Source organism: Shewanella sp. M16 (genome assembly GCF_018224605.1).
Classification (GTDB): Bacteria; Pseudomonadota; Gammaproteobacteria; order Enterobacterales; family Shewanellaceae; genus Shewanella; species Shewanella oncorhynchi.
In genome coordinates this window covers 57,672-115,342 of record NZ_JAGTUL010000006.1, presented here as the reverse complement: position 1 = coordinate 115,342, position 57,671 = coordinate 57,672, and the positions used below count along the sequence as shown (strand labels likewise).

The window sequence follows — 57,671 nt, the reverse complement described above, 5'->3', positions numbered from 1 at the left end:
GCTTGGACAGTCCTTTGGCTGGTCATATTCACGGGTAACACTTGGATACGCCCAGAATGATAGCCATATAAATCCACTGCAATCACCACATCAACGCCCATGGCGCGGCTGACCGAAACAGGAACAGGATTCACTACAGCACCATCGACTAACCAGCGTTCTCCTTGTCTGACCGGGGCTAAAATCCCCGGCATGGAGCAAGAGGCCCGTACCGCTTGCCGTAAATCCCCTTCAGTAAACCAAATTTCCTGACCAGAGTATAAGTCAGTCGCAACGGCTGCAAAGGGACGATTGAGATTTTCAATATTCACATCTCCTATACGTGCATGCAGCACATCGAACACCTTGTCTCCGCCGATAAGCCCGCCTTTACGCCATCGAATATCCATCAAGCCAAGCACGTCCCAACTAGAAAAACCGCGCACCCATTTTTCTAACTCGGGTAAATGATCATGGGCGTAAGCGGCACCCACTAAAGCCCCTACCGAACATCCAGCCACTTTATCGGGCTTAATACCCATGGCAGCTAAACCATTCAATACACCTATATGTGCCCAACCTTTCGCCGCCCCACTACCCAAGGCAATACCTACCGAAGGGGTTGTTCCGTTAGCCATAAATCATTTCTCCTGTAACTCAATGCAGTACACGATAACGTAAAATCCTGCCATATCCACTGTCAATCGGTAAAAACGACACAATTAAGAGGTTGTAATACCAATGTAAATAAATACAATCAACAGAGCATAAATGGCACACTTTCTACATCAATCCGTGCATGAAGCAGAGATAATCACCGATGTGGATAGCTGAGCAAGGGCGATTAAGGCTATAATCTGCCCTTACTAAGATTTAGGGGATATACCTTTGCAATTTACCGATTTTTCTCTGGACCAGCGTCTGCTTCAAAGCATAAAACATATGGGGATCACAGAACCCACCGCCATCCAGGAACAAGCACTGCCTATCGCATTGGCAGGTAAAGATTTAATGGCGTCATCAAAAACGGGCTCAGGTAAAACCTTAGCGTTTTTGTTACCCGCATTGCAAAGAGTCATTTCTACCCGCTCACTGTCGAAACGTGATCCTAGAGTCTTGATTTTATTACCGACTCGCGAACTAGCACATCAGGTTTATAGTCAGCTTCGCCTCCTTGTCGCCAACACCCAATACAAGGCCATCAGCGTACTGGGCGGTGAAAACTTTAATGACCAAGCCAAAGCCTTAGCGAAAGAACCGCATTTTATTGTCGCGACTCCAGGCCGTATCGCCGATCATTTAGAACAGAAGCATCTTTTTCTCAATGGCTTAGAGTTATTAGTCCTCGATGAAGCCGACCGCATGTTAGATTTAGGCTTTGCCCCGCAGTTAAAAGCCATCAACGATGCAGCCGATCATAAACGCCGTCAAACGCTGATGTTTTCTGCCACGTTAGATCACGACGAAATCAATGATATCGCAGCAACATTACTAAAAAATCCAGCACATGTGGCGATTGGCGCGGCTCACTCTGAGCATAACGATATTCATCAACGTATCTTTTTATGTGACCACTTAGACCATAAAGAAGCGTTATTAGCCCGTTTGCTCAAAGATGAAACCCATAAACAAGTGATCATCTTTACCGCGACGCGTCCAGATACTGAGCGCTTAGCGGCTAAATTAACCGCGCAAGGTTTTGCAACCGCCGCCCTCAGCGGTGATTTAAAGCAAGCCGCACGAAACCAAATCATGGACCAATTTGCCCGTGGCCAACAACAAGTACTAGTGACAACCGATGTCGCCTCTCGCGGCCTCGATTTGCTCAATGTGTCCTTGGTCGTTAACTTCGACATGCCTAAATTTGCCGAAGAATACGTGCATCGTATCGGCCGTACTGGTCGTGCAGGCGCAAAAGGTGATGCGATATCGCTCGTCGGGCCAAAAGATTGGGACAACTTTAAGAAAGTCCAAGTCTTCCTCAGAAAAACCTTTGAGATCAGCACAATTCCAGGCCTAGAAGCTAAATTTAGTGGTCTAAAAAGCAAAGCTAAACAAACGCCAGTAAAACGTGTTGCTAAAGCGGAGCTTGCTAAAGGTAAGAGCAAAAGAACCAAAGCAACCACACCAGCACCGTCGCGGGATAAGCGTTTCATCACGGGCGTGGATGTCGGCGATGCTCCTATGCGTAGAAAACCTGCTGCGGCACAATTACTGCAAGATAATGATACTGAAGAAGTTTAAAACTAATTTATGCATAAAGGCCGGTGGATTTAACATCAGATATTATCTCTGATACAAATCACATAGGCATGATCTAATACTGGAAATTGACATACTAAAATTATCAGTCTGTCGCCAAGCGAATCAAAAGCGCATGGTAAACACTGATCCTCATGTCATTTCCAGCTACAATAGCGCTATTATCGATATTTTGAAGGTGTAACATGAGAGTTTGTGGTGTTGAATTAAAAGGTGGCGAAGCCATTATCAGTTTATTGAGCTATGAAGGTGAAACCTTCAATGTGCCAGAATGCCGTAAGGTGTCTTTCACCGTTTCCCAATCTGCTACCACAGAAGCTATTCGTGAGTTTCACTTCGCTTTTCATAAGCTTATGCAAGATTATCGCGTTGATGAAGTTGTCATCATAGAACGTGAGCAAAAAGGTAAACTCGCGGGTTCAGCGACAAGCTTTAAACTTGAAGCAGCCATTCAATTAGGGGAATTACCCGTCAGTCTATTGTCTCCTGTCACTATCAAAGAGCAAAACAAGCGCAATCCACCCCAAGTTGATTTCGATAGTTTAGATCTTAAAAAAGTACAGCAGTTAGCTTTCGAAGCCGCTTACGCCCATCAAAATCGCCGAATTTTTGGCAAAGTATAAGTAATGTGATGAACTCAGGCTCCGAAGTCATTCGGAGCTAAATCCTCTATGAATCCATTAAAGTACTTAAACGGTTACAGCCTTGATATTCAGCAGCAGGTACAGCAACATCTCGATGCTGGCACATTACCCAAGCTATTGCTGAAACGTCATCCTGTCATACATAGCGTTCGTAGCGATAAAGCGCTGTACGACTATACTCAGACGATTAAAAATCAATTTTTACGCCAGTCCTCCCCGCTCTCAAAAGTGATATTTGATGACAAAATTAATATTAGCCATCATGCACTTGGCTTGCATTCTTACGTAGCACGAGTTCAAGGCAATAAAATCAAAGCGAAGAACGAAATTCGCATTTCTTCGCGTTTAAAGCGTGTGCCAGAACCTTTGTTGCGTATGGTCGTCGTACATGAATTAGCCCATTTAAAAGAAAAAGATCACAACAAAGCTTTCTATAATTTGTGTACCCACATGGAGCCGGATTATCACCAGTTTGAATTTGATTTGCGCTTATTATTGACTTGCATCGACGCTAACATATCCCCTTATTCTGCAGATAAAGTCGACACCTGACCTTCGTATCTTTTTCGCTCAAAACTTGACTGATAATAGTTTTCATTTAGAATGTTATAGTATCTAGCGCAGCAAAATACTGTAATGACAATGACGAAACAGAATATCGACAAACTCTTAAGCAAGTGGTGTAAAAAGCAAGCTAAAAAGCTACTCAAAACACAGGTTAAATCTGTTTCAAACACAGGGAACGCTATTATATCCTCATCACATCTACGCGCGCAGACGGATAAATCTTTGACGAATAAAAAGGCTCAACGAAAGCACCTCACCCAATTACTCTCTAAGCATATTGCTCAGCAAGAATTTGCCCATAGCAATAAATCAACACTCAAAAAACAATTAAAACTCGCGAAAGCTAAGTTTATTGCCGCAAATGATGCGACATTTTCATCGACTATTATTACTCGACTTTCTCCTTTACCCACGGAACACAGCTTTGCATTACGTCCCTTTAAAAAATCCCCCTGTGGTGGCTGTCCCGCATTAAAAGGTAAATTGTGCAAGTGCGCATTAAAAGTGATGCAAAGGCGCCACGCAAGCTGATAGGCACGATTTAGCACTGCATATTTGGTTCTCTGTTCAGTCCTTAATAAAAAACGTTATAAGCTCTTCAGCCGCACAATTTTCCTCTTCACAACCTTTTGAATGACTCGCTATACCACTTCTAACTGAAGATCCTATCTATTTTATCCCCTTATGTTTTATCGCCACGACTTCGAATCGAACAAATTTTAAGCTTTTATACAACTCGAACAGTACTCGTGATAGCAGGAAAATGTCTACCACAATAAGCATTTTGGAAACAAAAATGCCGATGAAATTTTCATTTCATCGGCATTGATAAACTCTTCTAGAAAGTCAGTGCTATTGTTTATTCAAACTTTGATACTATAAATTCTATTAGCTTAGGTTTGGCTAACCTAAGTTCATTATAGCTTCACGACTCTTCACCATATTAGTGAATGTACGTAAATCTTGATTCGCTAACTTGCTCGACATAGGAATATCGGCTTTCAACGGATCAACAGGTTTACCATTGATATGGAATTCATAATGCAAATGTGGACCAGTCGAACGACCTGTATTACCAGATAAAGCAATCACTTGACCGCGAGTTACACGTTGACCTTTACGCACTAACGCCTTAGACAAATGTAGGTAACGGGTACGGTACTTACCACCATGTTCAATCACAATATACTTACCAGCAAACTGATGGTCCGTCACTAAACTGACAATTCCATCACCAGGTGCAATAACTTTAGTCCCGATTGGTACGGAAAAATCTGTTCCATTATGGGGAGAAATACGCCCTGTGATTGGGTGTTTGCGATGGCTGTTAAAACGTGAACTCATACGCGGTTGTTTAGCTAACGGATAACGTTGGAATGCCCGAACTAAACTCTGACCTTTAGCATCATAATAACTACCATCAGAATATTGATATGCACTAATTTCAGAACGACCACTTTTAATACTGACGCCTAAAATTTGGCTACTTCCCGTCGGTTCACCTTCAACATATTGATCATTTACCAAAACTGAGAATTTGTCGCCAGCTCGTAAATCACGGGCAAAATTCAATTTTTCTTTGAGTAAATCTTCAATTCGCTGAATATCTGCAGCGGCTAAGCCCATTTTTTGGGCTGAAACGTAGAAAGAACCTTTAATATCACCAGTCAAAATTCGATTTTGCCAAACACCTTCAACGTTCACTTCTTCAACATTAAAACTACCGTCTTCATAACGAGTAAAAACCACTTGGCGGGCAGCGTTAAAATAAAGTTCTAATTTTTGTAACTGGCCTTCACTATCAAGCCAAAATTGCATTCTGTTACCAGGTAACAGGGTATCAAGTGCCAAAATGTTTAAATCAGCTTCTAAAACCTTATACATAGTTTGCTGATCAACACCCGCCTTGGAAAATAAACCACTTAAGGTATCACCGGAAACGATAATTCGCTCAAACTGGGGAGCATTATTAATGAGTGCAGCTTGATCTAGGACTTCAGGTTCAGAAACTTGAGGGAGAATATTTTCAATATCGAGAACAACAGGGATACGCTGAGCAGTTGGCGTAACATGGTTATTATTCGGCATCAACATCGCAGCACCCATCAACAAACTACCCATTAATAGAATGTTCTTTTGGGTCGATGATAAGTTCTGCAAACGGGTTTGCGATAAGTTGATAAAGTTGGGTTTGCCTGTTTGCAACGCTTTTCACCTTTCGTTAACTTTGCGTTCTATTTTTGACCAGTCCCTTTGAGGGAAGCCCGAATTTTTTCCAACTTATATCAAAAAAACGATTATGACAAACGCTATTTCACTCTTTTGTTGTACCATTAATGAAAAACATGCGCTAGTTGGCATTTCCAACTCACTTTGTGTGTATTATCCGAATGTTAAACACACAGGAGATACAATAAATAACACTTATAAAACAATTTGTTATTTATCGCACTCTGTGAGAATGAGCAACTAAGGCAAAACTATCGTCATTTCGCTCCCATGTGAGGTTTTATTGATGTCGATGCGGGTATTTATCTGCTCTTTCATTTCCGACACGTGCGAGATCACCCCTATCATGCGGCCAGAGGATTGCAAATCCATCAGGGTCCGAATGGCCAGTTCTAAAGAATCTTGATCTAAACTGCCAAAGCCTTCATCGATAAATAAAGTATCGAGTTTAATACCACCTGCATAGGCTTGCACTACATCAGATAGGCCTAACGCCATAGATAATGCTGCCATAAAACTTTCACCACCGCTTAAGGTGGCCACAGGACGCACTTTGGAGGTATAAGCATCTTCTACTTCCAATTCGAGCCCAGAAGCTTTGTTACCCTTGGCCCTATCTTCCTTACGTAGTAAACGATAACGCCCTTTGCTCATTAGGTGTAGCCTGTGGCTTGCCTCTAACAACACATCGTCAAGCAGTACGCTTAACACAAAACGTTGCAGACTGATCTTATTACCTGTATTTCCATTAGCGACATCTGCAAGGGTGCCGATAACCGCATATTCATCTTCCAAAACCTTAGCTTTTGCATCGGCAATACTCAGCTGTGTTTGGGTTTGCATCAGTAATACTGTGCGAGTGTGAAGCAACTGCCATGCCTGCTCGGCAGCGTGTAATGCTTGCTGCGCGAACTCAAGCTCAGCAGCCAGCTTAATGCTATCGGGTAGTACTTTATCCTTAAGCTTAAGCGCTAACTGCTCGCACTGTGCCTTGGTCAAAGCACTGCGCTGCTGGTAAGCCTCAATCTCGCTGGCTAATGCACGATGTTGTTCTTCATCGAGCATGGCCTCAAATAAGGCCTGTTGATCGGCAAAACCTGCTGCGACTAATTGCTGATTGAGTTGCTGCTGTGCACGCGTTTGCTGGGCTAATGCCGCCTCAGCAGCATTTTCAGCACCATTAAGTGCCGCTTTAGCCGCAACAAAAGATTGGCCAGTCTGTTGTTGGAGATCCCTAACACTAGTAATCTGTTGCTTAATTTGGCTGATACTTTGCTGATTTTGCGCGATTGCTGCGGTTAAAGCCTCAAGCGTTGCAAGTGCAGATGGAACACTTTGCTGCATGTGCGCTAACTGCCCCTGCAATATATCCACTTTAGATTGCAGTGCACTGTCGTGTGTTTGTCCTTGCTCTAACTTTTGTTGTAGATGCGTTTCCTGTGCGTGCAACAATGCAATCTCTTGCTGTAACAGCTGTAACTGCTGATGGGCTTGCTCCGCTTGAGTAAGTGAGAAAGCGTATTGCGACAAGGTATGTGTATGTTCGTCTAAAGAAATATCAACCGCAGTGCCCAATTGGACCGCGAGATCTTGTGCTTGCTGTTGCAAGGTTTCTAACTGCGTTTGTAGCCCACGATATTCCGCTCTGGCTTTGCTCAGGATTTCTTGAGCATTCGTTTCAGCCTCTAGTGCTAATTGCAACGCTTCATCACTTGGGAGTGGCTCTTGGCTTTGTGCTGGCTGTGGATGTGTTTGGCTACCACAAACAGGGCAAGGTTCATCTTGCTGTAATTGCCGCGCTAAAATAGCGGCCTGCCCTTGATGCCAAGTCAACAATAAGGCTTTATATGCAACCTGTGCTTGCTGATGCTGAGCACTGAGTTGTTGCCCTTTGACTTTAGCCTCAACAAGTTTTGCCTGTGTCGACGATACCCTTGCCGCCACTTGTTGCCATTGCTGATAAGTCGACAATAATTGCTGTTGCTGCTGATGCGCTTGTTGCAATAAGAGGCGAGTTTCGCTATTGGCCTGTAGTTGCGGCAGAGCGGATTCCAATTCACGGCGTTTTTGGACTACGGTGGTTAACTCATTTTTGCTGTTCTGAAGTTGTGTTTTCGCGCTAATTAGCTGCGTTTGCTCTTGTTCAAGGATTTTATTAAGCCTATTCAATTCCCTGAGCTGCGGCCCTAAGGCATTCAGTTGCTGTTTGACCTGTTCCTGTTCGAGTAACGACGCTTCCAACACGGGCAAATCAGCGGCCTTAAGCTCTGCGTTATCGAAGGCTTGTTTAGCATTGATTAATGCTGTTTTCGCATGTTCAAGGGCAAGACTTGCCACCTTGGCTTCCTGCTCACGGGCCACAAACACCTCAAGCATGGGTGCCAAGTGCTGCGCCTGTTTGGCCAAATTCAGTTTGTAGGTTTGCGCAGCCATGTTTTCTTGCTGTGCATCAAGCGCTACTGCCATTTGAGTTAAGGCATCAAACTGCGCAAATTCGGCCAATAAATGCTGGGCGGCATCGCTGGTTTTTATCACCCATTGTTGCTGCTGTAATGCTTGTTCTTTCGCACTTTGGGCAATTTCAAGTTCTGGCGTGAGCTTGGCTAATTCACAGTTAAGCTCGTCATCGGATGCTAAACCCGCACTTTGTAAAATGCCATCACGGCGACTGTGTTGATCTTTCACTAAGGCGCGGATATCTGCAGCCTTACTTTTTAAGGAATCTTCAATACGTCGGTATATATGCGTTTGAAATAGCTGACTAAATATCAGTTCTCTGGCTTTAGAGTCTGCCATTAACAATTCGCGAAATTTTCCCTGCGGCAACACCATCACTTGGCGAAACTGCTCCACATCGAGGCCAGTTAAGGCTTCAATCTCAGCGGTTGCCTCAGAGACTTTGCTCGCTACAAGCAAACTTTCATTACCCTCGGCGTCTATCTTATATAACTGAGCTTCGGGCTTCTGCACCGTTGAGCCGTCACCGCTTTTTTTAACCCTGTCTTGCTCTGGCACACGGCGAATACGATAACTGCAATTACCCAACTGAAAACTAAAAGTGACTTCTGTTAGCAAACTATCATCGGCCATATCGCAGCGCATCTGGCTGCCTTCACGCTCATTACCCGTGGTTTTGCCATAGAGGGCAAAGCAAATACCATCGAGCAAGGTCGTCTTACCCGCACCTGTGGGTCCATTGATCAAAAATAACGGATTAGTCCCTAAGGCCGTAAAATCAAGTTGTTGCGTCGATGCAAAGGGGCCAAAGGCTGACATGGAAAGGCTAAGTGGTCTCATGCTTGGCGCTCCTCATTGTGTAGCTTAGTCAGGAGTTCATCCATCACGGCTTGCTGTGCTTGTGTTAATGACTCGCCGGACACTTGAGAGAAAAAGTCACGGAACATGTCCATCTCGCCTTTTTTGATATGATCTCGGCTCAAGGTGACTTGTTGCTGCCCCGCCATCAGACCAGTCCGCTCTAAATGCAGCACATTAGGGTAAACGGCTCTCAATTTTCCCATAGCATCTAAAATGGCATGTTTATCAAGAAGTCTGACCATAAGGTAGTCCTCACGCTTGATATCCGTTTTACCTTGGGCGAGTAATGTGGCTAACTCCCCTTCTAAGATACGGACATCGCGTATCGACGTTAATGGCAATAAACTAATTTTAATCGGCGTTTGCGCACTAAGTTCGACTAAGGTCACCGACTTATGTTGACGTTGTTCGCTAAAGGAATACTTCAAAATCGATCCTGAGTAGCGCACATGCTCTGCACCTTTGTATTGCGGTCCGTGCAAATGCCCAAGGGCGACATAATCAAACTCAGTAAATAGCGTTGGCGATATTTTATCGGCGCCACCAATGCTCAGTGGTCGCTCAGATTCTGACTCACTGCCACCATCCAAAAAACAATGGCTTATCACCACTTTCGGCAAACCTTGGCTATCGTGCTGGCGTACTTGTTCAAGCAATAGCGTCATTGCGGCCTCATGGCTTGCCGCCTCACACTCAAAAACTTGGCGCACTGTGGCAGGTTCGGCATAGGGCAAGGGATAAAACACCACATCACCGCTTGAACTCGACAAAGTAATGGGATGAATGTCAGCACTCAAAGGCCCAATAATATGTAACCCACTTGCCGCCATTTGTTTTGCTGCAAAACCTAAGCGCTCGTGACCATCGTGATTACCTGCAATCATAATGACTTGCAGGCCTAAATCATGTACTAAGCGGTTAAGCACATCATCTAACAGCGCGACCGCATTCGCAGGCGGAATCGTTCTGTCATAAATATCCCCCGCCACAATCACGGCATCCACCTTGTGTTCATCCGCTAGAGCAATAATTTGCTCGAGCACAAAGGCTTGATCATCCAGTAGTGATTGATTGTGTAATTGACGACCTATGTGCCAGTCCGAGGTGTGGATAAATTTCATAATCGCTCTTTTAAAGAAGTGGTGGCGCTAAACCCGAGCGCACATGCCGCCCGTCGATGCAAAATAAGACTGGCAAGATAGACACTGCACTTAAATCAATCGGATTAAATATGTACACAATATTTAAAATACACACCAAAACAATAAGAAGCCTAAAAAGTGTATTAAAAATGACAGGTAATACTATTCAAAAAACTTGAAAGAGTACACCTAACTCAAAGTAGGATGAGACGTTTTAAGTCGTCATTTGGCGGATCTTTTGGATGATATCCACCTCAGCTTAACTTTTGAGCCAAGATGGACGCCACTAAGATACACTCATGCGCAGCTTAAAGAGCGTCTATTGATGAGTGAGTTTTATAAAATACTTAATATCAAAGAGTTTACGAAAATAAATTATATTGGCTCGCCAAAAGTTTAAAACTCATAGCAAGGGACATAGTCACCACCAACGGCTTGATAATCTTTGTACCTTTAGTGACCACGAGACGAGAACCCAAGGTTGCGCCAATCGCTTGCCCTGCCAGCATGACTAATCCTAATAACCAAATCACTTTTCCGCCCAAAGCAAAGAAGATCAGCGAAGCAATGTTAGTGGAGAAATTAAGTAGTTTTGCGTGGGCAGTTGCCTTCGCCAAACCAAACCCCGCTAGCGATACAAAGGCCAGCGCAAAAAAGCTCCCAGTACCAGGGCCAAAAAAGCCATCGTATAATCCCACGCCCAATGCTGCAGTAAAGGCAAATGCGGTAGGTGTCAGCACTTGATGTTTATCATCTTCAGAAATCTTTTTCGAAAATAAAAAGTAACAACCAATAGCCAAAATCAAAAAAGGTAACATCAACTCCAGCACTTTAGTATCGACGAGTTGAACTAGAATCGTGCCCAATGCCGCGCCGATAAATGCACAAATCAAGGCTAACTTAACGGATTTAAGATCAACCAGCCCTTTACGGACAAAGTACAAACTCGCAAAAAAACTGCCGCCACAGGCCTGCAGCTTATTTGTCCCTAAGGCAACCGCAGGCGGCAAGCCTGCCCACATAAGTGCAGGAATGGTCAGCAAGCCTCCACCACCGGCGATTGAGTCAATAAAACCAGCCACCATAGCGACGGCAAAAAGTATCGCTGCGATTTGTAGAGTCAGTTCAAATTCCATGATGATTTATTATTCTTCTGATAAAAAAGAGAGTGATTGCAGAACATTAGACTGCGTTTGCCAAATAAACGCAAAGGAGTTATTGTCGGCACAGCGTGAGATAAACTCACACAAAATCCCGAGTCCTGTTCTGATTTTCCAGCAGTAGGAAATAAAATGTTTGCCGAACTACCGCCCCTCAATTCTCTCCGTGCCTTCGAAGCCGCAGCACGTTTACAGAGCATGACATTAGCCAGCAAGGAGTTGCATGTCACCCATGGCGCAGTCAGTAAACAAATCAGAGTATTGGAGGATTATTTAGGTTTTGCACTCTTTGTACGCTTACATAAAAAAGTTGGTTTAACCGATGAAGCCAAACGCTATTTACCCCATGTTCAAGCCGCTCTGCAAACACTATCTAGTGCTACCAGTGACTTGCGCCGTCAGCCCACTAAGCCGCAAACCTTAGCCATCAATGTGCTGCCAAGCTTAACCATCAATTGGCTCATTCCAAGAATGGAGCAGTTTAAATCCCGCCATCCACACTTGTATGTCGACTTATCCATTGGCGACTTTGCAGTGGATTTTAGCCAAGGTCGTTATGATATTGCGATCCGTAGTAGCACTGTTATCCCTAAGGGCGCGAATTATATCAAGCTGATGGATGAGGATTTATGCTTAGTTTGCGCGCCTTCACTAGCGCCTAAACTGCAAAATATCGAGGACATTAATCACGTCACGTTACTGAAACACACCACAAGACCAGAACTTTGGGAGTATTGGGCGGAAAAGGTGGGATTAACACTCACCCAAGCACAAACCTTTGGTGTCGAGCATTTTTATATGTTGAGTCAAGCGGCTGCGAGTGGCATGGGCGCAGCACTTATTCCGCGATTCTTCATCGAAGAACAACTGGCAAACGGCAGCTTAGTCATCCCCTTCGACGCCCCCTTCACCAGTCCCTATCGATATTATTTACTCACCCCAAAATCCCCAAGCCTGCCGTTAAAAGCTCAAGCTTTTATCGACTGGTTATTAGAGATTTTTGCGCCCTATCGTCATTAATCTGCATTAAACGTATCTCAGTTCAAGCGAGGCACAATAACGCTATAAATGCCAAATGAGGCTATTGAGATCACTAACTGAGCGCAGAAAAACACCAATAAAAAACCACCCAAAAGGTGGTTTATTAGATTCAAGGCTTAAAGCGCATCAGAATTAGTGATTGCAATGCTCACCGTGAACATGGTCATGGTCATGGTCATCATCGTCCATAAACTCATCGTCACCGTCTTGATGTTGCATTACGCCCCAACCGTCGGTCATGCCGCCAAATTCGGCAGCAAAATCATTTAGCATGACTTCTTGTTCAACCAATGTATCGTACTCAGGCACCATATTGAGACAAACAATGATTTCCCACTTACCAAGCTCATCATTCAGATTCAGCTCAAGCTCGCCTTCCAAGTCAGAATTTGTTAATTCTTCTAACGCAGTTTCAGCATCGCGTTGGTCATCAAAAACCAAAAAGAAATCAACATCTAACTCTTTAGTTAAATCGATTCCCGCTTCAGCCATTGCGGCCAGCATTTTACCATTGTCATCATCTGGAAATTGCATTTCTTGCTCCACTGTTTCAGGCTTATTCTGCCGCAATGATTTGAACTGATTCACCATTAAAGCTGACGATGTCGCCCGCGATAATTTTTTTACGTTTACGAGTTTCAACTTCACCATTCACAGTGACTTGACCTTCGTCGATAAAATGTTTGGCTTCACCACCTGCATTGCTCATGCCTTGCACTTTTAATACTTTGTACAATTCAATGAAATCTTCGCCAGAATGCAAAGCCAATTGATTAATTTGCGCCACTTAATACACGCCTTCTAAAAATAAACCTGCGGCATTATACCAGCACAGTACAAAATTCGCTGAAGATAATTTGGCTAGAGACGTCTTTCATCGGCGAGTAGGCCAAAGGCTGATTCATCGAGCCAGTTTTCACCTATTTTGAATTGCTGCCTGAGTAAACCTTCAAGCCGAAAGCCACACTTTTCGAGTACTCGTGCCGATGCGTGATTATCTTTAGCACAATGCCCAACAAATTTATGTACATTAAAACTTAAACAGGCCCAATCAATGACCGCCATTAAGCTCTCAGTCGCATAACCTTTTCCGTGCCCCTCGGCCGCCAGTAAATAACCCACTTCGGCACGCTGTTCCTCGAAACTTTGACAATAAAAGCCCGTTAAACCAATAAACTGCCCAGTATCAACTGTCTCAATCACTAAGGTCAGCCAATCGCCAGAACCGTAGAACCAAGTATCGGAACGCTGCTGAAACTTACTGCGGATCACCTCTTGCGACTCTGGAACGCGTACAAAACGATTAATCTCAGGATCGTTATGCAGTGCATAAAAATGTTCCCAATCACTATCTTGTAAGCTCCTGAGCTTCAATCTATCTGTGTAGAGTTCCAGCATAGTGACTCCGTGATGAACATATAAAACAAAACGGCAGCAAACGCTGCCGTATCAAACAAGCTGTATTAGATAAGCGGTAAAACTTACGCGCGGCTGGTCACTTCAAGTAAATGAAAGCCAAATTGCGTTTTTACAGGTCCTTGTACTTCGTTTAATGGTGCACTAAAAACCACTTCATCGAACTCTCTGACCATCATGCCAGGACCAAATGACCCCAATTCGCCGCCTTGGGCACCTGATGGGCAAGAAGAGTGCGCGCGAGCAATTTGAGCAAAATCTGCGCCTTCCATTATTTGCTGTTTCAGCGCTTGACACTGCTCTTCACTGCTGACTAACAAATGTCTTGCTGTTGCCTGGACCATAGTAAAACTCCTGTAAGGATCATGAGACATTTGCCCCAAATATCATTGAGTTCCCACTAAAACATTCGTTTTAACAGGTTTGGAATCAACAGTATAAAAACTTTCTGTTGAATAAAAAAGTCTTAAAATGCCGTCACGGACAACAAAGTCAAGTAACGGCACCTTACACGACTAAGCTTGTTTCGACGCAATCCAACGATCGATCTTGTTCTCCATGACCTCCATGGGTAATGAACCTGAAGTGAGGATTTGATCGTGGAATGCTTTTAAATCAAATTTATCACCCAAGGCTTTTTCTGCGCGGGCACGCAGTGCCAAAATCTTCAACTGACCGACCTTGTAAGACAAAGCTTGACCAGGGATCGCCATATAGCGCTCCACTTCAGCGACTATGTCACTCTCAGCCATAGGCGAGTTGTCTTTCATGTACTGAATCGCCTGTTCACGACTCCAACCTTTAGAATGAAGGCCAGTATCAACCACTAAGCGCATGGCACGCAGCATTTCATCGGAAAGCTTACCAAAATACTGGTAAGGGTCGGTAAATAGCCCCATCTCAATACCTAAGTATTCAGCATAAAGTGCCCAACCTTCCTCGAAAGCGGTATAACCGCTAAAACGCTGGAACTCAGGCACACCGGTCAGTTCTTGTTTGATCGCGATTTGGAAGTGATGCCCAGGAGCGGCTTCGTGCAAAGATAAGGTCGTCATCCCCCACTTAGGCTGTGCTTTGAGGTTATAGGTGTTGATATAAAACACCCCTGGACGGCTACCATCCACCGCAGGCGCTTCATAAGAGGCACCCGCTGCCGATTGTTCTCTAAAACTTTCAACCGGCTTAACCACGTAATCAGCCTTTGGCATCACATTAAAGTAGTTAGGTAAGACATGGTTGATTTTATCTTTCAACACCATATAACCATCAATCAAACCTTGGCGATCGCTATAGAAATACTGCGGCTCTGAAGATAAAGACGCAAAAAACGCCTTCAAATTGCCCTTAAAACCGACCTGCTCACGCACCTTATCCATCTCAGATAAAATGCGCGCCACTTCACTTAAGCCAATTTGATGAATTTCATCCACAGACATAGTGGTGGTCGTATGTGAGTTCGCCAGATGCTGATACCAAGCTTTACCGTTAGGCAAACCTGACCAACCATCAGTCGCCCGCGATTTAGGTAAATAGGTTTGCTTAAAGTAATCGCGTAAGTTCGTTAACGCTGGCACGATACGCTCAGCTATCATGGCTTGATAACGAGCTGTCAATTCCGCTTTATCTTGCTCTGAAAAACTCTCGGGGAAATGCTGGATTGGCGAGTAAAAAATGCTCTGAGTCGCATCCGTCGTTAACATAGCATCTAACTGAGGAATAATGCGCTCTACCAACACTCGAGGTAGTACCACTTTACTTTCAATGCCTTGATTCATACGATTTTCAGCAAGTGCGACCCACTTGATGAAACCATCGACTCTCTGTTCCCAATTACGGTAATCTTGGACAGTCTTAAAAGGTTGTGCACTTTCGCCACTTCCCAGCTGCACCATAGTAATGACAGTGCTATAGAACTGACTTATCGGCATAAAGCGTGATGGGAAAGTTTCGTCCACTAACGCCATATCACGGTCATAGACGAACAGGTCATAACTTAACTGTAGATCAGCAGGCAGTTGCTTTGGATCTATCGCACGCACCTGAGCTAAATAGTGAGTGTTAAGATCATGACGGGCCTTAAGGTAATCCTCAGTTAAATCCCCACCGAAATCGGCGTTATAGTCATTTACGCCGACAAAAGTAGCGTAGATGGGCTCAAGCTTTAGGTAATCTTTAAAATAAGCATCCACAAGCGCTAAGTAACGCTGCTCTGCCGTTTGAGTTTCGCCCTGCACAGCTGTCGTATTAGCCGAGCTATTTTCTTGAACTGCAGTGGCTTCAGGCTTAGAACAACCTTGAAGGGTGAAGATTAACGCTATCGAACCTGCCAATAAACCCAATTTCATTTTAATATTTCTCCTTTTTGGCCCGCTATTGCAGAACTGTTTCTATACTTAGTTCAAGGTCTGCTATCGGAGTTAATCTATGATCTACTCGTTCCGCAACTCAGGTTTCAGGGATCCTGAAACTGGAGTCTATAACCAAACCTATTTCATGGAAGTATTCAACCGAGAATGGCATCGTCACATGAGAGACCACCAAAGCTTGGCACTATTGTATCTGTGCCCTCACATTCATGAAACCGTCAAACAACCCCATTTACTCGAATTCTTTACCAAACAAGTGCAAGAAGCGCTATTAAGAGCAACAGATATGATTGCTAGGCTAGATCACAATCACTTTGCACTGGGTTTATTCAACATAGATGAGGTGGGGACGGAAGTAGTGTTAAAGCGAATAGAACAACAAATATCTGACTTTAATCAAGATTTTGGTAAACATCATAAACTGACAATCGACTATAAACTGGCTGCCTGTATTTGCCTACCTACACAGGAAAGTAAAATAGAGTCACTCTTCAGTAATGTCAGCCAACTTTCACAACAGCTTGAAAAAAATCATGATCAATCACAAGCTTTAATCCGATTACAGTAAATAGGTTTATTGATACCAAAGAAAAAGCCCCTTGCGGGGCTTTCGATTCAAACACTAAACTGCGAAGTAATTACAGCGTGATATTATGCATACGTGCTTTCTCTTTAATATAAGAGATATAGCTATTTGCACTCTTCTGTGTCTTCTTATCATTAGCAGCTAACACTGCACGGTTATAAGCCGACTTATACTGTTTCAAACTTAAATGAGCCAAAGCTAATTCGAAGTTTGCTTCACCAGGATGATCAATACCCATTGATATGGCTTTTTCAAGCACAGGGATCGCTGCTGTATATTGTTCATTCAAGTTTAATAAGCGACCTTGTTTCAAGTAAGTCTTGCCATCATTGGTGATGGCTGCAGCTTTACCGTAATACTCAGCAGCTTGCTTAAACTCTTTCGCATTTTGATAGAAACCCGCCAAAATCTCTAAAGACTTAGCGTCCTCAGCGATCATGCCTGATTTCATATGTTTCTGATAAATTTTAGCAGCTTGATAAGGAGCACCTTTTTGTGCCATTAACTGCGCTAAACGCGTAATGTTGCCCGCGCTATCTAAGAAACCATTTCTATAAGCCAAATCGTAAGTTGCAAGAGACTTGTCGTAGTCTTCAACCATCAAATAAAACTGTGCTAATTGAACCCACAATCTGCCATCATCCGGGAATAAAGGCACCATGACTTCTAACACGCCAACAGCTTTCTTGTACTTCTTCTGATTGAAGTAAGCTGTCAGTTTCATTTGATACAGACCTTTGTCAGGAGCTTCAGCTAATGAAAGACCTTTGTCGGCCACTTCAATCACTTTATCCCACTGCTTAAGTTCTGAATGCGCAATACCAATACGGCGATACATTTGAGAATCGGATTTACAAGTAAATTCCATCCACTTGTAATAATAAGGAATCGCTTCCTTAAACTTTTTCTCTTGTAATAGCAAATCAGCATAAAGACGCATAGTTGCAGCATGATCTGTACCACCTAAAATATCAGCTTCAACAGCTTGTTTTAGGTACTTGATCGCGGTATCCATTTTGCCTTTCTCGGCATAAAAGTTACCCAACATACGTGCAACATAGGCTTTATCGAAGTCGTTCTTGGCATTTGCCTCTAGCAAAATAGCAATAGCTTCATCGACCTGACCATTGGTATAAGCTTCAAATGACTTCTGAACTTTCTTCGCCGCACCTTCGCCCACGGCTTTAGATTGACGTTTGTCGATAGCACACTTTTCTTCTGCGACTGCAGATGAAAGAGTTAATGAACCTCCACAAACAGAAAGCAATAATAGAACTGCGATTTTATTAACATTACGCATTATTGGTTGCCTCCTTTATCTAAGGTGAAGTCTAGTTGTACTGTCATACCAGGTTGTTTCAATGGTTTGCCATCAACAATCTTTGGCTTGTACTTCCACTTCTTCAGTGCACGAATCGCTTCTTTATCAAATAAGCGTTTTGGTTCTGCTTGAATAACTTCAACGTCGTCGATACCACCGAGTTCGTTAATGGTAAAACGAAGTTGTACCCAACCTTCTTTACCATCACGCGCCGCAGCAATTGGATACTGAGGTTCGATACGAACGATAGGTGTAGCATCACCATCGCGAGTCATCATATTGCCTAATTTAAAACCGGTACTTGGACCACCAGCTTCTACACCACCCATATTGAACGACATTGCTGTGTCAATATTGCTCGAAGATTCTGGCGGCGTTGCCTCAGGCTTCTGTGGCTGTTCTGGCGGTGGTGGCGGCTTAGGCACTACCCTTGGCTTATTCTGTGCTTTTGAATCCTGTCTATCCATAGTGATTTCAATTACAGGGGTCTCGGCCGATGTTTCGCCGCGCTGTGCGCCGCCACCGACCAAGAACGCCATAAAAGCGAACAGACCAAAAGTCACAGCAGCACCAATAATGATCGATACTAGTGCTCTTAGCATATTAATCGTTCCCCGCAGATACCGAAATTTTATCTATACCAGCCGCTTTGACTTGGTCTAGAACTTTAACAACTAAGCCGTGCATTGCGTCTTTATCAGCCTGAATCAATACAGCAGCTTCAGGAGCTTCAGCCAGCATGCGCTCAACGTTTGCCGTTACACGTTCGATATCAACCTGACGGTTTTCCATCATGATCACGCCTGTTTTACTGACGCCGATAAAGATGTTAGCCGAAGGCTTTGAAGTCGCTTGCGAAGCTTTTGGTTTGTTATAATCCAAACCAGAAGGTTTCACAAATGACGTTGTTACAATGAAGAAGATCAACATGATAAACACGATGTCGAGCATCGGTGTCATATCAATTTGCGCTTCCTCGTCTACGCTGGAATGCTTTTTACGTGCCATGTTCAATCTCTCTCTAGTGGTGCGGCATGCTGTCTTTTAGCTTTTCTAAACTGATTTTCATTTTTACATCCAGACGAGTACTAAAGAATACTCCCGATAATGCTGCAACCATCCCCGCCATCGTGGGCATAGTCGCCATTGAAATACCAGCCGCCATTAAACGAGCATTACTCGTCCCCTGAACTGCCATCACATCAAACACTGAAATCATACCGGTTACGGTACCTAACAAACCTATCATAGGACAAATAGCTACTAAGGTTTTAATCATCAGCATACGTGCATTCAAATCTTGCTTCGCTTGGGACAGCCAAGCTTCACGGATACGGTGTGCGTACCAAGAGGTTGTTTCCTCTCTAGCATCCCACGCAGATATGATAGCTTTATGTTGCTTTGGTGATATCCAATTAAGATACCAATAACGCTCAAGCATCAATACCCACATGAAGAACAATACAAACGCAACCAACCAAAGGACGTTTCCTCCAGCGGCCATGAAGCCCCTGACGGAATCCCATATGTCCATCAGGTATAGCATCATTAGTTAGCCCTCTTCTCAGCATGTGCTGCAATAATGCCCGCACTTTGCTCTTCCAAAATTTGGGTGATTGATTTGCTACGCGCAACGAGTATTGCATGTAGTAACATCAGTGGCAGAGCCGCAACCAGACCTTGTACTGTAGTAACCAGAGCCATAGAGATACCACCCGCCATCAATTTAGGATCGCCAGTACCGAACAGTTGGATACTTTGGAAGGTCGCAATCATACCAGTTACTGTACCTAGTAGACCTAACATTGGGCCGATAGCTGCAATGACTTTCAAAATTGAAATTCGAGCTTCTAATGCAGGCGTTTCTTTCAGAATAGCTTCATCCAGCTTCAACTCTAATGTTTCAACATCAACATCTTTGTTTTCATGGTAAACCTTCAGGATACGACCAAGGGCATTGTTACCTGGGTTATCAACATTCTTAGCTTGGCGTTTAACTTTTGCACCGATAGCTGCCAGCACAATGAAACGCTCAACCGCAATTAATAAACCAATAGCAAGTAATATCAGAATAATATAACCAATGGTACCGCCTGACTCGATACGATCTTCCATGCTAGCTTTGTTCGTAAAGATGTTTAACAGTACGCCACGTGCAGGGTCGATATAGAAAGGTGCTGTACCAGAGGCCGTTTCTTCCCATTTAGCAACAGCGCTAACTTGATAGCCTTCAGGTTGTTGAGATAACTGCTGAATTAAACCTAATTCAGGGTTATATACAACGTATTTACCGTCAGCCGTTAAGTTATAAGCACCAATACGATGAATAGTCGTCGTTTTCACGTTACCATCAATTTCGGTAACAGAACCTTCAAACTTAACCACTTTGCCAGATTGCGCCATTTCAAATAGCTGCTCTTGCCAAAATTGTTCTAACTCTTCAATTTTTGGCAATTGCTTACGGGCACCTAAATCAGCGATAAATTTATCGCGATTTGGGAATTGAGCACTGATGTTAGAGCTTGCCAGTTTACCAGCGAAATCACCGGCTTCACCTTTAACGACACCAAACATTTCACCCAAGTCACCTTGAGCCGTTTTTAGATCTTCTTCTAACTGAGCAATTTTACGCTCGTTGTCTAAGAACGCTTGGTTTAAATCTTTACCACGTTGCTTTTCAGCAGCTAACGCATTTTTTTCTTTTTGCAGTAAAGCGGCCTTATCGCCACGCTCTGCTTGGAACTCTTGCTCACGCTTGCTGTTGACTTTACCTTCTGCAGCGCGTTCAACTTTAACTTGTTGCAATAATTGGTCAATTGACTTAGGCGCATCAGCAGCGCTCGCCATACCAGCAGTTAAAGAGAAACTTGCAGCCAACACAGCTGTAGTAATTAACTTCTTCATTATTGTGCAGTCTCCGCAGCAGGAATTGGTAACGCGAATAGATCTAGAGCGCCTTGTTTACGGGCAATGCGGATACCTTTGGTCAGTTCACGCAAATAGCTGTCATCTAACTTATCCCAACCCTTAGATTCTGGGTTGTACATCCAGCCAGTCTTTTGATCTAAACTCTGTGCATAAAGAGCAACACGACCTAAGTTAAAGAAGTCAACCAACACTTCTTTGCCATCTAGGTTTAACTTACCTTGGTTAACGGCAACAGCACTACCGTATTCACGCTCAATACTATAAGCATCAAGAATTAGACGGTATTTTTCTGCTAGTGTGACTTCGGCAGTATTAAGAAGTTTTTTCAGTTCATTAACACGATTAGTGCGTATTTCAGAATTAAAAGGTAAATCTAATTGAACAAACTGTTCTAATGACTCAACCATTTTAAACATTAATGGCACAACACCTTGGCGAAGTTTATCTACACCATTGATGTCACCCTGCACTGAATCCATTGTCTTTTGTTGATCAGCTACTAAGCTTGCAACGTAATCGTTATATGATTTCAGTGATTCGCGCTCATCTGCGACAGAACCATACTCAAAAAGCATGTCTTGTGCTTGATCGAAATACTTATCAACGTTCTTTTGCGACGCAGCAGCATCAGCATGGATCATACTATCCGCTTTCTGCACGTCGGTAAGAGGATCTGCAACTACTAAGTTGCTGCTCGCTAATGCCAGCACGCCAACAAGTGCAGTAGCGATTTTTGTTCTATTGCTTACCTTGGACATAGTTCCCAACCAATTTGAAGTGAATAAAAAGGTTTAACTTACCAGCAACATAACGACAAGGCATAAATACTTGCCGAAAAAATTCCTGTAAGTTCGTCTTTCTCTTGTGATTCTTAGTTTTTTCTTCCCTTTCCTACGCCCTTGCAGGCATAGACCCGCTGGCATCATTTCACAAAATGTTGACCTGTGTCAACATTTCAGGCGACTAAAAACTAGTGTAAAGAAGCGTTAATAATGAAATTTTTTACGAAAGGTGTTTTTTTAGGCAAAAATGAATCTTTAGGGTTATTACTTTTTGTTCCAAAAAATAATAAATTAATTTAAATCCTATAAAATCATAGTGATAGATAACAGCCAACTTTGTGTATCCTCTTTGTTAATATTAACATTTTTTAACATAAAGACGACTCAAGTAGATGTTCTTTACTCATATCCTACTCCTCGTAATAAAAATTTACTTAAGGATTAGGAGTGAAACAGTATTAAAGAAATCGAAGACCCAGTTTTTCGAGAAATGTTAATAGTAGAAGAATTTAGAATGGATAATTTAGAGGAAGTTTTCATTAATTTGACTCATCCGAACTGCGGATAAAAGCGAACAAAAACCAATCACAATTTGATTATTTGTCGAAATGCATTAACAAATAGATAAGACTAACCTGTACTGGTCAACCCAGATTGGACACTTTTACTTGAGAATTCTCAAACTCTACAGGTGACAGATCGTCATTAGCAGAATGAAGCCGCTCCAAGTTGTAATATTTCATGTAAGCCGTCACATCTTGCTTCATAAACTCCCTTGTTGGTTGAGCAACTTTAAAAATCCAATCGTGTTTCAAGCTACCAAAGAAACGCTCAACAACGGCATTATCCCAACACGCACCCACATCACCCATGCTGGCTCGGACACCATAGTTCGATAGCAGCCTACCGAATTGCTTACTGGTATATTGCGAGCCTCGGTCACTGTGGAATACCAGCCCTCGCGCTGGTTGTCGCAGGTTGTAGGCTTTCATTAATGCCTTAGATATCAAATCCGTGGTCATGCGTTTGTCTATGTGCCATCCAACAATCCTGCGTGAATATAAATCCATCTCCACAGCCAAATACATCCAGCCTTCACCCGTCTTTAAATAGGTCACGTCACCCGCCCAGACCTGATTAGCCGATATTGGATTAAAGTTCATGTTTAACAGGTTATCAGCCACTGCATCTGAGTGTTTTCGCTGCGTAGTCACCTTGTAAGCGCGTCGTTGGGTTGCTTTGAGTCGAAGGCGGTGCATAATTTTACTAACGAGATAGCGACCAACCTGGTAGCCTTCCTTGTGCAATTTCTCCACCATTTCACGATTCCCTAAGCTGCCTCGACTTTGCTTAAATAGCTGTCGAACAAGGCGATAAAGCTTCAGTGTTTCAAGGCTTATCACGTTTGCAGGGCGCTTATGCCAATCGTAATAGCCTGATTTACTTACACTCATTACTCGACATAACAGTACTATGGGAAAAAGGTGAGATTGCAGTTTGATGAAACGAAATCTTACTTCATTTCTCTCGCAAAGAAGGCGCTGGCCTCGGCGTGCCCCTTGGGTATTTTTAGAATTTCTTTATCCATGCGTAATTCTTTGTTTTCTCTACGCAATCGCTTTAGCTCATCACGCTCAGACTCTTCTAAGGTGATGCATTGTTTTAGGGCTTCTTAGGGCTTCGTGTTTTTCCTTCCAGTTGTAAAGCAGGCTCACGCTAACTCCAAGAGACTTTGCCGCATCGGCAACGCTATAACCTTGTTCTAACACCATCAAGACGGCTTCATCTTTAAATACCTGCGGATAACTCTTATGTGATTTCTTCAGACTCATATAGACCTCTTAATTTATTGACCATACTGTCTCAAAATTAAGTGTCCGATGGGATTAGATCAGAACACCACCACCGTGATTTCAAGAACTTCTTCATCGGCTATCTGGCTCATTTCTACAAATCCGCTTTTCCTAATTTACTCAGCTATGCCCGCTTTCTTGAGGTGATGCCCAACGCTTTAGTGCCGCTTTGCAGCTACTTTGTCAGCCTCAAGAGTGACCCCACTGGTATCGAATTTGTTGATTCAACTAGCATCAAAGTGTGTCATAACCTACGTATTCATCGCCATAAAACCTTGGCGGGACTGGCGTGCAGAGGTAAAGGCACTATGGGGTGGTTCTATGGCTTTAAGCTGCATTTGATTGTGAATCATCAAGGCGGAATAGTGGCGGCCAAAGTGACCCCAGCGAATGTACATGATACACAACCTGTGAACGAGATGGTGCGAAGTGATATGAATAAACTCTATGCAGATAAAGGAGATATCAGTAAAGTGCTGTCCAGTGAATTGCAGGAGAAAGGCGTGAAGTTGATGACGAACGTGCGTAAGAATATGAAAGCGAAGGCGAAGGCGAAGGCGAAGGCGAAGGCGAAGGCGATGTCATCGTGGGATAGAGCGATGCTGTCGAGACGTTTTATCATAGAAACCATCAACGGCTAGTTAAAAAATATATCACAAATAGAGCAATCCAGACACCGCAGCGAGCATGGATTTATGCTCAATATAATTGTGGACTTATCGCCAATCAATTGAAAGACAATAAACCACAACTGAACATCACTAACGCGGAGTTTAATGCTATTGCAGTTATGATTTGTTAAACCGAACTCAGGTTTTTAATGTTTGGTAAAAAATACTGATTATTGCGTAATAATTACATACCATCAAAAAAATGACAAACCCGTTAATTTGGATTTGTCATTATTTTCAATAACTTATAATTTTTAGCTTTCTAGAACTTGTAATCTACTGAAACATAGAAAGTACGTCCTAATGAATCAGTATATCTTGGATCATAGCCAACTTGGTGACCTGCACCACTCGAACGTAAAGATAATGGCGGAGCCACGTCAAACAAATTATTGATACCAAATGACAGTTTTAAATCGTCAATAATAGTGTATTGAGATTGAAAGTTTACCGTTGTATAAGACGGTACCGCTAACTGGATTAATTTATCTTCGCCCGTAATACTTCCTTCGCGAACATAGTTCTCTTGGTCTGCATAACCTGAACGATAACGAATTATAACTGAGTTATCAAAATCACCAGTTTTCAAAGTACTAACTAACTGTGCTGTTGTACGGAATACGACTGCGTCATCATCGCCAAATCGACCTAAGCTAGAAATCCAATCACTATCTGTTCCTGGACGGGTATATTCGCTATCAGTAATGTAAGTTCCTGATAATGTGTTATTCAAACGACCGAATGAAAGGTCATGTCCTAATGTTAAATTCCAGTCATAACCAGCATTTTTGGATTTACCGACGTTAATATCTGAGTAAACAATTGCAATCTCCTCTTCACCTGTTCCTTTGTTTAACTTAGTTGTAAACAAATCTCTATAACGAGTAGGATCTGACATAATTTGAGATTCAGTCACACTTGTGACCATATCACTTAATTCAATATTCCAGTAATCTAATGAGAAACTGAAATCAGAATCAGGAGCATATACAAAACCAACAGAATACTGTTTAGAAGTCTCAGGCTTTAATTTAGCATTACCTTCACTAAATGCTTCATACTGCTGTGCACTTGTAGGGCATAGTGTTGCTAGAGGATCTGAAGTTCCCGCGAAAGGACAATCATACGAACCACTTGTTACACCAAAATCAACTCTAGGGTTAGCAATTGACAACATTGAAGGTACTTTGAAACCGGTTCCAGTTGAAGCTCTTAATAAAAGATCTTCTGTTGCCTGATATCGTAAAGATATTTTATAAGTAACAGCACTTTCAGAATCATTTACTGTACTTGAACCAGGAATAGCAACTCCAGCAGCATCGTAAGCAAAATCATTGGTTATAGCGCCAACATTATCATAACGTAGTGAGCCTGTAAGCTCTAAGTCAGTAATAACAGGAACAATTAACTCTACGAATGCACCATAGCTATCACGCGCTAAATCATATTCAGTACCAGTATTAGAACCCAATAACAAATCTTGCTTATTTGCTTCTGCTATTGAAGACACATAATGGGTATTACGGAACTCTGCACCAGTACCTAAATATGCAGTACCTGCAGATGTTTCAAAAACAGGCATAGAAGCTTTAGCATCTAACGCTTTTACTTCTGTTGTATCATTACTCCAATTGCCATTAAATTGTGTCTGACTAAGCAGATCTTTACCTTCTTGACTTATTTGATCTGGTGTTGCAAAGATATCTACTTTACCCGTTCCCATCAGTGTCATAAATTCATCAAAAAGAGGGTATCCACCAGCCACATTTTCATCAGTATCATTTTTAGAGTAAGTAAAAGCAGCTGAATAATCAATTTCACCCGCGAGCCCCTCAATGCCCGTCACTAAATGCGTAGACTTTGTATTCCATTCAGTTGCACGCCCCCCAAGTGGTAATGCTCGCCACTGTGCATCTACCCGTACTAAATTATCACGTTGGGCTTGAGTCAAATTTGGAGTAACCCATTTATCAACTAACGGCGAATCTGTGGGTATGGTAAAGAAGCCTGTTGCATTGGGTGCAATACGAGTTGTTTGAGAAAAATCTGAATACATCATATTTGCAAAGAGCTTGATGTCATCAGTTAGGGCAAAATCAGCACCTAGAATTACAGAGTCACGAGAGCTTTCTGGCAAAATTTCAACTGTTGTAGTGTAGTCAAATTGACATAAGTCCCCAACTTGGAAATTGTCAGGAGCACAATCGCCATTTGTTTTCAAATATGGGTTGAAAACAACGTTCTTTCTTACACCATTCTCCATGTAGTAGGCTCTAGCGTTACCAGGAATAGCATTTGGAGAACCCTTAACGTAATAATATTCCTGATTATTACGATTAAAATTAATAATACCAGTCTTAGCAAAATCACGATCGGTTGCTTTTAGTTGCTCTTGCTCATCATGCCCAACAGAGAATAAAATGTTAAAGCCATCTTTTTCATAATCACCAAAGCCACCAGTGAATGAAAGATTACTGCTAGTACCACCTGATTCCTGTGGTTTATTGTAACGAGCTGCTACGTTAAAACCTTGAAGATCTTTTTTGGTAATAAAGTTAACAACCCCTGCAATAGCATCTGAACCATACAACGCAGAAGCACCATCAGTTAATACCTCAACACGCTCAATTGCAGCTAAAGGAATACTATTTAAATCAATTGTTGAACCCGAACCGCGGGGCGCCATTCTGCGCCCATTCATCAATACTAGTGTGTAACTAGCACCTAAACCACGTAAAGAAGCCGATTTGACACCACCACCACCACCACCAACAGAATCTGCGTCAGTTGTAAATCCTTGCATTGATGGTAAAGATTGAACTAAATCACCAGCGCTAGTCAGGCCAGTTCTATCAATATCCTCTCTTGATATTACAGTAATAGGCAGTGAACCTTCCATATCAGTGCGCTTGATACTTGAACCAGTAACCTCAATACGCTCGATCTTCTCTCCCTGCGCCTCTGCAGAAATAGCCGGTACTGATGTAAATGCTAACGCAGCAACTCCACCAACAAGAGCCAAACGTACTGAGCTTGCTAAAAAATTATTCTTATACATTGTCTATCTCCCTTGATAAATCATGTTTTTCTTATATTCTGCATCTACATTTATGCATAGATAGCGTAAATTGCTCTATCGCAACCTTAGTTGCTAACACGTCAATTTCAAGAGCAATAAAATCACATGTGAAACACTAAATCAACAAATAACAAACAAACAAAACATTATTACCCTAAAAACGGTACATGTGGATGCGTGGATGATGATTATTTATACAGCAAGTGATTTTAGGGGATGGAGATAGCACAACTTAGATCATAATTGACATGAGTTTGTTGTAAGGAGAGAAAATGCTAAAACTTAAACCATTTAAGACGATATTATTGAGTTTAATAGCCTTTTTGAATGAAAAAGCCCAAAGTTTACACTTTGGGCTTTGGAGCAATACTTACAACTGGCACAATTCTAAACAGTTGTAATAGATAAGGTCGAACTTAGAGCGTGTAACGGATACCGATGGCAACGCCGTCAGATTCAGAAAGCGACATTCTGGCTTCATGTTCTCCAGAAAAATCGCTGTAATCTTTACGTGCTTCTACGTAAAGCACTGTGTTTGGGTCCCATACAAAGTGCAAACCAACCACGACAAACTGACGTTTGAACTCATCGTTAGGATCGGCATTAAAGTTAGGTTGAATGACATAGTCTTTACCGGCATCAAGCACGTTGTAAGAAATGAATGGGCGTAATCCATTGTCAAACTTGTAAGAAACTAAACTTTCAATACCATAGGCGTCTTTAATCAAACGACCAATATTGTCTGTGTCATGATTTTCTTGTCTGTTAACGTTTGCAGCAGCGTATAAGCCATTGCTATCGAAGTTACCCCAAGTGATACCCGCACCGTAGATAAGATCAACCGCTGTGGTTTGTTCGCCGTTACCAAAACTCACATCAAACTCACCGCGGTTAACACCCGCAGTTAAGGTCAGCATATCAGTGGCTTTATAGGTCAGCGCGCCACCATAAGTATAATTGTATTCTACTTGTTGAGCCGCTTTATCACCGCTTTCCCAGTTCGCTTGACACTGAGCTTGTGAAATATCATCCGTTGTATCACAGGTATAGAAGCTGCTGTTTTTCAACTGTGCTTGAACTGCAAAGCTTACATCGCCAAATGCATTGCGATATTGAACTGTTTTATCACCACGACCAACACCGTTTACCGCGCCATCATCTTTATTATAAGTGTAAACACCTGCAGTGTTACCGTCCCACACAAAACCGTAGTTAGTGTTGTAAACGACATCGTACCAAGCGCCCCACTGCTTACCAATAGTCAGTGTTCCATAAGTGTCATGGGACAGACCAGCGTAACCTAAACGGTTATAAAAGAACTCTTCTTGAACAGATTCGAAGCGATTGTTATAGACGATGTCGCTACTACCTACAGGGTTCACACCCCATTCCAATTTAGCAAATGCTTTCCAACCGTCAGTCAACTCACGATTAAAACCAAAATTAATGCGAGATGCGCCGTTAACAACCTCTGTTTCCCCTTGAGTGTTGATCACGCGTGCATCAATAAAACCACCGATTTCTACGGCATTTTTATTATCTTTATAGATCTCGATAGCTGAGACTGATGGAACTAAAAAAATTGCTGCAAGCGCAGTTGCTACTAACGTCTTGTTCATTTGGTGCTTAACCTTTTTTGTTTATGTTCTGTCAACGTCATTCCGTTGTTATATTTCCTTACAATTTCCTCTTAAAGGGTAGCAAACTTTCAATATTCCCTCAAAGCTAAACCTAAAGAATATGTCGATTAACATCACAAAAACAAACCAGTTAACCTCTACAAAACAGGTCAAAACGCTACATTCGCCACCCTGCGCAACACATAAAGAACATTAAAAACACTATATTAACAGTAACTGCTTTGACGCAATATCCATGTAGTTTAGTTTCATTATCGAAAAAACAGGCTCGGCAATAGGGCCAATTTGCTTATCAATGTAGTATTGGTAATCAATTGGTGACGTTCTGTACAGTAAGGATTCCGGTCCATTTACAGTAATCAGATAATCAATCTGCGCCCCACGCTTGCCAAAAGAGGCATCTCCTGTTAAGTCGCATAATTGTTGAGCGACTTTAACATGGGGAGAAGATTTAGCCGTGTAATCTTCAATATTGCGTCGCATACGTTTGCGAAATACCAAATCATCATCCAACTCACCATCAAGCAGCTTTTCAAACACACTGGCCAAATAAACACTGATATCCCTTTGGTTAAACATCCGTTCATAGAGTGACTCTTGAACTTTGCGCGCTAAAGGGCTCCAATCACTGCGCACTTGCTCCATACCTTTAAAAGTAAGCTCAAGTTCATCGCTCGCATTACGCCACGCGCCAACATAACGTTTTTTACTGCCTTCTAACGACCCTCTTAAGGTCGGCATAAAAAACTGCTCATAGTGGCGTTCAAACTGTAACTCGAGAAAACTCTCAACTTGATGATCTTCACCGATCTTAGCCTGCCACTTAGCATTAATTTCCCGCGCCAGAGTGTTACCTAAGGCGTTAATGTCTGAGAGATCTGGCTCGCTGCCAAGCCAGACAAAGGTCGAATCCGTATCGCCGTAAATCACTTGATAGCCCATCTCTTCTATCCATGCGCGGGTTTGTTTCATGATTTGATGGCCGCGCATAGTGATCGAACTTGCTAACTTTGCATCGTGGAAAACACAACCTTGAGAACCTAAAACCCCATACAACGAGTTCATGATAATTTTTATCGCTTGGGATAAAGGCGCATTGTGCTCACGTTTGGCCTTTTCGCGCTGCTCAGATAATGTTTGGATAAGCTTAGGTAAAATGGGCTGTTGCCGACTGAAACGGCCACCGAGAAACCCCACAACACAGTCAGACTCGGGCAATTGCAAACCTTCAATTAATCCCTTAGGGTCGATCAAAAAGGTACGAATAATGGAGGGATATAGACTTTTAAAATCGAACACTAAAATATGCTTATAAAGTCCCGGTACAGAATCCATCACATAGCCACCGGGGCTTTCGATCCCATCACTCGCAGGAGCATCGGGTGCGACATAACCGGCTCGATGTAAATGCGGTAAATACAAATGATTAAATGCCGCCACCGAAGCCCCAACCCGCCCCAACTCTAAACCTGTTAGTTCAGCTCGCGCGAGGGCGAACTCCCATAATTGAGTATGACTAAAAATATCCCACACCAGACGGCTGTCAGTAAGATTGTAATGGGCTAAGGCTTGTTTATTGGCCTTAAACAACTGATCAATTTCTTCAACGCGATTATCCACGTTATGAATGGCCTTGCCTTCACCTAATAATTTCCGCGAAACAAATTCCAACGAAAACCGCTCAAAATGATAGAAAGCCGCCTTAAGCCAATCGATACCATCGAGTACCACACGGCCCGGTAAAACTAAGGTTTCTGGCCGAAATTTATTATCGACTTTCCACTCAAGCTTTGCCCCTCCGCGGCCAATGGTGAGCGGAATACGGTGTAATAATGCCCGGCGTGACAAGAGTGCGAGGTCAAAACTCACCACTGACCAACCTATGACAAAGTCAGGATCAAACTCATGGAACCACGCGATTAATCGATGAATGAGTGCAGCCTCATCGGCCACCCATTCAATATATTCGAGAGAGTTTGATTCAGCCTCACCCACCATAATCACTTTTTCATAAGTCTGCTTGAGACTGTCTTGCTCTTCGTCTCGGCCACTGTATTGACCATATAGTGCAACTGAATAGAGTAAACCTTCAAAGCTGCATTCAAAATCCAGTGAAATACAGCGGAAATGTACAGCCGTTAAAGGGGCAATACTCTTAGCCCGCTCGGCGATAAACACGGGCAGCGAGTTAGCCTCAAGACTGTCGCTAGTCGGCGCGTGTATGTTACTCGTCGCAGAGAAATGCCCTAAAAATGCCACATCCAGCGCCACAAACCGCTCGATTAAATAACGCTGTTCGGGGCGAATGTCGGCTTCAAATAAAGGGATATCGGCATCTTTAGCGATGCGCTGTAAGGTACGTAAACTATTGCTAGATTTAGCATAAACACCACTAACCGCGCCGCCTTTAAAGCTTTTGAGCGCTAACGGTACAAACCGCAATGCTTGACCCGGCGTTTGCAACTGCAAAGCCGTGACATCAGTTTGATGACAAAAACAAATGTGTTCAGTGCCTTGCACTTCCACCAGCACAGGGCCTTGGGCGGTAGCCAGATAATACTGCAACACTAAACTCCCATGACGATGAATCGCATGGCGTGTTAAGACTCGACCTTGTACACTAACGGCCGCGGTAGCCTCTGACTTCATCGCATGGGTTCCCAAATCGCATAGCTAGTCAATTTAGATGGTTCCTCAATTTAAATGCCGCCAAATGGCAGAAAAGTTTCTTAGGCTATGCAATCACTGTTATTATGTACAGCATTAATTCGATAAAGTAGTGACGCATGTTACCTGACAATGTAAAAACCCAGATCCGCGCCATCTATAAGGATATCGCTACCGCCTTGCCTAATTTTAGGCCGCGCCGCGAACAAAACTATATGGTGGCGGAAATCTCTAAGACCCTCGCCGGCGACTATGACAAAGATAGACGCATCATAGTGGTCGAAGCAGGGACTGGGATCGGTAAATCATTGTCTTATATTCTCGGTACCATCCCACTGGCACTAGCGAGCAAGAAAAAAGTCTGTATCGCCACCGCGACCGTCGCCCTGCAAGAACAATTACTGCATAAAGACTTGCCCTTCTTCCTTGAGCAATCCGGCTTAAATTTCCGCTTTGGCCTAGTCAAAGGTCGACAACGTTATGTGTGTCTATCGAAACTGGCGATGCTCATCGGTGACGACAACAGTACACAAATGGCCATGTGGCAAACTAAGCCTGACAATAGCCAAGTGGCTATGATGCATGGCCTGTTAAAAGACTATAACGAAGGTCGCTGGAACGGCGAAATCGACACCTTAGCCGTGCCGCTGCCCGATCACCTGTGGCAACAAATCGCCTGCGACAAACACAGCTGTCATCGCCAAGTCGCCAGCCACAGAAATTGCCCGTTCCATAAGGCCCGTGAAGATGTTGATACCTGGGACGTGCTCATCGCCAACCACAGCTTGTTATTTGCCGATTTAGAATTAGGTGGCGGCGTGATTTTGCCCGATCCCGAAGACGTGTTTTATGTTATCGACGAGGCACATCACTTACCCATTGTGGCGCGGGACTTCTCCAGTGCACAGGCCACGCTTAGGGGCGCCTGCGACTGGCTCGAAAAAATTGGCAAAACCTGCGCTAAGTTACAAAACCAAATAAAAAGCAACAATATCATTGCCCCCGCGCAAGCGATGCAAGATCATTTAGGCGATCTTATCAGCCAGCTCAATCAAGTGGCCCACTATTGCGATACCCAGACCAAACACTTTGCCAATCCTGAAAACCGTCTGCGTTTTGAGCACGGCAAACTACCAGAGTCATTACTCATTCTCGCCGAAAACCTTGCTGTGACCTCTAATCTTGCCCTCAAACAGTTTAATAAAATGCTGTCACTGCTGGCCGAGGCGATTAAAGATGGCGATATTCCTAAACATCAATCCGAAGCGCTATTGGCCGAAACCGGATTTATGCTGCAAAGGCTCGAAAACCTGCAGAAACTGTGGAGGATGATGGCCAAGGAAGATAAGCACAAAGGCGCACCTATGGCGCGCTGGGTCGAACTCATCACAGGTAAACAAGTGGATTATCTGTTTAGCGCCTCGCCGATTGAAGTCGGTTTTATGCTGGAATCCATGCTGTGGCAAAAGGCCGCAGGCGTAGTCTTATGTAGCGCCACGCTGCGCGCACTCAATAACTTTGACCATTTCGTGCATCAAGTTGGGTTGTCACTCAATGATGGCAGTCGTTATTTAGCCTTACAATCGCCCTTCGATTACCCCAATAATGCGACACTTTATTTACCCAAAATGCGCACTGAGCCGACGGATGATGCCTATACGGCTGAACTTGCCGAACAAATCATCACCCTTATTGAAGGCGAAATGGCAACCTTAGTGCTATTCGCCTCCTACTGGCAGATGGAAAAAGTGGTTGAATTACTTGAAGGTAAACTCACCACTGAGCTACTTATCCAAGGCAATGCGCCACGGCAACAATTGTTAGAAAATCATAAAGCTAAATGCGATAAAGGCGAACCAAGCATCTTGTTTGGCACCGGCAGTTTTTCTGAAGGTCTCGACTTGCCCGGTGATTATCTGACTAACTTGATCGTCACTAAACTGCCCTTTGCCGTACCAACCTCGCCCGTTGAGCAAGCGCATGCAGAATATGTCAAAGTCAAAGGCGGTAATCCCTTCTTACAACTGACGATCCCAGATGCTTCACGTAAGCTTATTCAAAGTTGTGGTAGATTACTGCGTAAAGAGCAAGATTATGGCCGAGTGACTATTTTAGATAGGCGGTTAGTCACTAAACGCTATGGTAAGTCCTTACTGGATGCCTTACCGCCCTTTAGACGTGTTATAGAGTAGGATTAAAATTTGGAGTTGTTACTCGAGCCCAGTCATTGGGCCCTGTTGGCAGTTATAGGTCTTATCGCTGGATTCATTGATGCCGTCGTGGGTGGCGGTGGCCTATTGTCGATCCCCGCACTGTTAACCTTAGGCATTGCGCCGCATACCGTATTAGGCACCAATAAGTTAGCAGCAAGCTTTGGCTCTTTTATGGCAGCTTGGACCTATTATCGCAAACACCTCTTTAAACCCTCGTTTTGGTACATGGCTTTTATCGCCACCTTTATTGGCGCCGTATTGGGCAGTTTCTTAGTCTATTTAGTCGATACTCAATGGCTCGAAAAAGTCCTACCCTTGCTGATCATTGGCATCGCTATTTACAGTTTAGTCAGCCCCAATGCGATGTCAGACGTTAACTGCCAAGTACCAATCAGCAAGCCGCCAGCCAAGCAACAATGGCTACAGGGACTGGCTTTAGGCACTTATGATGGTTTTGCAGGCCCAGGCATTGGCGCATTTTGGACCGTCACATCTGGCTCTTTGTATAAACTGCCTTTACTGCACAGTTGTGGCCTTGCCCGTGCGATGACTTTTACCAGCAACTTGACCGCACTGACTATCTTTGGCTGGCTTGGACAGGTACAGTGGCAAATAGGTCTGTGGATGGGATTGTGCATGATGTTAGGCTCATTTATCGGTGCCCGCTGTGCGATTAAATTTGGCATGCCCTTTATCCGCCCACTGTTTATTTTGATCGTGCTAATGATTGCAGCGAATTTGGCATGGAGCGCATGGTTGTGAACACCCAACAATTAATGGTGATGCTGAAGAATCAGCTTAAAGCCTTAGAACAAGAAGTGCTGCAACACGATAATCGACTCGCGCCGCCACAGCGCAAACTCCTGCAAGAAACAGAGCGTTTTAATCACTCGCTGTTTGTCCAACACGGCGCCCAACTCAGCCCCTGTATTGAACAAATTCGTAGCAGTATTATGCAGCTCGAAAAACAAATTAAGCTTAAACTCGCCCCCCAGACCATTGCCCTGAGCTGTGAGCGGATCCAAGATAGATTCACCGCAGTCAAACGAGCCTTGCTGACCACTTCTATCGACATTAAGTCTAAAACTCAGCAGCGTGCCAGTAGCCGTGCCCGTTTTGCACAACGCCAGAATCAGTCTCACCAAGCCAGTGGTTTCGATTGGATCGCCAATAACGTGATGCAAAATAGTCATGAGATCTACGAAGAATTGAACAAACATCTGAATTGGGCGAAAAAATTTGAACAAAAAATTGAAGAAATGGAATCAAAACTTGAAAACTGTCATAGTGCTGACAAAATAAAATTGCAAAATGACATCCTTTTGATGCATCGTCGTCTAGGAAAATGCAGGCAAGCTATTAGTTATATAGAAGATCGCATTCAAATATTCGAACGCCCGTATCAGAGTAATAACCGTTAAGGAGTAACAATGAAATCACTTTTGCCAATTAGCAGCCTGCTAGTATTACTCGGATCTGCCTCAGCCTTCGCCGCAGATCTCAACATTCCTATGTCATTTGAGTACCTTGCTCTTGATGGTAAAAAAGTCGAGTCGAGCGTATTCAACCATAAAAGCAGCTTAGAATTGGCCCCCGGCACTCACAAAATCGCCATTCGTTACCATGAAATGGTAGAGGATAATTTTAGTGACAGCCAAACCTTTGTTAAGTCAGCACCTTTCATCGTTACTTTAGATGTTGATGGCGACCATCAATATTACCTGCAAGCGGCCGAAGGTGAAGTCGTTAAAAAGCCTAAAGTTTACGCGCAAAACCCACAAATCAAATTAACCCGTAGTGACAAAGGCAGCGTCAATTACCAAGTGGTGAATACCAATTTAGAAGAAGAAAGCTTCGTCTCTCGCCTTTTCAGTGGTAATCAAGCCGTTGACGTATCCGGTACTGCCGCAGCAGCAACCGGTGCCGCAGGTGCAGTAGTAGCCGTTGCACCAGCCCCCGTGACAACATCGGCGACCGTTAACGCAACATCACTCACCGCCCCAGTAGACACCTCTAAAGCAGCAGGAGCCAACCCACAACAAATGTTGCAATACTGGTGGCTACAAGCAGATGAAAAAACCCGTAAAGAATTTATGAGCTGGGCAATTTCACAGCTATAACAACTTGCGATAACGAGGTTTAGTCAATATTGACTCTGATCCCACTGGTTTATCACGCCAGCTATTCCAAGCTGGCGCTTCCTCCCCATCACAGATTTCCCACCACTAAATACGCACATTTACGGCAGTACTTACTCGATAACCACATTGCCACGACCGCACAGTTCCACGCACCAACGGCCATGACTGCAGAAGATGTAATACAAGTGCATCAACGCGAATATGTAGAGCAATTTATCGCGGGTACCTTGCCAACAGCGGCGCTAAGACGGATTGGTTTCCCGTGGAGTGAAGCCTTAGTTGAGCGTACCTTGCATTCAGTAGCAGGCACCACACTCACAGCTTCATTAGCCATAAATCAGGGTATTGCCCTGCATCTCACGGGGGGCTACCATCACGCCCATTACAATTTTGGCAGCGGCTATTGTATTTTCAACGACCTTATCCTCGCGGCCAGAAATGCCATCGCGAGCCAGCAAGTACACAAGGTACTGATTTTTGATTGCGATGTGCATCAAGGTGACGGCAGTGCAACCCTTAGCCACCAACATCAAGGGATCATCAGTTGCTCGATTCACTGCAAAGAGAATTTCCCGAGTCGTAAGCAGTATTCCCACCATGATATTGAACTAACCAAAGGCAGCGATGACAATCTGTATCTCGAAACCGTGGAGCAGACACTCGCCCTCCTTATCCGAATCCATCAACCAGATCTGATTCTTTATGATGCTGGGGTCGATATTCATCAAAATGACGATCTTGGCTTGCTCAATATCAGCCAAGAAGGACTGTTCAGACGGGATTTAACTGTGTTATCAATGGCAAAATCGGAAAATATTCCAATTGCAGCCGTGATAGGCGGCGGCTATAGCAGAGACGCACTACAATTAAGCCAAAGACACGGCCAACTTTTTATTGCGGCAAATCATTTGTGGTAGCAAACTCAATGAAAACCGTCATGGAGCATAACAATGCAACTCGAAATCCGTAATTACTACGAAGTTCTTTTAATGGAAATATTGTCAGATGAAGGACTTATGGACGAACTTCCTGAGGACTATCTCGCCGACTTATGTTGCGTGACCTTAAATCAACTGCCAGTCCGCTACATACGCCACCTCGTCGATACTTACTTCTTTGAAGACTATAACGAGCTGCAGGAATTAAAGCGTGAGATCCAAACCGCACTCGAAAAGTCCCGCGCTTTTCTTAAACAAAATCTGCAAAAAAGATTACAGGAAGAAGCCGAAGCCAATCGTTAATTTCGTTAAAGGTTACTGTTGAGAGTATTTTTAGCCGTTGTAGTGGCAAGAACAGAAGCAGGCAATGGATTATCTCATTGTGCAGAAATATTAACGCTATAAATGATTAACGGCAGAAAACGGAAATAGTCTGCAAACTAAAATATTGAATAACATAAATTGAGTAGATATAGAGAAGTACAACGGAATAAACAGAGGGAAAGTTGAATTGGAGGTTCCCCTAGAGCCGACACCCCGGCACACGAGTCGCTTGCTGCGGTTGCTCCCTTCCGGGCCTGGCCGAGTTCACAAGTTATCATTGCGGGGGGACCCTAGGGTCACCATAACTTCGAACATTACTTTGAATGACATAAACCAAAGCATTGCTTGAACGCGGAGGATTATCCCCCATGGACCCTATGGGATCAAGCGCTAATCGATAAGATCTCTTAATATCCCACCTAACTGCACAATCTATAAGCAAATAGAGTGATTGAAATGATAAAAGCCTGCAAATGCAGACTTTTATATATGTTTTACTGAATCTCTTATCATAAAAATCAGCAGGCTACACCGCAATCATCGCCAAAGGTGGTTACAACTTGATCAAATGGCGATTTTGCTCAATTATCTTAGCCCCAACACCAGAGACATTGGCTAAGTCATCTATAGCATTGAACTTACCATTTTTAGTGCGATAGTCGACAATCGCTTGAGCCTTTGCGGCACCAATCCCTTTGAGTACGAGTAACTGCTCGGCTGAAGCGGTATTGATGTTGACTTGAGCGGCATCTGGCATAGCTTTCTTCACATCCGATGCCATTTCACCCGCTTCAGTTTTAGCCTGTACTTTCACGGCGGCCTTGGTTGGGGTTTCTGTTGCGATTGCTGGGCTTGCCAAAAAAGCCGTTAATGCTATGGCACTCATAAAAGCTGGTATACGATTTGTGGTTTTCATAACAATTCCTCTATTCCATGATTTGCGGCCTTTCGTCCTACTTCCGTGGCCTCAAATCAAAAATAGTCTAAGCTGTCCCGAAATACCAAATCGGCGTCATAAATATTCACTATCGCTAAACTTCTGTCTTCAGCTCAATGAGCCAGTGCTTGACTATGATAAAAAGATGCAAAAAGCATCCTTTTATCATTCAAATAGCTAACGGTCTTTAAAATAACAACATTCATTAAGCTAATCGAGCTAGCGCTTGGTTCAAGTCGGCGATGATGTCGTCACAATCTTCTAAACCAATAGAGATCCGCAGCAAATTATCACCAATCCCAGCGGCAGCCCTTGCCTCTGGTGTATAAGGTGAATGCGTCATCGATGCAGGATGTTGGATCAGGGATTCAGCGTCACCTAGACTCACCGCAATTGAGAACAACTTTAGATATCCGACAAAGGCCATGGCTTCTTCTAAATTTGCCGCCAGTTCAAACGCGATAACACCACCAGCACGTTTCATCTGCTGGCCAATGAATTTATGCCCTTGATGAGATTTAAGCCCGGGATAATACACACGTGTAATGCTTGGATGTTCCGCCAAAAACTCTGCCACGCGCTGGGCACTATCGCAATGGCGCTGCAAACGCACATCTAAGGTTTTAAGGCCGCGTAAGATCAGCCAAGCATCATGTGGCGATATCACAGCGCCAATATCCTTTAAAATTTCATACTTTACTTTATGGAGCTGTTCTTCACTGCCACACACTATCCCCGCAATCACATCGCCATGGCCATTCAGATATTTAGTCGCACTGTGGACCACCAAATCAATGCCAAAATCCAGCGGCCTCTGCAGTAATGGGGTCATAAAGGTATTATCGACAATACTGACTAACTGATGACGTTTGGCAATATTCGCAATTGACGCTAAATCAAATACCTGCAAATGCGGATTGACAGGGGTTTCACAGAAAATGACCTTAGTATTGGATTTAATCGCCGCTTCTATTTCTGCTTCCGATGAAAAGTCCACTAGGGACACTTCAATACCAAAGCGGGCAAACTGAGTCGTCATTAGCGCATAAGTACAACCGTATACGGCATTCGACGCCACTAAGTGATCGCCCATCTGCAAATTAGCCAGCAATGCGGCGGATACTGCGCCCATACCAGAAGCAGTTGCTGCTGCGGCCTCAGCCCCTTCTAAAATCGCCATTTTACGTTCAAGCTCAGCGGTTGTCGGATTCCCTAAGCGCGTGTAAATATACCCCGACTCATTACCCGCAAATCGCTCACCACCTTGCTGTGCAGACTCAAACACAAAAGTCGCACTTTGATAAAGCGGCGTCACTAAGGCACCAAAGGCCTCTCGCTCATGGCCGCCATGAATAACCTGTGTCGCCGCCTTCCACATCTTGCCTGACTCATCTTGCATACCTAGCTCCTTGTCATTGGTATTGAGCAGTTCCCGTTCTTGATTGATTGTTGGTGTGGAGCGCTCAATACCCGCATTATGGATAATCTAATAGATAAGTTAATGAAACATTAGCCCTATCGAATAAGCCATACCATAACGCGGCCAAGCACTTAAGCCAGTAGCATGACGAAAATAGCAGCGATCAAAAGTGTAATTAACTTGTTACATAGCACTTTTACGTCGCACTTAGTCATTCTCTTTATCTGCAAGAATCATAAAAAATGCGCTAAGGAACAAGTCCATTAGCGCATCTACTTCCGGCTATTTGAATCGTTTAATCATATGATATTCAATAGCATCTACTCTTTAGACTTATCTTTAGATGACCGCGATACCCTATCATCAACATCGGCGAACTGGCCTTTTAATGCGTCGCGGCCTTCCTTGGTAAACAGCTTGCCTGAAAACTGCTTAAGTTCAGTTAACAATTCCTGATGCACTTTAGACAATTTAGGCCTTTGCTCTTCCCTAAACACAATCGGCCGACACAGCGCCATGGCTTGATATCCAAGGCGCGCTGTTAACATGCCGCCCCCTAAGCCTTGAGCCAAGCGAGCAGACAATTTACCTGTCATTTCAACCGATAACAGCTGTGTTCCTAAATCGGTAACTAACTCAGTGGTGCCTGCGTAGATGATATTAATAATAATGCTGCGGATAAGTTTAATTCGGCTCCAGTAACCAAGTTCAATGCCATAACAGCGGGCGACATCGCGCAGCATACGTTGATTACGCCAGAGGATAATCGCCATATCGAGCACAGCTAACGGACTCGCCGCCAGTAACACTGCCGACTCAGCCGCATAGCGTCGCACGACTTTTTTGGCCAGTTCATCTCGCTCCGTTAAGACTAAGTCCTCGAATAACAAGACTTTCTCGGCATCATTATGTTCATCTTTTAATGAACGGCGAAGTTGCTGCAAACCTTGGCTGTCTTCATAGTGGCACACTATGTTATCGATAAAGCTGTCTGCTTCACCCATTTGCATGCTCTGCGCTAGCCTTGCACCTGTTTCTTGAGTATCGGCGACCTGTTTGAGTCGCTTGAGCTTACGGTATTCACTGACTGCGCCCGCCAATGCCCACGCACTGACAACCCCAAGCACCACACCATAAAAACTGAACAACCAAGGGCTCTCAAGCCAAGCATCCCTCAGTCCTAATCCTGTTTGAACGACTACAAGCAGCAATAAACTCGCTACTGCCAGACGAGCGAGCCAAGACCAACGGCGTGATTTTACAAGTTGAGGCGATACCGATTTAGCATCGATCATTTTTGGATGGGATGACAACGTTTCATCCATCAATTCCTCAATATCAGCAGCCACTTCTTGCACTGGCGTATGCGGATCAAAGGCTTTCGCCCCTTTGAGCTCCTCTTTGCTGGGTTTGAGCTCCACGACTTCTGGGTCAAACAGCTGCTGCTTTTTCAGCGGCTTATGTTCAACTGAGTGTGCAAATGAGTTCGCAGAAGAATTAGAAGCCTGCTCGTTAGCGTTATCCGATAGCTTTAGCGTCATTCCAACTTATCTCCCAGTAAGTACTGCAGCAAATGATCGAGGCGAATATGGTCAAAGTGCACTTGAGAGGGGTCAACATTAACATTGCTCGGCGGCGCAAAACCGACAAAGTTAAACCCTTGGTCACGCCAAAAATCGGGGTCAGGTAAGCGAGTGGGCACTTCGCCGGGAAACAAGGTCAGGGCTTTACCGTTGAGCCCCATACCCTGCACGACTTCGACCTCACCCTCTTGGGTCGTTACCATGCCATGGCGAGTCGCCTTGATGGCGCTAATCGCCATCGTCTCCACTTTACAACCATCGAAACTGGCAAAATGCTGACTGTGTTTCAACATATCGGTCAGCAGGGACAAAACATGGCTCTGCTGATCGCGGGTCACATGGTCAACCTTGCTCGCGGCAAACAATAAACGGTCGATGCGGGGGGCAAATAACCGCCGTAAATAACTCGATTGGCCAAACTGAAAGCTTTCCATAATGGCATTGAGCGCCGCGCCCATATCCTCAAATTGCTTTTTACCGCGATTCAACGCACTAAAACAGTCAACGAGTACTAACTGCCGATCAAAACCGGCAAAGTGGTTTTTATAGAAAGGCTTAACCACTTTAGCCACGTATTCTTGATAGCGTTTTTCCAGTACATGGAATCCACTGTGTTTATCGCTTTGCGAAAGCTCAGCAAACTTTTCATCATTAACCAATAACAGGGGGAAAAAAGCCAATAAGGGAGCACCCTGCCATTCACCTGGCAATAACATGCGCCCAGGTTGCGCTTGGTAATAACCTTGCACGTGCACTAAATCATTGAGTAATAGCTGATATTGATCGGCAATTTGCTTTAATTGCTGTTCATCGGCGCTCGCGGCTAAATCCAATGATGTCAAAGATTGCTCAAACTCGGCATACAAGGGAGAGCTTTTAAGATTCTCGATGCGAACTTGTTGAGCGCGACACCAAGTTACAAAGTCTTGGCGCAGCATAGGTAAATCGAGTAACCATTCGCCAGGATAATCGACTATGTCTAAATACAAGGTGGCGGTATCAGAAAACTTGGCCAGTAAGCCCTTCTTAGGCTGGTATTTAATCGCCAATCGTAACTCAGAAATAGTACGGGTAGAGGCTGGCCAGGTCGCAGGTTCGGAAGTGAGCGCTAACATGGCGCCTTGATAATCAAAACTAGCGATTTCAAGATCCGGCTGCATGGCACGCTTAACACCGAGTAAACGCTGATCGCGGCTCACCTGCCACAGTGGCAAAGCACTGTTGTTGCGGGCGTGGGGTAAGGTTGAGACAGGTCCAGAATTGAGTAACTGATTGACTAACCCCGTGATAAACGCCGTTTTTCCTGCACCAGAAAGCCCAGTCACGGCCAAACGTAAATGCCGGTCCGCGGTGCGATGTAACAGGGATTGGCCCTTTTGGGTTAATTTATGGAGCGAGGCATCAAGCATTCCCATAGAGACTTCCCTTATGTCGAATGATGTTAACTTATGTCAAGTGATGTTGACTATACACTGGAATGGAGCAGAGATTAAGCAACAAGGGCGGACATGGCCGCCCTTTAGAAGGATTACAAACTATTGATTTGTCTTTTTAAATCAAAGTTGTCAGAGGTGACATGGCGTTCTAAATTTTGTAGCCTGACTTCCAGACTTCGAAATTGACGACTCACGTCGCTTAGCGCTTGCTTTGCGGGTTCTCCCGACTGCCACGGCTTCTTCTTCACCTCGATATCGTCTCTATCGTAATGCTTTTGCGGCTTGATGTCTAAAATCACCCACAAAGCGACATAGATGATAAATACCACACCTGAGCCGCCGAGTAAGAAGATAGACACAGTCAGCACTCGCACTAACCAAGTTTCAATCGCAAAGTACTCGGCAATCCCTGCACATACACCCGCTATTTTGCCTGACTGGGGAATGCGGTACAAAGTACGGCCATTAGATCCTCTCATGTTTCCCCCTCCATTCGGGCGATTCTGTATCCAGAATGGCCTCTAAGGTCTCGATACGCGCCGCCATTTTATCGGCCTTGGATATCAAATCATTGAGTTGTGAAAACTCTTCCTCAGTGAGTCCCTGGCTCACTTGTCGCTTACTGCGATAATGAAGAACTAACCATATTGGCGCGACTATCACCATGAAAATAATAATCGGCGCCATTAGCACGTCCATATCCATAACTCACCTCTGAATTGTTATTCTTTTGACTTAATTGGCGCTTTACCTTTTACCTTGGCTTTGAGCGCTGCCAGTTCTGCATTCACAGAATCTTCCGCTTCTAGCGCCGCAAACTCATCGGCTAAGGTCTTCTTGCTGCCAAGATCGTAAGATTCAACTTGGGCTTCTAAGCCTTCGACACGGCGCTCATATTGCTCAAACTTGAGCATAGCATTGTCGATCTTGCTTGAATCTAGCTGCTTTTTCACTTCTAAGCGTGATGACGCTGTTTGAGTGCGCAAAATAATGGTCTTTTGACGCGCTTTTGCATCGAGCAGCTTTTCTTGCAACATGCCCACCTCATCTTTCAAGCGTGCGATATGTTCATCGATGACGGCTAACTCTTGATTCAGCGTATCTGCTAAACCGGTCGCTTTTTGTTTTTCAACTAAAGCGGCTTTCGCTAAGTCTTCACGGTCTTTGGACAGTGCCAGTTCAGCCTTATCTTGCCAATCTTGCACTTGCTCTAACACGCGGTTGATACGACGTTGCAGCTCTTTCTTTTCAGCTAACACTTTAGCTGAGGTAGAACGCACTTCAACGAGTGTGTCTTCCATTTCTTGGATAATCAGTCGAACCATTTTTTCTGGGTCTTCGGCTTTATCCAGCAATGCGCTGATATTAGAGTTAATGATATCGGCGAAACGAGAGAAAATTCCCATAATCCTATCCTCAAATTGATGTTGGTCTCGTATAAGGTGATACACTAACCGTGCCAACTTTTACTTCTTATTTAAATACAGTAACTTAAACAAAATATTAACTTTTACTTCCTTTTACGCTTCAAGCCACTTATTATCATTTTCACCAAATTTTAGCGCGAAAGACTAAAAAATATCGTGGATAATAAATTTCAGCAAGACAACCTTATCGGTCAATCCAACGCCCTACTCGAAGTGTTAGAACATGTGTCGCAAATAGCGCCTCTGTCTAAACCCGTACTGATTATTGGTGAACGAGGTACAGGTAAAGAGCTTATTGCCGAACGCTTACATTATCTGTCTAAGCGCTGGGATCAAAGTTTTATTAAGCTAAACTGTTCATCTTTGAGTGAAAATTTACTCGAGAGTGAATTATTTGGCCATGAGTCAGGAGCCTTTACTGGCGCCAAAGGCAAACACGAAGGCCGCTTTGAGCGCGCCGACGGCGGCACCTTATTCCTCGACGAATTAGCCAACACCTCAGGACTTGTCCAAGAAAAGCTCCTGCGTGTCATTGAATACGGCGAATTTGAACGGGTCGGCGGCAGTAAAACCGTGCAGGCTGATGTTCGTTTAATCTGCGCCGCCAACGAAGATTTACCATCACTTGCTGACGCAGGCGAATTTCGTGCCGACTTGCTCGATAGACTCGCCTTCGATGTAATTACTCTGCCACCACTGCGTTGCCGCCCAGAAGACATAATGACGCTGGCGGAATATTTCGCCGTTGGCATGGCGCGCCAATTAAAACTGCAGCTGTTCAGCGGTTTCAGCGCCCATGCGGTCGAGCAATTAATGACCCACGACTGGCCGGGTAATATCCGTGAACTTAAAAACGTAGTCGAGCGCAGCGTTTACCGTAATGGTGGTGAAAATAGACCCATCGACCATATCACCCTCGATCCCTTTGCTTCACCGTATCGGCCCCAAACGCGGATCAAGACTCGCGAACGCCAAATCACCTCAGTCGCGCCAACAACTGTTGCCAGTACGTCACAATCTGCGCCGATACTTGAGGCTGAAGTACAAGTCAATACTGAGTATTCAACGAATTGCTTTAATTTTCCGCTGGATTTTAAAGAGCAAACTGAGAAGTACGAAATGGATCTGATCCAGCAGGCACTCTCAAGCAGCCAATACAACCAAAAGAAAACCGCCGACATGCTCGGATTAAGCTACCACCAACTGCGTGGCATCCTTAAAAAGTACAATTTACTTGATAAAGCATAAGCAGATTGCCCACGGGGGAGATGCACTGCTAAAATAGCCGTTCATAGTCGATAAAATAATGATTTATAAATGAGTGTGCTAATTAGACGCCTGTGCCTAACAACTGCAGTTTCTTGCATGAGTTGGTTGTTGGTCGCGTGTGGCCCCCAACGACTCCCTTCTGGTTTGGTGTATTGCTCCGAAGGGAACCCTGAGTCTTTTAATCCACAATTGGTGACATCTGGCACGACAATCGATGCCACCTCACATCAAATTTATAGTCGCCTAGTGGATTATGACACCCAGTCAGGCAAGCTTGTCCCTGCCTTGGCGACGAGTTGGGCCATGTCTGATGATGGTTTAAGCTATCGCTTCACTCTCAGGGAAAACGTGCAGTTCCAGCATTCAAAGCGTTTTTACCCAACTCGCCCCTTTAATGCCGACGATGTGTTGTTCTCCTTTAATCGTATTATCGATACCCAGCATCCTTATCATTTTGTCTCCCGCACGGGTTATCCCTTCTTCCAAAGTATTGGCTTTTCTCAGCAAGTTAAAGGGATAGAGAAGATAAACGATCATGAAGTGGTCTTTTACTTAACCCGCAAAGACGCTTCTTTTCTGTCGAATTTAGCCACCGACTTTGCGGTGATCTTATCAAACGAATACGCGCAGCAGCAGTTAGCTTTAGGTCATCCTGAAAACGTCGACCACTTTGCCATTGGTACAGGACCGTTCACCTTAGTGCAATACGCTAAAAACGAATATATCCGCTATCGCCGTAATCCCGATTTTTGGGGAGAGCCAGCAAAAATCGATATGCTGGTATTTGATATCACGCCCAAAAGTACAGTTAGGCTCGCTAAGCTTATCGCGGGGGATTGCAGCGTTTCTGCGCTGCCCAAAGCAGGTGAACTGCCTGTTATCAAACAGCATCAAGAATTAAACATCGAATCACAACCAGGTCTTAACGTAGCATTTTGGGCCTTTAATACGCAAAAGCCACCGTTAGATGATGTTCGCGTACGTCGTGCACTGGCCTATGCTGTTGATAAACAAAATATCCTGCGAGCGGTTTATCAAAATACTGCCATTGAAGCCACCGGCGTTCTGCCGCCAGCATCATGGGCCTACGAAAATAACAAAGGACTTGTCGATTACAATCCGCAAAAAGCACGCGACCTATTAAAAGAAGCTGGTATAAAAAATCTCAGCATCAATATTTGGGCCATACCGGTTGCCCGCGCTTATAACCCCAATTCGTTGAAAACGGCCGAATTAATTCAATCCGATTTAGCAAACATCGGCATAAAAGTGAATATCGTCAGTTACGATTGGAGCGTATTTAATCAGAGACTGAGCCGCGACGACTATGATTCTGTGCTGATTGGCTGGAATGCTGATAACAGCGATCCCGATAACTTTTTTAATCCGCTGCTGAGCTGCGCAGCAATGCAATCAAACAACAATCGTTCTCGCTGGTGTAACCCTGAGTTTGATGCCATCTTAAACAGCGCAAGGGAAGTATCAGATCAAGCGGAACGTAAAGTGATTTATCAACAAGCAGAAGCCTTTTTAGCTGAACAAGTACCTATGCTGAGTCTGGCCCATGCCAAACGTGTAGCGTTAACTCGCAGTGATATCAAGGATATGCAGCTTACGCCTTTTGGTGGGATTTCCTTCACCCATACTAGCCAAGCACCACAGGAGGCGAATTAATGTTTACATACCTACTGCGTCGCCTCAATTTATTTCTTGCTACTTCGTTAGTCATGGTGGGTGTCTTATTTTACGCTACAGGCTTGTTTCCAGTTGAGCGCACCTATGCACTCACTGGCATACATACACCGACGGCAAGCCAACTGGTTCAAATAGAACAGGACTACAAATTAGATAAAAACCAAGCGTGGCAATTTATCGCTTACCTACAACAAAGGCTTAGCGGTAATTTAGGGATTTCAGTCACGTCACATCAAGAAGTCGCCGAAGAACTCAGTGCCGTCCTGCCCGCCTCCTTCGAACTTGCTGTGATGGCGGGTATTATCGCAATTTGCTTGGGCGTGCCCTTAGGCGTGCTCGCCTCCCAGAGTCAACATAAGCTCACCCAAAATACCATTATGGCGATTACCCTAACGGGCTACTCTGTACCCGTATTCTGGTTAGGCCTTTATCTTTCGCTTTGGTTTGGCGTCGATCTTGGTTGGTTACCAATTTCGGGACAAATCAATTTGCTCTATGAAATCAAGCCCGTCACTGGCTTTATGCTAGTGGATACCTTGTTGTCAGAGTCTGAATACGGCATGTCGGCATTTAAAGATGCCCTGCTGCATATCATTTTGCCTGCCACAACACTGGCCGTGTTACCTTTTACTGTAGTGGTTCGTAGCACCCGTTCGGCAATGGTGAATGTGATGAATCAAACCTTTATCCGCGCCGCCGAAGCTAGAGGCATGCATACTGGCACGATTATACTGCGCCACGCCCTGCCCAATGCGTTAATCCCCGTACTTAAACATTTAGGGCTAATGCTTGGCTCATTTGCCAGTTATGCCATAGTGGTTGAAATGATTTTCTCTTGGCCTGGTGTAGGATCTTGGCTGGTTTCAGGGATTTACCAACGGGACTATACTGTTATCCAAGGTGGGATTTTGGCCGTGGCCCTATTGATTATCTTCCTAAGTATCTTGATTGAAGTGCTGCACACAGCCTTTAATCCACTGAGCAGAAAAGACCTTTATGCCACCAGTTAAAATTTATCAAGAAGATCAAATTGCCTCCCCGACTATGCGGGTTTGGCTTAACTTTTCGGCTAATCCTTTCGCCTTAGCGGGTCTGTGGACGATTGCATTTCTGCTCTTGCTAACCCTGTTTGGCCCTATGATTGCGCCCTTCCCACCAGAGGCACAAGATCCAAGAGCCTTGCTGTTACCACCCTCTTGGGACCCTTCAGGGACAGTGGCGCACTTTTTAGGGACTGACGATCTCGGCCGCGATATTTTTAGCCGATTATTACACGGCGCGCACTTGACCTTTGGCATGGCGCTGCTGATCGTCGTTACCGCATTATTCACAGGCTTTATCATAGGGTCGTTGTCGGGCATGATGCGGGGCTTAAAGTCCAGTATTCTCGGTCATTTGCTCGATGCGCTGTTATCGATTCCTTCATTATTAATGGCCATTTTAGTGGTCGCTGTAATGGGACCAGGGCTTGAAAACGTGTTCTGGGCCGTCGGGATTGCCTTAACCCCACAATTTGTGCGCTCCATACACCAGTCAGTGCATGAAGAATTACAAAAAGAATATGTCACAGCCGCGCGTTTAGACGGCGCTAACTCGATGCAAATTTTTTGGTATGTCATTATGCCAAACGTGTGGGAAGTGGTGATTATTCAAACCACACTTGCCATTTCAGCTGCTATTTTAGATATCGCTGCCCTGGGTTTTTTAAGCTTGGGCGCACAGGCGCCGAGTCCAGAATGGGGCGCAATGGTCGCCCAAGGGATGGATAATTTACTAACTGCACCTTGGGCCGTAACTATCCCAGGCTTAGCGATTCTTTTCAGTGTGCTTTCCATTAACTTGGTTGGCGATGGCCTACGGTCGGCGCTTGCGCCCATCAGAAACTAACTTATGCCCTTACTCGACGTACGAAATCTAACGATTGAACTCGATACGCCCCACGGTAGAGTGCGGGCGCTAGAAAAAGTCAGCTTAACGCTCAATGCCGGCGAAATTCATGGGCTAGTGGGTGAATCTGGCTCAGGACGAAGTTTGTTAGCAAGAGCGATTTTAGGCATCCCCGGCCCTAACTGGACTATCACAGCAGACCGCATGATGTGGGATGGCAATAACTTGATGGCCATGAGCTCAAAAGAGCGTCGTAATCTGATGGGTTCAGACATGGCGATGATCTTCCAAGATCCGTCTGGCAGCTTAGATCCAGCACAAACCGTCGGCAGTCAGTTAATGCAAGCTATGCCTAAAAATCCCAACGCCTATTTTTGGCAACGGCGCAGGCATGCGCGACTTACGGCACAAAAATGGCTGCATAAAGTCGGGATCAAGAATCCGCGGCAGGTGATGTCTAGCTACGCGTGGGAATTATCCGAAGGCGAATGCCAAAAGGTGATGATTGCGATGGCGGTTGCTAACCAGCCTCGCCTCTTGATTGCAGACGAACCCACAAGCTCGATGGAGCTCAGCACTCAGGCGCAAATATTCAGATTATTATCCCAATTAAATCAATTACAAAACGTATCGATTCTATTGATCAGCCACGAACTGGAAACCTTAGCCCAATGGTGCGATCACTTATCCGTGCTCTATTGCGGTCAAGTCATGGAATCTGGGCCGACGGACGAAGTGATTAAGCAGCCTTATCATCCTTACACTAAGGCGTTACTCGAAAATATGCCCGACTATTCAGGCTCAGGTGGTCACAAGGCGATTATGCCTACCCTACCGGGTTCTGCGCCCGCCTTACAGCATTTGCCTATTGGTTGCCGTTTAGGGCCACGCTGCCCTGAAGCACAAAAAAAATGCGTTAATCAGCCAAATTTGAGTCATATCAAAGACCGCTATTTTGCCTGTCATTTCCCTTATCACGGCGAAACCCATAATGACGACCCCACTGCTTAAAGTTAATGACCTTTATAAAAGATATGATACTGGTTATAAGGGCTTTTCCCGCCAATATAACGATGCATTAGCGCCCGTATCCTTTGAACTCGAACGCGGTGAAACCTTAGCGATAGTGGGTGAAGCGGGTTCAGGTAAAAGTACCCTCGCACGCATTTTAGTCGGTGCAGAGCCCCGCAGCGGTGGTGAGATTTTTTTCGAAGGTGAAGCCTTAGATAGCCGCAATGTGAAGCAAAGATGCCGCTTAATTCGGATGATTTTCCAAGATCCGAATACTTCACTGAACCCGCGCCTAACGATTGGTCAATTGCTCGATGAGCCGCTGCGTTTCAACACCCAAATGTCTGCGCAATCGCGGCACACCCAAGTGGTCGATACCTTACGAAAAGTAGGTTTATTACCTGAGCATGCGGAGTTTTATCCGCACATGATTTCCGAAGGGCAAAAACAACGAGTCGCAGTAGCACGAGCCTTAATGCTCAATCCTAAAATTATCATTGCCGATGAAGCCTTAACCGCTCTGGACCTTTCGGTGCGTTCGCAAATTCTTAATTTGCTGTTAAAACTGCAAAAAGATCTCGGCTTGTCTTATATCTTCGTGTCCCATAATCTCAATATTATTCGCCATGTCAGCGATAAAATTATGGTACTGCACAAAGGTGTAATGGTTGAAAAAGCTGATACAGAACAAATATTTAATTCACCAAAACATGAATACACTCAGAGGTTGGTCCAAGAGCAGAGTCTGTTTGTTCACAAACGCTAAACTGCTCCAACCACTTAAATAATCTGGTGAATTGGCTAAAAATAGGTGCCATTTACCCGCCGAAATATTTATCCTATTGGTCATTTTGATAGAAGAAGCTTAAACATGATTATCAAACCAAAAATTCGTGGATTCATTTGTACCACTACACACCCTGTCGGTTGTGAAGTAAACGTTCAAGAACAAATCACCTTAACTAAAGCAAAAGGCAAGATCGCTAACGGCCCGAAAAAGGTATTAGTAGTCGGTTCATCAAGTGGCTATGGTCTGTCTTCACGTATCGCAGCCGCTTTTGGTAGCGATGCCGCAACGATTGGCGTGTTCTTCGAAAAGCCAGGTACTGAAGCGAAACCAGGTACTGCAGGTTGGTACAACTCTGCCGCTTTCGACAAATTTGCTAAAGCGGAAGGTTTATATTCTAAAAGCATTAACGGCGATGCCTTTAGCCATGAAGCTAAACAAAAAGTCATCGAGCTTATCAAGCAAGATCTTGGTGAAATTGACATGGTTGTTTACTCACTAGCATCACCAGTGCGCAAACTCCCTGATTCAGGTGAGCTTATCCGATCAGCTTTAAAACCCATTGGCGAAACTTACACAGCGACTGCCGTTGATACCAATAAAGACTGCATCATTGAAGCCACCGTTGAGCCAGCAACTGAGCAAGAAATTGCCGATACTGTCACCGTTATGGGCGGCGAAGATTGGGAACTGTGGATTAAAGCCTTATCTGAAGCCGGTGTATTAGCCGATAACTGCAAAACCGTAGCCTATAGCTATATAGGTACAGAACTGACGTGGCCAATTTACTGGCACGGCGCCCTTGGCAAGGCCAAGATGGATCTGGACCGCGCAGCAAAAGCGTTAAATGAACAACTGTCAGCCACTGGCGGCAGCGCAAATGTTGCAGTGCTAAAGAGCGTTGTGACTCAAGCGAGTTCGGCCATTCCTGTCATGCCTTTATATATCGCTATGGTATTCAAGAAAATGCGTCAGGAAGGTCTCCATGAAGGTTGTATGGAGCAAATCTATCGCTTATTCAGTGAGCGTCTATTCCGTGCCGATGGTGCAAAACCTGAGACCGACAGTGATAATCGCTTACGTTTAGATGACTGGGAACTGCGTGAAGATATTCAGCAACACTGCCGTAATTTGTGGCCACAAGTGACCACAGAAAACTTATCAGAATTGACTGATTACCGTGAATACAAAGCTGAATTTATTAAGTTATTTGGTTTTGGTATCGAAGGCATTGATTACGATGCCGACGTTAACCCATACGTTGAATTTGACGTTATCGAACTCTAATCAACTCGATAGCGAATCACTGCTTATCACAAACGTTAAACGCCACTTTTTAGTGGCGTTTTTATTTATAACTCCCAGATTAAGATGCGCTACACTAGCTGCAGTTGACCCCTAATAATCCCTCAATAAGGAAAATCAATGAAAATTAGCGCAAGAAACACCCTCAGCGGTACAATCAAATCCATAGAAATGGGCGCTGTAAACAATGAAGTGACAATAGAACTTGCACCCGGTGTCGTACTGACCTCTGTGGTGACTAAAGCTTCCTGTGAGCGCCTAGGGCTCAAAGTGGGTGATTCGGCTTATGCCCTCATCAAAGCCAGCAGCGTAATGATTGGCGTTGATGATTAACCATTCAATTCAGTAACGTGGCGATTGAAGTAATGGAATATAGAGTCTGACAGTGTTGCGATAGTGGATATCCTTCGAACTTCATTGGTAAACTTTATCGAATTAAAAAACAAAAAGGCCAAGTGAACTCACTTGACCTTTTCTATTTAATCAGTCGGATAGTAAATTTAATAACTCACTATCCTCACTGAAATTATTCTTCTACAGGGTAAAGCACCTTGGCATTGGCTTTAAGCGAATCGATCAAACCACGGTAGTCTGCTTCACTGTATTGTGCGTTCAGACGTTGTTTAAGTGCATTAACTAGCTCATCACTCACACCTTCTGCAGCGTTGACTTTATCCAGTGCAACCACAGCATAACCGTTTGCTAAACCAACGGTATCGACAACAGGAGTTGTACTTGGTGTTGGCATTTGGAACACTTTGCCTACAATCGCAGCATCAACGTCTTGCGCGCCACGGCCTAGTTTCGCTTTAGACACTAAACCAAGATCAGTTGCACCTGCTTTAACTTGTGCCATCAGTTCCTGTGCTTTTGCACGGGCGGCTTCGTTTGCTTGATCTTGCTTCAAGCGCTCAGTGATGTTGGCTTTCACTTCAGCTAAGGCCAAAGTACCCGCATCGTGATGTTCTTTCACTCGGATAACAACCACATGGTTAGGTTCAAGCTCAATCACTTCACTATTTAAACCTTTCAGCATCACAGTTTCAGAGAAGGCTGCTTTAACTAAGTCAGGCTTGTTTAGCTCAGCAGGTGCGTTATCGCGAGAAAACAGTGCTGTAGTCTTAACATCAACGCCAACAGCTTTTGCGGTTTCAGATAGTGTATCTGGCACTTCATAGCTGGTATCCGCTAATTTACTTTGTAAGCTATAGAACTGGTCAACCGCTTTCTTATCTTGCAATTGAGCCACTATCTTAGCTTTCACATCAGCAAACGGTACAGTCGCGCCAGATTGCACATCTAATAGCTTGATAATGTGGAAACCAAAGTCTGTTTTAACCACCGCAGAATGTTGGCCTTTATTTAATGCAAATAAAGCGGCATCAAATGCGGGGTCCATTACACCAGGTTCAAACCAATCCAGTTTACCGCCCTGCTCTGCACTCAAAGTATCATCAGAGTTAGCTTTAGCCAGATCAGCAAAATCGGCACCGCTATCTAATTGCTTAGCGAGATCTTCAGCCTTGGCTTTTGCTGCCGCTTCATCGTTACCTGGCATAACCAAAATATGCGCGGCAAGACGCTTCTCGTTAGAAACATATTGTGCTTTATGTTCTTCGTAATACGTTTGTGCTTCATCATCAGAAACTGGATTATTTTTAGCAAAATCAGCAGCATTCAGTTCAACATATTCTAAGCTCACCATCTCAGGGCTCATAAACTGCCCTTGGTTTGCGTCGTAATAGTTTTTCACTTGCTCGTCAGTCACAACCGCTGTCGCTAAGAATGGTGCAGAATCGACAATAACATAGCGCACATCACGGGTTTGGCCTTGTAACTCAGCCAATTGCTTAGCTTCACCAGGTAACACGAATTCAGTACCCACAAGGGCCGCAGTTAACTGACGACGGGTCATATCGACACGCATCATGTCTCTGAAAGTCTGTGGCTGATAACCTAACTGACGCAGAATCGCCTGATAACGATCGTTATCAAATTTGCCATCAGTTTGAAATGCCGGTTCAGCTCTCATTGCAGCAATAATTTGCTCGTCAGATACACGTAGACCCATAGCCTTAGCAGCTTGATCTATCAACTTGTCAGCCACTAAGCGTTCTAATACGCTCTGCTTAATGCTTTGTAAGTATTTTTCGTCAGCGGATAACGCAGCAAACATTTCACCTAGCTGTTGCTCCATGCGAGAGCGCTCGCTCTGGTACGCCTGCTCTAGCTCGGCTTTAGTGATCTTGTCACCGTTCACTTCTGCCGCAGGCACATCAGTTGTTGAACCTAAGTAACTACTGACTCCTGCAAATGCAAAAGATAAAATCACAAGTACGAGAATGCCTTTAGCAATCACGCCTTGCGAACCATCGCGGATCTTTTCTAACATCAGATTTCTCGCTTGTTGCGATTAACAAAATAAAAAGGCGCATCAGGTTGAGATGCGCCTTTCTGTAATTTATGGGGAATATTCAGACGCTACCACTGGTAAATTCTAAAACCCCGAGTAATGGTAGAAATTAAGCTTCATATTCCATTACTTTCAATTCGTAAAAAGCACTGATAAACAGTGCTTGTCATTACGAACGCCTTACAAAGGCTACGATATTAATGATTAATTAACAGCGTCTTTCAGTGCTTTACCAGCTTTGAATGCAGGAATTTTAGCTGCTGCGATTTTGATTTCTTCACCCGTTTGTGGGTTGCGACCAGTACGCTCAGCGCGTTCACGCACTTCAAAAGTACCAAAACCAACAAGAGAAATTTTATCACCTTCTTTCAGACCTTCGGTCACAGCAGCGATAAAAGAATCCAGTGCTCGGCCAGCAGCGGCTTTAGAAATGTCAGCACCAGATGCGATTTTCTCGATTAGTTCAGATTTGTTCATGTCATCCCCTTGAATGTAATTTTTTTGCGCCGCAACCAAATCCGTCTCTAGAGCGGTCTGCGGAGGCTTTTATAACAAGCTTGAATTCAAAGTTCAAGCTGAGTTCGAAAACCAAAGAATTAAAACTGGATACAGCTCAAAGCCAGTTGCGCCAAGGGCTTGGAGCAGCTGGCTCTCCACAGACCTAGGCTACCACAGGTCTGCGCTTTGTTAAGCCCCTTTTTTCATTTTTTTTAACGTGATAGCGCAATTTCTTGCGTTATGCCAAGTTTTTAACCACTTCGAAGCCTTCCACTGGTCTTTCTAGGGCCAGTTTTAACACTTCATCGACCCAACGCACGGGACGAATTTCTAAATCGGCAATCACATTGGCAGGAATTTCTTCCAAATCACGCTCATTTTCTTTTGGAATAAGCACCAATTTTATGCCGCCGCGGTGTGCTGCTAGCAGTTTTTCTTTCAAACCACCGATAGGTAACACTTCACCACGTAAGGTTATTTCACCTGTCATGGCCACATCAGCACGCACGGGGTTACCCGTTAAGCTTGATACTAACGCGGTACACATAGCCGCACCAGCAGATGGACCATCTTTGGGTGTCGCACCTTCTGGCACATGCACGTGGATATCACGCTTCTCGTAGAAATCCGCATTGATACCTAATTGTTCCGCACGGGCGCGAACAACTGTCATCGCTGCTTGAATCGACTCTTGCATCACGTCGCCAAGGGAACCGGTATAGGTTAACTTCCCTTTACCTGGCACTGAGGTTGCTTCAATCGTCAGTAAGTCACCGCCCACCTGAGTCCAAGCTAAGCCAGTCACTTGACCGATTTGGTTCTTAGACTCGGCTTTGCCGTAATCAAAGCGCTGCACGCCAAGGAAAGACTTAAGATTCTCTTGGTTGACAGTCACAGACTTTACCGACTTATCGAGCAAAATCATTTTCACGACTTTACGGCAAATCTTAGACAATTCACGCTCGAGTGAACGCACACCCGCTTCACGGGTGTAATAACGGATAATGCCAACGATAGCACTATCATCGACTTTAATTTCAGTAGCTTTTAAACCATTGCGCTCGATTTGCTTATTCAGTAAATGTTGCTTAGCAATATTCAGCTTCTCGTCTTCGGTGTAACCCGATAAACGAATGACTTCCATACGGTCAAGTAGTGGCCCAGGAATATCCATGGAGTTAGACGTTGCAACAAACATCACATCGGATAGGTCATAATCGACTTCGAGGTAATGATCGTTAAAGGTCGCATTTTGCTCAGGATCTAACACTTCTAATAAAGCAGAAGCCGGATCGCCGCGCATATCAGAACTCATCTTGTCGATTTCATCGAGCAAGAATAACGGGTTTTTCACGCCGACTTTAGCCATCTTTTGAATGACTTTACCTGGCATAGACCCAATGTAAGTACGGCGATGACCACGGATTTCCGCTTCATCACGCACACCACCGAGGGCAACACGCACATACTTACGACCGGTCGCCTTAGCGATCGATTGACCTAGCGAGGTTTTACCCACACCTGGTGGCCCCACTAAACACAGGATTGGCCCTTTAAGCTGACGCACTCGGCTTTGGACTGCCAAATATTCCAAGATACGTTCTTTGACTTTTTCAAGGCCAAAATGATCGGTGTCGAGTACTTCTTGAGCTTTGGCTAAATCACGTTTGATTTTAGAGCGTTGGCTCCAAGGCACAGCCGTCATCCAATCGACATAACTGCGAACAACCGTCGCTTCAGCCGACATTGGTGACATCATGCGTAACTTGTTAAGCTCGGCGAGGGCTTTCTCTTTCGCCTCAGCGGGCATGTTAGCCTCTTCAATCTTACGATTTAAGGCTTCAAATTCGTCATGGCCTTCATCTAAGTCACCCAGTTCTTTCTGGATGGCTTTCATCTGTTCGTTCAGATAGTACTCACGCTGACTCTTTTCCATCTGTTTTTTAACGCGAGTCCGGATACGTTTCTCAACCTGTAATAGGTCGATCTCCGATTCCATCATCGCCATTAGATATTCCAGACGTTCGCCGACGTTGACCATCTCAAGCACAGATTGCTTATCTTCAAGCTTAAGTGGCATGTGTGCGGCCATAGTATCGGCCAGACGCGCCGCTTCATCGATACCCGATAAAGAGGTCAAGACTTCTGGCGGGATCTTTTTGTTCAGCTTGATATAACCTTCAAACTGACCAATAGCACTGCGCACTAACACTTCTTCTTCTTTGTCTTCCAGCGGTTCTGATTCCAGATACTCAGCCTTAGCCACAAAAAATTCTGTTTCTTGGGTATAACGGGTAATACGGGCGCGACGACCGCCTTCAACCAGCACTTTGACTGTACCGTCTGGCAGCTTAAGTAACTGTAAAATAGAGGCAACCGTACCCACTTCGAAGATGTCATCTTTTGATGGTTCATCGAGCTCGGCATCACGCTGCGCCACTAAAATAATTTGCTTATCCTGCGCCATTGCCGTTTCGAGACATCGAATAGATTTTTCTCGTCCGACAAATAACGGAATTACCATATGGGGATAGACCACCACATCTCGCAGTGGCAGCACGGGGAGTTCGATATGCGCTTCACGCTCTTGGGTCATAGTTCGATTCCGTTTTGGTGAAATGGATTAATACTGGAGTATATTGGGACGCTTTATGGAGTTTCAATGGCTAATACGAAAAAAGGAGTCCATTGGACTCCTTGTTTTTCAGTTTATTAGCGATCAGTACAATTATTGTT

At 44.3% G+C, this 57,671-nt stretch carries 50 protein-coding genes, 1 other RNA gene and 2 pseudogenes (2 of these 53 cut by a window edge); 21 read left to right on the top strand and 32 right to left on the bottom strand.

The window, feature by feature from the left end:
* Positions 1-617 carry the 5' portion of a patatin-like phospholipase RssA gene (gene rssA, locus KFE26_RS05945; RefSeq protein WP_105252908.1) on the bottom strand. The gene continues 331 nt to the left of window position 1, outside the view, so the window shows 617 of its 948 coding nt (coding positions 1-617); the start codon lies at positions 615-617; the stop codon falls past the left edge of the window.
* A gap of 250 nt (positions 618-867) precedes the next feature.
* Between rssA and KFE26_RS05940 the strand changes: the two genes are divergently transcribed.
* The 4 genes from KFE26_RS05940 (at position 868) to KFE26_RS05925 (ending at position 3,983) form a co-directional block, all read left to right on the top strand.
* Positions 868-2,223, top strand: coding sequence for a DEAD/DEAH box helicase (locus KFE26_RS05940; protein WP_113938824.1), 1,356 nt, complete (start codon positions 868-870; stop codon positions 2,221-2,223).
* A 203-nt stretch (positions 2,224-2,426) separates the two neighbouring features.
* Entirely contained in the window at positions 2,427-2,864 is a 438-nt protein-coding gene (locus KFE26_RS05935; protein WP_028760422.1) for a DUF3010 family protein, read from the top strand.
* Between the two features lie 48 nt (positions 2,865-2,912).
* The gene (locus tag KFE26_RS05930) at positions 2,913-3,437 is read left to right on the top strand and encodes a M48 family metallopeptidase (protein WP_028760423.1); all 525 of its coding nucleotides are present in this window, start codon (positions 2,913-2,915) and stop codon (positions 3,435-3,437) included.
* 90 nt (positions 3,438-3,527) lie between these two features.
* Positions 3,528-3,983 (top strand): hypothetical protein, encoded by a 456-nt coding sequence (locus KFE26_RS05925; protein WP_212599934.1) that lies wholly within the window; start codon positions 3,528-3,530, stop codon positions 3,981-3,983.
* 372 nt (positions 3,984-4,355) lie between these two features.
* Here the strand turns inward: KFE26_RS05925 and KFE26_RS05920 are convergent, their stop codons facing one another.
* The 4 genes from KFE26_RS05920 to KFE26_RS05905 all read right to left on the bottom strand — a co-directional run bounded on the left by KFE26_RS05920 (position 4,356) and on the right by KFE26_RS05905 (position 11,277).
* On the bottom strand, positions 4,356-5,657 hold the full coding sequence (locus KFE26_RS05920; RefSeq protein ID WP_113938827.1) for a peptidoglycan DD-metalloendopeptidase family protein: 1,302 nt from the start codon (positions 5,655-5,657) through the stop codon (positions 4,356-4,358).
* Positions 5,658-5,921: 264 nt separating this feature from the next.
* The gene (locus tag KFE26_RS05915; RefSeq protein WP_212599901.1) at positions 5,922-8,978 is read right to left on the bottom strand and encodes an AAA family ATPase; all 3,057 of its coding nucleotides are present in this window, start codon (positions 8,976-8,978) and stop codon (positions 5,922-5,924) included.
* On the bottom strand, positions 8,975-10,120 hold the full coding sequence (locus KFE26_RS05910; protein ID WP_212599900.1) for an exonuclease SbcCD subunit D: 1,146 nt from the start codon (positions 10,118-10,120) through the stop codon (positions 8,975-8,977). The genes KFE26_RS05915 and KFE26_RS05910 overlap by 4 nt, the downstream gene beginning before the upstream one ends.
* Before the next feature lie 383 nt (positions 10,121-10,503).
* The gene (locus KFE26_RS05905) at positions 10,504-11,277 is read right to left on the bottom strand and encodes a TSUP family transporter (protein WP_173245583.1); all 774 of its coding nucleotides are present in this window, start codon (positions 11,275-11,277) and stop codon (positions 10,504-10,506) included.
* Between the two features lie 156 nt (positions 11,278-11,433).
* Here KFE26_RS05905 and KFE26_RS05900 point away from each other — a divergent pair, with 156 nt between their 5' ends.
* On the top strand, positions 11,434-12,321 hold the full coding sequence (locus KFE26_RS05900) for a LysR family transcriptional regulator (protein ID WP_168823676.1): 888 nt from the start codon (positions 11,434-11,436) through the stop codon (positions 12,319-12,321).
* 153 nt (positions 12,322-12,474) lie between these two features.
* Here KFE26_RS05900 and KFE26_RS05895 read toward each other — a convergent pair whose 3' ends face one another.
* From KFE26_RS05895 to KFE26_RS05875, 5 genes are all read right to left on the bottom strand, one after another.
* Positions 12,475-12,876 (bottom strand): ribonuclease E inhibitor RraB, encoded by a 402-nt coding sequence (locus KFE26_RS05895; RefSeq protein ID WP_028760430.1) that lies wholly within the window; start codon positions 12,874-12,876, stop codon positions 12,475-12,477.
* A gap of 22 nt (positions 12,877-12,898) precedes the next feature.
* Positions 12,899-13,129, bottom strand: coding sequence for an RNA-binding S4 domain-containing protein (locus tag KFE26_RS05890; protein WP_028760431.1), 231 nt, complete (start codon positions 13,127-13,129; stop codon positions 12,899-12,901).
* A 74-nt stretch (positions 13,130-13,203) separates the two neighbouring features.
* The gene (locus tag KFE26_RS05885; protein ID WP_212599899.1) at positions 13,204-13,740 is read right to left on the bottom strand and encodes a GNAT family N-acetyltransferase; all 537 of its coding nucleotides are present in this window, start codon (positions 13,738-13,740) and stop codon (positions 13,204-13,206) included.
* A gap of 83 nt (positions 13,741-13,823) precedes the next feature.
* Positions 13,824-14,102: a peptidylprolyl isomerase gene (locus tag KFE26_RS05880; RefSeq protein WP_028760433.1), complete on the bottom strand. Its 279-nt coding sequence runs from the start codon at positions 14,100-14,102 to the stop codon at positions 13,824-13,826.
* Between the two features lie 171 nt (positions 14,103-14,273).
* Positions 14,274-16,103, bottom strand: coding sequence for a DUF885 family protein (locus tag KFE26_RS05875; protein WP_212599898.1), 1,830 nt, complete (start codon positions 16,101-16,103; stop codon positions 14,274-14,276).
* Positions 16,104-16,182: 79 nt separating this feature from the next.
* Between KFE26_RS05875 and KFE26_RS05870 the strand changes: the two genes are divergently transcribed.
* Positions 16,183-16,692 (top strand): diguanylate cyclase domain-containing protein, encoded by a 510-nt coding sequence (locus tag KFE26_RS05870; RefSeq protein WP_028760435.1) that lies wholly within the window; start codon positions 16,183-16,185, stop codon positions 16,690-16,692.
* A 70-nt stretch (positions 16,693-16,762) separates the two neighbouring features.
* Here the strand turns inward: KFE26_RS05870 and KFE26_RS05865 are convergent, their stop codons facing one another.
* The 7 genes and pseudogenes from KFE26_RS05865 to KFE26_RS05835 all read right to left on the bottom strand — a co-directional run bounded on the left by KFE26_RS05865 (position 16,763) and on the right by KFE26_RS05835 (position 23,573).
* A complete protein-coding gene (locus tag KFE26_RS05865) occupies positions 16,763-18,010 on the bottom strand; it encodes a tetratricopeptide repeat protein (RefSeq protein WP_212599897.1) in 1,248 nt (415 codons plus the stop codon).
* Positions 18,010-18,633: an energy transducer TonB gene (locus KFE26_RS05860; RefSeq protein WP_131524316.1), complete on the bottom strand. Its 624-nt coding sequence runs from the start codon at positions 18,631-18,633 to the stop codon at positions 18,010-18,012. The genes KFE26_RS05865 and KFE26_RS05860 overlap by 1 nt, the downstream gene beginning before the upstream one ends.
* Position 18,634: 1 nt before the next feature.
* Positions 18,635-19,039 carry a biopolymer transporter ExbD gene (locus KFE26_RS05855; protein ID WP_037428129.1) on the bottom strand — a complete coding sequence of 135 codons (405 nt, stop codon included), beginning with the start codon at positions 19,037-19,039 and terminating at the stop codon, positions 18,635-18,637.
* A 13-nt stretch (positions 19,040-19,052) separates the two neighbouring features.
* The gene (locus KFE26_RS05850; protein ID WP_113938836.1) at positions 19,053-19,580 is read right to left on the bottom strand and encodes a MotA/TolQ/ExbB proton channel family protein; all 528 of its coding nucleotides are present in this window, start codon (positions 19,578-19,580) and stop codon (positions 19,053-19,055) included.
* Positions 19,580-20,935 (bottom strand): MotA/TolQ/ExbB proton channel family protein, encoded by a 1,356-nt coding sequence (locus tag KFE26_RS05845; RefSeq protein WP_113938837.1) that lies wholly within the window; start codon positions 20,933-20,935, stop codon positions 19,580-19,582. Before KFE26_RS05845 ends, KFE26_RS05850 begins: the two co-directional genes overlap by 1 nt.
* On the bottom strand, positions 20,935-21,717 hold the full coding sequence (locus KFE26_RS05840; RefSeq protein ID WP_113938838.1) for a DUF3450 domain-containing protein: 783 nt from the start codon (positions 21,715-21,717) through the stop codon (positions 20,935-20,937). Before KFE26_RS05840 ends, KFE26_RS05845 begins: the two co-directional genes overlap by 1 nt.
* Positions 21,718-22,385: 668 nt before the next feature.
* Positions 22,386-23,573, bottom strand: a pseudogene (locus KFE26_RS05835) (IS3 family transposase).
* 68 nt (positions 23,574-23,641) lie between these two features.
* Here KFE26_RS05835 and KFE26_RS05830 point away from each other — a divergent pair.
* Positions 23,642-24,396: pseudogene (locus KFE26_RS05830) on the top strand (IS982 family transposase); the annotation flags it as partial.
* A gap of 131 nt (positions 24,397-24,527) precedes the next feature.
* Here the strand turns inward: KFE26_RS05830 and KFE26_RS05825 are convergent.
* From KFE26_RS05825 to KFE26_RS05815, 3 genes are all read right to left on the bottom strand, one after another.
* Positions 24,528-27,323 carry a TonB-dependent receptor gene (locus KFE26_RS05825; RefSeq protein WP_212599896.1) on the bottom strand — a complete coding sequence of 932 codons (2,796 nt, stop codon included), beginning with the start codon at positions 27,321-27,323 and terminating at the stop codon, positions 24,528-24,530.
* Between the two features lie 437 nt (positions 27,324-27,760).
* A complete protein-coding gene (locus KFE26_RS05820; RefSeq protein ID WP_212599895.1) occupies positions 27,761-28,963 on the bottom strand; it encodes a porin in 1,203 nt (400 codons plus the stop codon).
* Positions 28,964-29,185: 222 nt separating this feature from the next.
* Positions 29,186-31,633, bottom strand: coding sequence for a DNA polymerase II (locus KFE26_RS05815; protein WP_212599894.1), 2,448 nt, complete (start codon positions 31,631-31,633; stop codon positions 29,186-29,188).
* A 137-nt stretch (positions 31,634-31,770) separates the two neighbouring features.
* Here KFE26_RS05815 and dinG point away from each other — a divergent pair, with 137 nt between their 5' ends.
* From dinG to KFE26_RS05785, 6 genes are read left to right on the top strand one after another with little or no spacing between them, the layout of a single operon-like run.
* Positions 31,771-33,843, top strand: coding sequence for an ATP-dependent DNA helicase DinG (dinG, locus tag KFE26_RS05810; protein WP_131524311.1), 2,073 nt, complete (start codon positions 31,771-31,773; stop codon positions 33,841-33,843).
* A 9-nt stretch (positions 33,844-33,852) separates the two neighbouring features.
* The gene (locus tag KFE26_RS05805) at positions 33,853-34,626 is read left to right on the top strand and encodes a TSUP family transporter (protein WP_212599893.1); all 774 of its coding nucleotides are present in this window, start codon (positions 33,853-33,855) and stop codon (positions 34,624-34,626) included.
* A complete protein-coding gene (locus KFE26_RS05800) occupies positions 34,617-35,285 on the top strand; it encodes a primosomal replication protein (RefSeq protein ID WP_249195591.1) in 669 nt (222 codons plus the stop codon). Before KFE26_RS05805 ends, KFE26_RS05800 begins: the two co-directional genes overlap by 10 nt.
* Before the next feature lie 9 nt (positions 35,286-35,294).
* Positions 35,295-35,984: a DUF2057 domain-containing protein gene (locus KFE26_RS05795; protein WP_212599892.1), complete on the top strand. Its 690-nt coding sequence runs from the start codon at positions 35,295-35,297 to the stop codon at positions 35,982-35,984.
* Between the two features lie 29 nt (positions 35,985-36,013).
* Positions 36,014-36,922 carry a histone deacetylase gene (locus tag KFE26_RS05790; protein ID WP_212599891.1) on the top strand — a complete coding sequence of 303 codons (909 nt, stop codon included), beginning with the start codon at positions 36,014-36,016 and terminating at the stop codon, positions 36,920-36,922.
* Positions 36,923-36,955: 33 nt separating this feature from the next.
* A complete protein-coding gene (locus KFE26_RS05785) occupies positions 36,956-37,246 on the top strand; it encodes a late competence development ComFB family protein (protein ID WP_028760452.1) in 291 nt (96 codons plus the stop codon).
* A 217-nt stretch (positions 37,247-37,463) separates the two neighbouring features.
* On the opposite strand, the gene ffs is transcribed toward KFE26_RS05785, so the two are convergent.
* The 8 genes from ffs to pspA all read right to left on the bottom strand — a co-directional run bounded on the left by ffs (position 37,464) and on the right by pspA (position 44,049).
* Positions 37,464-37,561: signal recognition particle sRNA small type (ffs, locus tag KFE26_RS05780), an RNA gene on the bottom strand.
* Positions 37,562-37,820: 259 nt separating this feature from the next.
* Positions 37,821-38,183, bottom strand: coding sequence for a ComEA family DNA-binding protein (locus KFE26_RS05775; RefSeq protein WP_173496509.1), 363 nt, complete (start codon positions 38,181-38,183; stop codon positions 37,821-37,823).
* A 226-nt stretch (positions 38,184-38,409) separates the two neighbouring features.
* Positions 38,410-39,603 carry a methionine gamma-lyase gene (gene megL / locus KFE26_RS05770; protein ID WP_212599890.1) on the bottom strand — a complete coding sequence of 398 codons (1,194 nt, stop codon included), beginning with the start codon at positions 39,601-39,603 and terminating at the stop codon, positions 38,410-38,412.
* Positions 39,604-39,944: 341 nt separating this feature from the next.
* On the bottom strand, positions 39,945-41,165 hold the full coding sequence (locus tag KFE26_RS05765) for a TIGR01620 family protein (protein WP_212599889.1): 1,221 nt from the start codon (positions 41,163-41,165) through the stop codon (positions 39,945-39,947).
* Positions 41,162-42,622: a YcjX family protein gene (locus tag KFE26_RS05760; protein ID WP_212599888.1), complete on the bottom strand. Its 1,461-nt coding sequence runs from the start codon at positions 42,620-42,622 to the stop codon at positions 41,162-41,164. Before KFE26_RS05760 ends, KFE26_RS05765 begins: the two co-directional genes overlap by 4 nt.
* Positions 42,623-42,735: 113 nt before the next feature.
* Positions 42,736-43,122: an envelope stress response membrane protein PspC gene (pspC, locus tag KFE26_RS05755; protein ID WP_028760457.1), complete on the bottom strand. Its 387-nt coding sequence runs from the start codon at positions 43,120-43,122 to the stop codon at positions 42,736-42,738.
* A complete protein-coding gene (gene pspB, locus KFE26_RS05750; RefSeq protein WP_006081138.1) occupies positions 43,109-43,348 on the bottom strand; it encodes an envelope stress response membrane protein PspB in 240 nt (79 codons plus the stop codon). The genes pspC and pspB overlap by 14 nt, the downstream gene beginning before the upstream one ends.
* Positions 43,349-43,365: 17 nt before the next feature.
* Entirely contained in the window at positions 43,366-44,049 is a 684-nt protein-coding gene (gene pspA / locus KFE26_RS05745) for a phage shock protein PspA (RefSeq protein ID WP_028760458.1), read from the bottom strand.
* A gap of 177 nt (positions 44,050-44,226) precedes the next feature.
* On the opposite strand from pspA, the gene pspF reads away from it, so the two are divergent.
* The 8 genes from pspF to KFE26_RS05705 all read left to right on the top strand — a co-directional run bounded on the left by pspF (position 44,227) and on the right by KFE26_RS05705 (position 52,357).
* A complete protein-coding gene (gene pspF / locus KFE26_RS05740) occupies positions 44,227-45,318 on the top strand; it encodes a phage shock protein operon transcriptional activator (protein WP_212599887.1) in 1,092 nt (363 codons plus the stop codon).
* Positions 45,319-45,387: 69 nt separating this feature from the next.
* Positions 45,388-47,013: an ABC transporter substrate-binding protein gene (locus tag KFE26_RS05735; RefSeq protein ID WP_212599886.1), complete on the top strand. Its 1,626-nt coding sequence runs from the start codon at positions 45,388-45,390 to the stop codon at positions 47,011-47,013.
* Positions 47,013-48,044 (top strand): ABC transporter permease subunit, encoded by a 1,032-nt coding sequence (locus KFE26_RS05730; protein WP_212599885.1) that lies wholly within the window; start codon positions 47,013-47,015, stop codon positions 48,042-48,044. The genes KFE26_RS05735 and KFE26_RS05730 overlap by 1 nt, the downstream gene beginning before the upstream one ends.
* Positions 48,031-48,921, top strand: coding sequence for an ABC transporter permease subunit (locus KFE26_RS05725; protein WP_006081133.1), 891 nt, complete (start codon positions 48,031-48,033; stop codon positions 48,919-48,921). Before KFE26_RS05730 ends, KFE26_RS05725 begins: the two co-directional genes overlap by 14 nt.
* A 3-nt stretch (positions 48,922-48,924) precedes the next feature.
* Positions 48,925-49,932, top strand: a complete 1,008-nt coding sequence (locus KFE26_RS05720; RefSeq protein ID WP_113938851.1) for an oligopeptide/dipeptide ABC transporter ATP-binding protein — start codon at positions 48,925-48,927, stop codon at positions 49,930-49,932.
* A complete protein-coding gene (locus KFE26_RS05715; RefSeq protein WP_105252932.1) occupies positions 49,913-50,698 on the top strand; it encodes an ATP-binding cassette domain-containing protein in 786 nt (261 codons plus the stop codon). Before KFE26_RS05720 ends, KFE26_RS05715 begins: the two co-directional genes overlap by 20 nt.
* Before the next feature lie 105 nt (positions 50,699-50,803).
* Positions 50,804-52,006, top strand: coding sequence for an enoyl-ACP reductase FabV (fabV, locus tag KFE26_RS05710; RefSeq protein WP_105252933.1), 1,203 nt, complete (start codon positions 50,804-50,806; stop codon positions 52,004-52,006).
* 138 nt (positions 52,007-52,144) lie between these two features.
* Positions 52,145-52,357 (top strand): molybdopterin-binding protein, encoded by a 213-nt coding sequence (locus tag KFE26_RS05705; protein WP_006085368.1) that lies wholly within the window; start codon positions 52,145-52,147, stop codon positions 52,355-52,357.
* A gap of 193 nt (positions 52,358-52,550) precedes the next feature.
* Here the strand turns inward: KFE26_RS05705 and KFE26_RS05700 are convergent, their stop codons facing one another.
* The 4 genes from KFE26_RS05700 to clpX all read right to left on the bottom strand — a co-directional run.
* Positions 52,551-54,416, bottom strand: a complete 1,866-nt coding sequence (locus tag KFE26_RS05700; RefSeq protein ID WP_212599884.1) for a SurA N-terminal domain-containing protein — start codon at positions 54,414-54,416, stop codon at positions 52,551-52,553.
* Positions 54,417-54,641: 225 nt separating this feature from the next.
* The gene (hupB, locus tag KFE26_RS05695) at positions 54,642-54,914 is read right to left on the bottom strand and encodes a nucleoid-associated protein HU-beta (RefSeq protein WP_006081127.1); all 273 of its coding nucleotides are present in this window, start codon (positions 54,912-54,914) and stop codon (positions 54,642-54,644) included.
* A 259-nt stretch (positions 54,915-55,173) separates the two neighbouring features.
* On the bottom strand, positions 55,174-57,531 hold the full coding sequence (gene lon, locus KFE26_RS05690) for an endopeptidase La (RefSeq protein WP_105252934.1): 2,358 nt from the start codon (positions 57,529-57,531) through the stop codon (positions 55,174-55,176).
* A gap of 132 nt (positions 57,532-57,663) precedes the next feature.
* Positions 57,664-57,671, bottom strand: partial view of an ATP-dependent protease ATP-binding subunit ClpX gene (gene clpX, locus KFE26_RS05685; RefSeq protein WP_028760467.1) — the 3' portion only. Its footprint extends 1,273 nt past the window's final position; only the last 8 of its 1,281 coding nucleotides appear in the window; the start codon falls outside the window, past its right edge — the gene reads right to left on this strand; the stop codon is at positions 57,664-57,666.

What these genes read in the sequence shown, in the direction of transcription:
- KFE26_RS05815 (WP_212599894.1), bottom strand. Translation starts at nt 31,633, where the DNA reads ATGAAGTCAGAGGCTACCGCGGCCGTTAGTGTACAAGGTCGAGTCTTA.
- KFE26_RS05705 (WP_006085368.1), top strand. Translation starts at nt 52,145, where the DNA reads ATGAAAATTAGCGCAAGAAACACCCTCAGCGGTACAATCAAATCCATA.
- pspB (WP_006081138.1), bottom strand. Translation starts at nt 43,348, where the DNA reads ATGGATATGGACGTGCTAATGGCGCCGATTATTATTTTCATGGTGATA.
- KFE26_RS05865 (WP_212599897.1), bottom strand. Translation starts at nt 18,010, where the DNA reads ATGCGTAATGTTAATAAAATCGCAGTTCTATTATTGCTTTCTGTTTGT.
- KFE26_RS05845 (WP_113938837.1), bottom strand. Translation starts at nt 20,935, where the DNA reads ATGAAGAAGTTAATTACTACAGCTGTGTTGGCTGCAAGTTTCTCTTTA.
- KFE26_RS05900 (WP_168823676.1), top strand. Translation starts at nt 11,434, where the DNA reads ATGTTTGCCGAACTACCGCCCCTCAATTCTCTCCGTGCCTTCGAAGCC.
- KFE26_RS05910 (WP_212599900.1), bottom strand. Translation starts at nt 10,120, where the DNA reads ATGAAATTTATCCACACCTCGGACTGGCACATAGGTCGTCAATTACAC.
- KFE26_RS05730 (WP_212599885.1), top strand. Translation starts at nt 47,013, where the DNA reads ATGTTTACATACCTACTGCGTCGCCTCAATTTATTTCTTGCTACTTCG.
- pspC (WP_028760457.1), bottom strand. Translation starts at nt 43,122, where the DNA reads ATGAGAGGATCTAATGGCCGTACTTTGTACCGCATTCCCCAGTCAGGC.
- KFE26_RS05880 (WP_028760433.1), bottom strand. Translation starts at nt 14,102, where the DNA reads ATGGTCCAGGCAACAGCAAGACATTTGTTAGTCAGCAGTGAAGAGCAG.
- KFE26_RS05700 (WP_212599884.1), bottom strand. Translation starts at nt 54,416, where the DNA reads ATGTTAGAAAAGATCCGCGATGGTTCGCAAGGCGTGATTGCTAAAGGC.
- KFE26_RS05925 (WP_212599934.1), top strand. Translation starts at nt 3,528, where the DNA reads ATGACGAAACAGAATATCGACAAACTCTTAAGCAAGTGGTGTAAAAAG.
- dinG (WP_131524311.1), top strand. Translation starts at nt 31,771, where the DNA reads ATGTTACCTGACAATGTAAAAACCCAGATCCGCGCCATCTATAAGGAT.
- KFE26_RS05930 (WP_028760423.1), top strand. Translation starts at nt 2,913, where the DNA reads ATGAATCCATTAAAGTACTTAAACGGTTACAGCCTTGATATTCAGCAG.
- KFE26_RS05855 (WP_037428129.1), bottom strand. Translation starts at nt 19,039, where the DNA reads ATGGCACGTAAAAAGCATTCCAGCGTAGACGAGGAAGCGCAAATTGAT.
- KFE26_RS05795 (WP_212599892.1), top strand. Translation starts at nt 35,295, where the DNA reads ATGAAATCACTTTTGCCAATTAGCAGCCTGCTAGTATTACTCGGATCT.
- KFE26_RS05820 (WP_212599895.1), bottom strand. Translation starts at nt 28,963, where the DNA reads ATGAACAAGACGTTAGTAGCAACTGCGCTTGCAGCAATTTTTTTAGTT.
- KFE26_RS05870 (WP_028760435.1), top strand. Translation starts at nt 16,183, where the DNA reads ATGATCTACTCGTTCCGCAACTCAGGTTTCAGGGATCCTGAAACTGGA.
- KFE26_RS05935 (WP_028760422.1), top strand. Translation starts at nt 2,427, where the DNA reads ATGAGAGTTTGTGGTGTTGAATTAAAAGGTGGCGAAGCCATTATCAGT.
- fabV (WP_105252933.1), top strand. Translation starts at nt 50,804, where the DNA reads ATGATTATCAAACCAAAAATTCGTGGATTCATTTGTACCACTACACAC.
- KFE26_RS05850 (WP_113938836.1), bottom strand. Translation starts at nt 19,580, where the DNA reads ATGATGCTATACCTGATGGACATATGGGATTCCGTCAGGGGCTTCATG.
- megL (WP_212599890.1), bottom strand. Translation starts at nt 39,603, where the DNA reads ATGCAAGATGAGTCAGGCAAGATGTGGAAGGCGGCGACACAGGTTATT.
- KFE26_RS05765 (WP_212599889.1), bottom strand. Translation starts at nt 41,165, where the DNA reads ATGACGCTAAAGCTATCGGATAACGCTAACGAGCAGGCTTCTAATTCT.
- hupB (WP_006081127.1), bottom strand. Translation starts at nt 54,914, where the DNA reads ATGAACAAATCTGAACTAATCGAGAAAATCGCATCTGGTGCTGACATT.
- KFE26_RS05800 (WP_249195591.1), top strand. Translation starts at nt 34,617, where the DNA reads ATGGTTGTGAACACCCAACAATTAATGGTGATGCTGAAGAATCAGCTT.
- KFE26_RS05840 (WP_113938838.1), bottom strand. Translation starts at nt 21,717, where the DNA reads ATGTCCAAGGTAAGCAATAGAACAAAAATCGCTACTGCACTTGTTGGC.
- KFE26_RS05905 (WP_173245583.1), bottom strand. Translation starts at nt 11,277, where the DNA reads ATGGAATTTGAACTGACTCTACAAATCGCAGCGATACTTTTTGCCGTC.
- KFE26_RS05760 (WP_212599888.1), bottom strand. Translation starts at nt 42,622, where the DNA reads ATGGGAATGCTTGATGCCTCGCTCCATAAATTAACCCAAAAGGGCCAA.
- KFE26_RS05885 (WP_212599899.1), bottom strand. Translation starts at nt 13,740, where the DNA reads ATGCTGGAACTCTACACAGATAGATTGAAGCTCAGGAGCTTACAAGAT.
- KFE26_RS05825 (WP_212599896.1), bottom strand. Translation starts at nt 27,323, where the DNA reads ATGTATAAGAATAATTTTTTAGCAAGCTCAGTACGTTTGGCTCTTGTT.
- KFE26_RS05735 (WP_212599886.1), top strand. Translation starts at nt 45,388, where the DNA reads ATGAGTGTGCTAATTAGACGCCTGTGCCTAACAACTGCAGTTTCTTGC.
- lon (WP_105252934.1), bottom strand. Translation starts at nt 57,531, where the DNA reads ATGACCCAAGAGCGTGAAGCGCATATCGAACTCCCCGTGCTGCCACTG.
- KFE26_RS05725 (WP_006081133.1), top strand. Translation starts at nt 48,031, where the DNA reads ATGCCACCAGTTAAAATTTATCAAGAAGATCAAATTGCCTCCCCGACT.
- KFE26_RS05875 (WP_212599898.1), bottom strand. Translation starts at nt 16,103, where the DNA reads ATGAAATTGGGTTTATTGGCAGGTTCGATAGCGTTAATCTTCACCCTT.
- KFE26_RS05715 (WP_105252932.1), top strand. Translation starts at nt 49,913, where the DNA reads ATGACGACCCCACTGCTTAAAGTTAATGACCTTTATAAAAGATATGAT.
- KFE26_RS05915 (WP_212599901.1), bottom strand. Translation starts at nt 8,978, where the DNA reads ATGAGACCACTTAGCCTTTCCATGTCAGCCTTTGGCCCCTTTGCATCG.
- KFE26_RS05775 (WP_173496509.1), bottom strand. Translation starts at nt 38,183, where the DNA reads ATGAAAACCACAAATCGTATACCAGCTTTTATGAGTGCCATAGCATTA.
- KFE26_RS05895 (WP_028760430.1), bottom strand. Translation starts at nt 12,876, where the DNA reads ATGCAATTTCCAGATGATGACAATGGTAAAATGCTGGCCGCAATGGCT.
- KFE26_RS05860 (WP_131524316.1), bottom strand. Translation starts at nt 18,633, where the DNA reads ATGCTAAGAGCACTAGTATCGATCATTATTGGTGCTGCTGTGACTTTT.
- KFE26_RS05785 (WP_028760452.1), top strand. Translation starts at nt 36,956, where the DNA reads ATGCAACTCGAAATCCGTAATTACTACGAAGTTCTTTTAATGGAAATA.
- KFE26_RS05720 (WP_113938851.1), top strand. Translation starts at nt 48,925, where the DNA reads ATGCCCTTACTCGACGTACGAAATCTAACGATTGAACTCGATACGCCC.
- pspA (WP_028760458.1), bottom strand. Translation starts at nt 44,049, where the DNA reads ATGGGAATTTTCTCTCGTTTCGCCGATATCATTAACTCTAATATCAGC.